This window comes from Mycolicibacterium rhodesiae (genome assembly GCF_002086695.1).
Taxonomy (GTDB): domain Bacteria; phylum Actinomycetota; class Actinomycetes; order Mycobacteriales; family Mycobacteriaceae; genus Mycobacterium; species Mycobacterium rhodesiae.
The window spans coordinates 343,796-399,640 of the sequence record NZ_MVIH01000003.1 but is presented as its reverse complement, the minus strand read 5'-3'; the positions used below and the strand labels follow the sequence as shown (position 1 = coordinate 399,640).

Sequence of the window (55,845 nt, the reverse complement as noted above, 5' to 3'; positions counted from 1 at the left end):
AGCGGCGCGTTCTCCACCCCGCCGCTGATCTTGCGCAAGGCCGACGCCAGCGCCAGCGGGTCGCCGGACAGTTCGGCCCCGGACTCGTCGGCCTGGTATTCACGGGAGCGGGACACGGCCATCCGGATCAGCGTGGCAGCGATCGGACCGAGCAGCGAAACCAGCAACAGTGCAAAGGGATTGGCACCGCCTTCGCGGTTGTTGCCGCCGAACATCCCGGCGAACAGGGCGATGTTGGCCAGCGCGGTGATCACCGAGGCGAGCGCACCGGCCACACACGAGATCAGGATGTCGCGGTTGTAGACGTGCGACAGTTCGTGGCCCAGCACTGCACGCAGTTCACGCTCGCTGAGCAGATTCAGGATGCCGGTGGTGACGCACACCGCCGCGTTGCGCGGGTTGCGACCGGTGGCGAATGCATTCGGGTTGGCCGTGTCGCTGATGTAGAGCCGCGGCATCGGCTGATGCGCCGTCGTCGCCAGTTCGCGGACCATCGAGTAGATCTGCGGCGCCTGAACCTCGGTGATCGGCTGGGCGTGCATGGCGCGAAGCGCGAGCTTGTCGGAGTTGAAGTACACGTAGACGTTCATGCCGATCGCGAAGACCAGCGCGAGGAACATCACGTTGCGCCCGAACAGCGAACCGAGGAAGACGATCAGCGCCGACATCCCAACAAGCAGCGCGAACGTCTTGAACGTGTTGGCGGTCGGATGCCAAGTCATCAATTCCTCCTCCGAGCAAACGCACTCTCCGGGAGGTTAACGCCTCGAACAGACCGTGAGGTTCCGCGACGCCGTCAGCCGTGCCGGTTGATCGTGTAATCCATCAGTGACGCCAGTGCGCGCCGGCCCGGTCCGTCGGGCAAACCGGCCAGCTCGTCGCCGGCCTGCTCGGAGTAGCGCTGCACGGTGGCCTTGGCCTTGGCGATGCCGTCGCCGGCGCGCAGCAGTGCCAGCGCCTCGGCCAGGGCGTCGTCGTCCTCGATCGGGCCCTTCACCAGCTCACGCAGCCGCTCGGCGTCCGGGCCGGTCTCTTGCAGCGCGTATAGCACCGGCAGGGTGTGCACACCTTCGCGGAGGTCGGTGCCCGGGGTTTTGCCCGACTCGTCGGGATCGCTGTCGATGTCGATGATGTCGTCGGAGATCTGGAACGCGGTACCCACGATGCCGCCGAGCCGGCTCAGCCGCTCGATCTGGTCGTCGTTGGCGCCGGCGAACGTGGCCCCGAATCGGCCCGACGCCGCGATCAGGCAGGCGGTCTTCTCGTAGATCACCTTGAGGTAGTGGTCGACGGGGTCCACACCGTTGGTGTTGCCCTTGGTCTCGCGCATCTGACCGGTGACCAACTGCGCGAACGTCTCGGCGATGATCCGGACCGCGTCCGGGCCCAACCGGCTCACCAGCCGCGACGCCGTCGCGAACAGGTAGTCGCCGGCCAGGATCGCGATGTTGTTGCCCCACCGGGCGTTGGCGCTGGGCGCCCCGCGCCGCATCTGGGCCTCGTCCATGACGTCGTCGTGGTACAGCGTGGCCAGGTGCACCATCTCGATCACCGCGCCGGCCACCGTGACCTGCCAGGCATCGGGCTCCGGGCCGATCTGCGCGGACAGCACCGTGAACAGGGGACGGAAGCGCTTGCCGCCGGCCTCGAACAGGTGCACGACGGCTTCGGTCATCAGCTCGTCACCGCCGCGCAGTTCGGTGCTCATGAGCTCTTCGACACGACCTACCCCGTCGCGGACGTTCTTGGCGAAGGCCGGATCACCAAAGTCCACCCCTGCTACCACCGTGGCCGGAGTACTCACCCTGCCAACATACTGGGGACATGGACTTGCGGTCAGATGTGGTCATCGTCGGGGCCGGTCCGGCCGGCTCCGCGGCGGCCGCCTGGGCTGCCCGCCGCGGCCACGAGGTGCTCGTCATCGACGCCGCCGAGTTCCCCCGCGACAAGCCCTGCGGCGACGGACTCACCCCACGCGCGGTGCTCGAGTTGCAGCGGCTCGGTCTCGGCGACTGGCTCGACGGCCACATCCGCCACGACGGGCTGCGGCTGTCCGGGTTCGGCGCCGACGTCGAGGTCCCCTGGCCCGGGCCGTCGTTTCCTGGTTCTGGCTCAGCGGTACCCCGAACCGAACTCGACGACCGGATCCGCAAGGTCGCCGAGGACGCCGGCGCGTCGATGCTGCTCGGCATCAAAGCCGTTGACGTAAGGCGTGATTCGCGCGGCCGCGTGGAGGCGGTGGTGCTGGCCGACGGGTCGCAAGTGTCATGCCGCTGGGTGATCGTGGCCGACGGCGCACGCTCACCGTTCGGGCGGGCGCTCGGCAGGCAATGGCATCAGGAGACGGTGTACGGGGTGGCCGTGCGCGGATACCTCGCGTCGCCGCGGGCTGGCGAGCCGTGGATCTCCTCAGACCTGGAGTTGCGGTCCGTCGACGGGCAGGTGCTGCCCGGATACGGCTGGATCTTCCCGCTGGGCAACGGCGAGGTGAACATCGGCGTCGGCGCCCTGGCCACCGCGAAGCGGCCCGCCGACGTGGCCTTGCGGCCGCTGATCAAGCACTACACCGACCTGAAGCGCGCCGCCTGGGGATTCGACGGCCCGCCGCGCGCGGTGTCCTCGGCGCTCTTGCCGATGGGCGGGGCGGTCTCCGGGGTGGCCGGACCCAACTGGGTGCTGATCGGGGACGCGGCGGCGTGCGTGAACCCGCTCAACGGCGAGGGCATCGACTACGGGCTGGAAACCGGTCGACTGGCCGCCGAGATGCTGGGTTCTGGAGATCTGTCGTTGGCGTGGCCCGCTGTCTTGCAGGCGCACTACGGGCGCGGCTTCTCGGTGGCCCGGCGGTTGGGGCTGCTGCTGACGCTGCCGCGCTTCCTGCCGCTGACCGGGCCGGTCGCGATGCGCTCCTCGCGGCTGATGGGCGTCGCGGTGCGGGTGATGGGCAACCTGGTCACCGACGAGGACGCCGACCTGGTGGCGCGGGCATGGCGCGTGGCGGGCATGGGATCGCGAATCCTGGACCGGCGCAAGCCGTTCAGCTGACCCTGACGCGCTGTGAGGACCGCCGCTCACAGAAATGACAAATTTGACAAAACTTCTTCACATCGCAGCGGTTGCGGCATAAGCTCCGCCGCATGAGTGACTACGACGCGATCATCGTGGGGGCCGGACACAACGGTCTGACCGCAGCGGTGGTGCTGCAGCGAGCCGGCTTGCGCACGCTCTGCCTGGAGGCCAACACCTACAGCGGCGGCATGTCGGCCACCGTCGAGCTCATCGACGGGTTCAAGTACGAGATCGCCGGATCAGTGCGCTTCCCCACCGCGCAGAAGATCAACAGCGAGCTCGGCCTCGACACGTTGCCGACCATCTCGTCGGAGATCATGTCGGTCAACCTCGGGGAAAACGGCGAGGAAGCGATGGTCTTCCACAGCGACCCGATGGCGATGATGACCCATCTCAGCGAGAAGCACGGCATGGACGCCGTGATGGCGATGGCCAACCTGTACGCCTGGAGCACCGGCCCCGGCAAGGCACTCGGCCGCTTCGACGCGCTGGCGGCGCCGAAGACCATCGACGAGATGTATGCCTGTGCCGCAGACGAAAACGAGCGGCGCGCCATCCACGAGATGCTGTTCGGCTCGGCGATGGACGTTGTCGACCGGTTCCTGCCCGACAAGGAAAAGCACTCCGTGATCCGCGGCATGCTGGCCTTCCTGGCGGTGAACTCCACCTATCGCGGCCCGTACACCCCGGGCAGCGCAACGTGTTTGGCGTTCGCGATGGCCATGCCCCCGGAGGGCGGCCAGATGACCACCAAACTCAAGGGTGGCATCGGCGTGCTCGCCGAGCATCTGCGCGACCTGTTCGTCGATGCCGCCGGGGAGATGCGTTACCGCACCAAGGTCGAACAGATCCTCGTCGAGGACGCCCACGTCACCGGGGTGCGCCTCAAGGACGGTGAAGTGATCAACGCACCCATCGTGGTGTCCAACCTCGCCCCCGAGACCACACTGCTGGATCTTGTTGGTGTCGACCATCTTCCGTCGTCGCTTGTGACCCGGCTCGGCGGCCGCGATCACCGCGCGTCGTTCATGCAGATCCACTTCGCCCTGGACGGCTTACCCCAGTACGCCGCCCCCTACGACTTTTTGAACGCGCCCGGCATGCAGATGTCGGTGGGTATGTTCGGGTCACCGGAAGAACAGCAGCGCCAGTGGGAGATGGCCCGGGGCGGCGAGGTACCGGACAACCCCGCGCTGTCGATCCAGATGCCCACGGTCGGCGATCCCGAGATGGCGCCGGAGGGCAAGCACGCCGCCAGCGTGTACGCCTACGGCTTCCCGATCGAGGCTCCGCGCGATCAGCACGGTCACCTGAAAACCGTTATGGCGGAACGGGTTGTCGACAAGATCAACCGCTACGCCCCGAACTTCAAGGACATCCTGATCCGCGACATCACGTTCGCGCCGTATCACATGAACACCATGTTCGCCGCACCCAACGGCGACTTCTGCCACGGCCTGCTGCAGCCCGAACTGATGGGGGTCAACCGGCCCGGACCCAAGGGGTTCATCGACGAGCCGATCCCGATCGAGGGCCTCTACCTGGGCGGCGCAGGCTGCCACGGCGGACCGGGCATCACGTTCATTCCCGGTTACAACGCCGGGTATCAGGTGCTGGAGGACGCCGGCCGCTGAAATCTGGCGCGATTTCCGGTGTAGAGCACCGGTTAGCGCGCCCGATTCGGCGGATCAGGCCTTGACGGCGTAGTGCAGCGCGACGATCCCGCCGGTGAGGTTGCGCCACCGCACATCCGACCAGCCGGCGTCGCGGATCTGCGCGGCCAGCGCCGCCTGGTCGGGCCAGGCTCGGATGGACTCCGCCAGATAGACGTAGGCGTCCGGGTTGCTCGACACCGCGCGGGCCACCCGCGGCAGCGCCTGCATCAGGTACTCCTTGTAGACGGTGGAGAACACCGGCACCACCGGGGTGGAGAACTCGCACACCACCAGCCGCCCGCCGGGACGGGTCACCCGCGCCATTTCCCGCAGACCCGCCGGGTGGTCGACGACATTGCGCAGCCCGAAGCTGATCGTCACCGCGTCGAACACCGCGTCGCCGAACGGCAGCTTGGTCGCATCGGCCGCCACCTTCGGCACCGCCCGCGCGGCGCCGGCCCGCAGCATGCCGACCGAGAAGTCCGCGGCCACACACCACGCGCCGGAGCGGGCCAGCTCGACCGTCGACACCGCGGTCCCCGCCGCCAGGTCCAGCACCCGGTCACCGGGTCCGATGCCCAGCGCCGAGCGTGTCGCCCGCCGCCAGACGCGGTCCTGCCCCAGCGACAGCACGGTGTTGGTGATGTCGTACCGCCGCGCGACGGCGTCGAACATCGACGCCACATCGCGGGGATCCTTGTCCAGCGTCGCGCGGCTCACGGTGCCGACGCTACCCGAGCGGGAATGCGGAGCCTGTCGATGCGTTGGCTAGACGCATGAGCGAAAAAGTGTGGTTCATCACCGGGACATCGCGCGGCTTCGGTCGGGAATGGGCGATCGCTGCCCTGGACCGCGGCGACAAGGTCGCTGCCACCGCGCGCAACACCGACAGCCTGTCCGACCTGGTCGACTCCTACGGCGACGCCATCCTGCCGATCCAGCTCGACGTCACCGACCGGGATGCCGACTTCGCCGCCGTCAAGCAGGCGCACGACCACTTCGGGCGCCTCGACATCGTCGTCAACAACGCCGGCTATGGGCATTTCGGCTTCATCGAGGAACTGTCCGAAAGCGATGCGCGCGACCAGCTCGAGACCAACGTCTTCGGCGCGCTGTGGATCACCCAGGCCGCGCTGCCGTATCTGCGCGCCCAGGGCAGCGGACACATCATCCAGGTGTCGTCGATCGGCGGCATCACCGCCTTCCCGCTCGTCGGCATCTACCACGCCTCGAAGTGGGCGCTGGAAGGCTTCTCGCAGGCGCTGGCTCAGGAGGTCGCCCCGTTCGGCATTCACGTCACGCTGATCGAGCCGGGCGGATTCGACACCGACTGGTCCGGCTCGTCCTCGAAGCGTTCGGCCGAACTGCCGGACTACGCCGAACTGCACCGCCAGGTCGACGAGGCCCGCAAGCAACGGTGGTCTGCGCCCGGCAACCCCAAGGCGTCGGCGTCGGCCATTCTCAAGGTGGTGGACGCACCGACTCCCCCGCTGCGGGTGTTCTTCGGCGAGTCACCGCTGCAGACCGCGAAGGCCGACTACGAAAGCCGCATCGCCAACTGGGAACAGTGGCAGCCGGTCGCCGTCGAGGCCCAGGGCTGATCAGATCGCGTGCGCGTCGACTCTCGGTAGTTGACGCGCACGACTCGCCATACGTTCGCTGAGGTGGATCAGTCGATCCTCGTGCCCAGCGGGCATGGTGTAAGCCAACTTACGGAGTTCGAGTGCGAATTCACTGAGATCTTGGCGATACGACGCGTCGTTCATTCGGACGCCCCCGGGTCTTGGAGAGTTGGTGTTGTCATTGCCTTCTTTGGCATTCAGCGTTCCCCCGCTTGCGTTAAGTGTGCGCCCGCTCACATGCTATGAAAAGGCTTCTCAGGAACAATTAAGGAAGTCGTTTGGGTGGCGCCAGACTCAGGCCGCGCGGCGGCGACGCCCGGTGAGCCGCACCGCTTCGTAGTGGCCCAGCAACTCGTCGCAAATCACCGGCCAGGTCCGGCCGAGCACACTGCGGCGCGCGGCGAGCGAGTAGCGCGCCCGCTCGTCGAGCAGATGATCTACCGATTGCGGAAGGCGCGCTTCGAATTCCGCGACCGTCAATAACAGTCCGGTTCGGTACGGTGCCACCAGATCTCGCGGCCCACCGGCGTTCGGCGCGATGACCGGCAAACCCGAGGCCATCGCCTCCTGCACGGCCTGGCAGAACGTCTCGTGCTCGCCGGGGTGGACGAAGACGTCCATGCTGGCGTAGGCCGTGGCGAGCTGCTCGCCGTACAGCGCTCCGGTGAACACCGCCGACGGCATCAGCGCGCGAAGCTTGTCGCGGTCGACACCGTCGCCGACGATCACCAGTTGCAGATCGTCGCGGCGGGCAAGTACCGCCAGCCGCTCCACATGCTTCTCCGGTGCGAGCCGCCCGACGAAGCCGACGATCGGCTTACCGGCCGGTGACCAGCGCGCCCGCAGCTCGTTGCTCCGTGCCGATGGCGCGAAGCCGGTGACGTCGACACCGCGGGCCCACTGAAACACCCGCGGAATGCCATGGGCGGCAAGGTCTTCCATCGCCGCGGTAGACGGTGCCAGCGTCCGGTCGACGCGTGAATGTAGATGCTTGTTCCACGCCCAGGCCGCGCGCGACGCGACGCCGATCCCGTAGCTCTGGGCGAATCCGGCGATGTCCGTCTGGTACACCGCAACCGTCGGCACGCCGAGGAACCGGGCGGCTTGCAGCCCGCCATATCCCAGCAGTGCAGGCGAGGCCAGATGCACCACATGCGGATCGAAGCCGCGCAGCACTCCCACCATGCGTGGCCGCGGCACCCCCAGCGGCAGTGACGTCACTTTGGGGAACATCCGTGACGGCACCCGGTGTACCCGGATCCCGTCGTAGACCCGTTCCGCCGCCGGTTCACCACGCGGGCTGTCCGGGGCGATCACGAGTGCTTCATGGCCGGTGCGGCGGAGATGCTCAAGCACCCGCAACACCGAGTTGCTCACTCCGTTGACGTTGGGCAGGAAGGACTCGGCGACAATTGCAACGCGCACGATTTCGAGAGTGACAGCGGCGACTGTCAGCGAGGTTGCGCCCAGGCATACACGACACGAAAAACAGGTGGAACGCGGTACCGTGCGAGCATGCGGTTCTGGTCTGTGCTCGTGGTGGCGCTGGTCGTGCTAATCACCGGTTGTAGCAGGGAAATTGTCGGTGTGGCACAGATGGATCCGCGCGGGCCGGGGACGGCGCTGAGCAAGGACGGCTTCGGCATCGTGGCCGGCGACCCGGACGCGCGGGTCCACATCGAGTTGTACACCGAACCGCAATGTAGCCACTGCGCCGATCTGCAGAAGGACTTCGGCGACGACCTGGCCCGCTACATCAATCTCGGCCAGCTCGCCGTCACTTATCGCCCGTTGACATTTCTGGACGACAAGCCCGGCGGCTACTCCGACCGGGTGAGCAACGCGATGTTCCTGGCGCCGGGACCGAACACGTCAGGCAAGGCATTCCAGGCGTTCGTGCAAGATCTTTGGGGCCACCAGGATTCGCGCGGCAAGGGACCCAGCGACGCTCAGATCGCCGACATGGCTCGCGAGAGTGGAATTCCTGCCCCCGCCGTCGATGCGATGCGGGCGGGCAAGCCCGCGTTGGACGTCCAGGAGATGGCGGACACCAACTTCGAATACCTTTACGAGGTCGACCCCATCAACACCGGTACTCCAACGGTGTTCGACCTCAACACCAACGAGAAAATCGACATCTACGACAACAACTGGTTGTCCAAGCTGATGTCGACCTGATCCAACCGGCGTTCCAGCAGAACCAGGCCCGTCAATACCAGCCCGCCGATCAGCCACGCCACCACCGCGATCGAGCCGGCCGGAATGATCGCGAGCGCAGCCGTACGGTGTTGCACGCGAACAAGATCCGGGTTCTTGCGGTCGTACTCGACGTAGATGCGCATTCCCTCGGCCAGCTCGGAGGGATACAGCACACCGAGCTCGGGACGGTAGGTGACGCGGTCCGGGGTGACGAACTCGATCGTCGAGCGCCGCGGGCCTGCCGAGAGGACTTCAGCCTGCGCCACACCCATGTTGTGTTCGATCTGCTGATCGTTGCGCCACGCACCGGCGACCAACAGCACTGATTGCAGGGTGACCAACCCGACCAGGATCCACACCGCACACTTGCTCCAGCGCAACACTTTCCGGCGCGTGGTGTCGACGATGTCCGGCTCGCGCCGGGGCAGAGCCTGTGCCAGCAGGGCCTGGAGCCGGGCGATCACAGCGCCGACCGGATCGCGGCGTGCAGCTGCCGCAACGACGATCGATCGGCTTTCACTTCGAGAACCCGCATACCCTCAAAGGGTTCGGCGAGCGCGCCGCCGAGTTGGTCGACCTCGATCTGGCGGGCGTCGATGTGATACGCCCGGCACAGGGCGCCGACGTCGACGTCGTGCGGGGTGCCGAATATCCGCGCCGACACATCGGAGAACCGCGGGTCGCCCTGTTCGAGCAGTTCGAAGATGCCACCGCCGTTGTCGTTGGACACCACGATCGTCAGGTTCTTCGGCGTCGGCTCGGTCGGGCCGATCAGCAGCCCCGAGCTGTCATGCACGAATGTCATGTCCCCGATCAGACCGATGGTCCGGCCGGTGTGCGCCAGTGCCGCGCCGATGATCGTCGAGACCGTGCCGTCGATGCCCGCCACTCCCCTGTTCGAGCGCACCTTGATGCCCTCGGTGTTCAGTCCGACCAGGGCCGCGTCACGGACCGGGTTGGAGGCGCCGAGCACCAACTGATCCCCCGGACGCACCGCGGCGGCCACCGCCGCCGCGACGTGCAGGCCGGTGGTCAGCGGGTGAGCGCTCAGCTGCCGGCGCACCGCCGCCATGGTGTGCGCGTTGACCTCCGCGCAGCGCTGCAACCAGGCCGGATCGGGAGTGCCGCTGGTCTGCGCACGGGTGCCGGTGGCCGCGGAGTTGCCCGACACATCCGGCCAGCGCGGACCTGTCGTCAGGGCGAACACCGGAACCGACGGGTCTGCCAGCAGCGTCGACACCGGCCGGTGCAGGGTCGGGCGCCCCAGCATGATCACCTGGCGGGGCCGCAGCAGCGGCAGCGCCAGCGGATGCAGCGGGTTGGCGGCGTGTGGGGCCGTCGGCTCGGCGACCGTCGGTAGCGCGGCCAGGTTCGGGTGGACACCGGCGCCGTGCCCGGCGATCACGACGGTGTCGGGCGTCAGATCGATGTCCAGTGGCTGGTCGAAGGCCACCGGCGGGCTGTACGTCCACGGCTTGCCGTCCGGCCGGCCGGCGGGGACCGCGGCACCGGCAGACTCCGCGTCTGGCACCAGCGGCTCCCGCAGCGGGATGTCGAATTGGACCGGCCCGGCGTTGGCCGAGCGCGCACCGGTGGCCGCGGCGAGCACCCGGCAGGTGGCCGAGCGCCATTGCGCGTTCAGTGAGTCGAGCTTGTCCTGGCCCCCTTCGGCGAGGCCCAGGCTGATCGACGCGCGGACCTGGGTGCCGAAGTAGCCGAGCTGCTCGAAGGTCTGGTTGGCGCCGGTGCCCAGCAGCTCGTACGGCCGGTTGGCCGACAGCACGATCAGTGGAACCCGGGCGTAGTTGGCCTCGACGACGGCGGGACCCATGTTGGCCACCGCGGTGCCCGAGGTCATCGCCACGCACACCGGGGCGCGTTCGGCGACCGCGAGACCGATCGCCAGGAAGCCTGCGGTGCGCTCGTCGATGCGGACGTGCAGCCGGAGCCGGCCGGCCCGGTCGGCATCGGAGAGTGCGAAGGCCAGCGGCGCGTTACGGGAACCCGGGCACAGCACGACGTCGCGGACGCCGCCGCGGATCAATTCGTCGACGACGACGCGGGCCTGGGCCGTCGATGGGTTCATTACTACAGCGTGTCACACGTCGATCGGGCTCGACATCAGACAAGAGTGCCTGCGAAAAAGTCCAGCATCGCGTTGTTCACGGTGTCCGGGCGCTCCAGGAATCCCAGGTGGCCGGTGTGCCCGATCTGCACATATCGGCCGTTGGGGATGGCGTCGGCGACCTCACGGCCCAGCGCCGCCGGGGTGAGCAGGTCGTCGGCGAACCCGATCACCAGCACCTCGTTGGTAATCGAACGGTAAGCAGCCAGCCGGTTGTCCTTGGGGTAGACCTCGAGCTGGGCGCGCAGCCCGGGAGTGCGCTTGATTGGGAAAGCGGTGAACATCTCCACCCAGTCGCCGATCGCCTTCTCGTCGTTGATGGTCTTGGGTGAGAAGTTCTCCAGCACACGCACTTTCGCCGCATATGCGGGCGGCAGCTGAATGCCGGCCTTGGTGAGTTCGACGTCGGCGGCCCGAAACGATTTGCGGGTGCGGTCCAGACGGCCGCGGGTGCCCATCAACACGGCCTGGGTGACCAGCTCCGGGCGGGTCAGCATCAACTCCTGGGCGATGTAGGCGCCCATCGAGATCGCCACGATCCGGGTGGGTCCGCCGATCACGTCCTCGATGAGGGCCGCGGTGTCGGCGATCATCTGCTCCGGGGTGAAGTCGCCGGCTTCCTCGGTGGCCCCGATTCCGCGGTTGTCGAACGTGACGCACCGATAGCCCGCCGCCAGGAACCGCGGAATCTGGTGGATGTGCCAGGTCCGGCCGGCGCCGCCGGTGCCGGCGATGAACAGCACCGGATCGCCGGAGCCGTTGTCCTCGTAGGCCAGGTTGATCACCTGGCAGAGGCTACGCGACCCCGTTTCCGCCGTGCCTTCGACCGCGCGGCGTCGATGGCGCCGGACCACAGCAGCGATGTCATCGCCTTGAGCTGGGTGGGCGTCGCCAGATCCTTGGCCATCAGCGCGGCTGCGGACGCCTTGGTTGCCGCCGATGCCTTCGACATGTGCCCGGAGTCGAACGGCGGCTGCGGGTCGTACTCCATCGACAGCTGGATCACCTTGGCGCGCTCCTCGCCGCCGATCTGTCCGGCCAGCCACAGCGCGAGGTCGATGCCTGCCGACACCCCGGCGCTGGTGACGATGTTCCCTTCGTGGACCACTCGCTCGTCCTTGACCGGGGTGGCCCCGAGCGCCTTGAGCGCGGTCAGTGCCGCCCAGTGCGACGTCGCCCGCTTGCCCTTCAGCAGTCCCGCTGCCGCGAGGATCACCGACCCGGAGCACACCGATGTCGTCCACGTCGCGGTGCGGTGCGCCTGACGGACCCACTCCAGCAGCTTCTCGTCGCGGGAGTGTTCGATCGTCGTCATCCCACCGGGCACGAGAATCACGTCGGGAGAGGGTGTTTCGTCGAATGAATGGGTGGCGCCGACGACGAGAACGCCGGAGTCGGCGGTGATCGGACCGGTTTCGTGCCACACGAAGCGAACCTCGGCGTCGGGCAGCCAGCGCAGCACCTCGTAGGGTCCGATGAAATCCAAAGCGGTGAAACCGGGATAGAGCACGATGGCGATCTGCATGACATTCTCCTTTATGCGAACGTTTTGCGGTATTGGTCGGGTGAGACGCCGACCCGGCGAATGAAGTTGCGGCGCAACGTCTCTGATGTTCCGAAACCGCACCGGGCGGCGATGGTGACGACGGTGTCGTCGGTCTCCTCGAGCTGACGACGAGCGGCTTCGGTGCGGACGCGTTCGACGTAGGCGCCGGGGGCCTCGCCGACCTCCTCGGTGAACACCCGGGTGAAGTGCCGCGGACTCATCGCGGCGCGGCGGGCCAGTTCGGTGATGCTATGGGCGGCACCGGGTTCGGCCTCGATGGCCTCCTGGACCTCGCGGATGGGTTGACGCCGCGCCCGCGGCATCCACACCGGCGCCGCGAATTGCGTCTGGCCGCCGGGGCGGCGCAGAAAGAGCACAAGGTAGCGCGCGACGGTCTGGGCGACTTCGGTGCCGTAGTCGTCCTCGACGAGCGCGAGCGACAAGTCGATGCCGGATGTCACCCCGGCCGCGGTCCACACCGTGGCCGAGCTTCGCAGAAAGATGGGCTCGCGGTCGACGGTCACGGCCGGGAATTCGCGGGCCATCCGGTCGGCGAACGCCCAGTGCGTGGTGGCGCGGCAGCCGTCGAGCAGGCCGGCTTGGGCAGCCAGGAACGAGCCGGTGCACACGCTGACGACGCGGCGCGAGTTGGCCGCGGCCGTCCGAATCCAGGCCATGGTGGCCGGATCCGCGCGGGCGTCGTCCACGCCGGGACCGCCGGGCAGGACCAGGGTGTCGATGCCGTTGGGTTCGGGCATCGCCTCGGTGACGAAGGCCAAACCGGTGGGGGTGCTTGCCGGGCGGCCGTCGACGGAGGCGACGCTGACCCGGTAGCCGCCCTCGGTGAGCAGCGCGGCACCGGTGAACACGTCATGCGGCCCGACCAGGTCGAGGGCCTGCACGCCGGGAAACCCGAGGATCACCACCGATCGCGCCATGCGTTCAGTGTCGAGGCCGGCGGTGATGGCGTCTAGGCCATGCACCCCACAGATCAGGACATCACAGCTTCCTGAGGCGCCGCACGGCCTGCATCAGCGGCAGCATCGACGCTGCGCCTTTACGCAGACTGCGCTGCAATGGCCCCACGTTCGCGAGCACCACGTACTCGACGCCACAATCCCGCCACTGGGCAACCCGCTCCACGATCTCCTCCGGCGTCCCGCACAGCAGGCAGTCGCGGACCACCTCGGTGGGGATGGCTTTGACGTGTGACAACGCCGTCTGTTCGTCCATGTCCTGCGGCAGGATGTCCTGCGCGCCGGTGAAGCCGATGCCGAGTGGATGCTGGGCGCCGTGGCGAGCGTAGAAGTGATCGGGAGCATTCAGTGCCGCTGCTCGGACCACTTCGGAGTCGAGCGCTTCATCGAGGTCGTCGCGATTCCGGGCGGCCAACGTCATCAACCAGAGCGCCGGCTTGATCGACATCGGGTCGCGCCCTGCGTCAGAAGCTGCGGTGCGCACGGCCTCGAGGCGCTGCGCGTATTCCTGCGGAGTGTGCGGGAACGCCGGATAGAAGCCGTCGGCGTAGCGACCGGCCGCGCGCAACATCCGCGGACCGTGAGCGGCGATCCAGATTTCCGGCCACTTGCCCTTGTACGGCGGCAGATCGAAGAGCGCATTCCGCAGTGGGAAGAACGGCGAGTCGCGATTGACCAACTCCCTTGGAATTCCACAACGCTCGTATCGTCGCCATGGCTTCCTCGAACCGCGCCACCGGTTTGGACCATTCGACGCCGTACGGTTCATTGCCTTCTCGTTCGCCACTGCCGATTCCGAGGATCGCGCGACCGCGGCTCAGCAAGTTCAGGGTGGCCGCGGCCTGCGCGGTGACCGCCGGATTGCGCCGGCCCGTGTCGGTCACTCCGATGCCGAGGCGCAGGCGTGCATGGTTGCGCGCGGCGATGTTGCCGAGCATGGTCCACGGCTCCAGGTACGCGTCGCCGCGCGGCAGCAGGGTGGCCCCACCGCAGTATTTCGGGTTGTTCCACAGTGACCGCGGAAACAACGAATTCAGGTGATCGGGCACCCAGAACGAGTCCACCCGTGCGGCGGCCGCGGCCGCGTAGTTGGCTTTGGTGAGGAAGTCGACCGTGGGGCGTGCCGCCACGATGGGGTCCATCATTCCGACGCGGAGAGTTGACATCGGTTCAGTGTCGGGGCCGCCGCCACGGTCGACTTGCGTAGCGACCTACTTCAATTCCGCCTTCAATTCCGCTGAGGCTGCCCGTCAGCGGGGCTCGCGGTCCTCGCGCAAGTACTCGTCCATCAACGGGGTCTCGGCGGAGATCGGGTAGTCGCCGGTGTACCCGACGCGCTCCTGTGCCATCTCCAGCACCCGCCCGCGGACCGCATACCAGCCGATTGTCAGCAACGGGACGAGGGCCACGATGGCCACCAGATTCCAGTAATTCTCGTAACACATCAGCCCGGTGACGACCGCCAGGAAAGCCAGCGTGGCATAGCTCGTATACGGCGTCCCCCACAGGCGGAACGCCGGCCGGCTCAAGATCCCCTTCTGCGACCAGCGATACAGTTGGATCTGGCAAATGACGATCGTCGCCCACGATGCGATGATGCCGAGCGCCGAGAGGTCCAGCGCGATGTTGAACGCCTCGGCCGGGACCACGAGGTTGAGGAACACGCCGACGACCGTGAAGCAGGCGGTGAGCGCGATACCGGCGAACGGCACGCCGCGTTTGGACATCCGGCCGGTGAACTGCGGTGCGCTCCCGTTCATCGCCATCGACCGCAGAATCCGGCCGGTGGAATACAGGCCCGCGTTGAGGCTGGACAGCGCCGCGGTCAGCACCACGAAGTTCATGATCGTGCCGGCCGCCGGGACCCCGATGCGGGAGAAGAATGTCACGAACGGGCTCTCCCCCTGCTTGTAGGTGGTGTACGGCAGCAGGAGCGCCAGCAAGATCAGCGAGCCGACGTAGAACACCGCGATGCGGAACACCACCGAGTTGATGGCCTTCGGCATGACCTTGTCCGGATTCTCCGTCTCACCGGCGGCCGTGCCTACCAATTCGACTGCTGCATAAGCGAATATGACCCCCGAGGTGATGACCACCAACGACAGCAGACCGGTAGGGAGGATCCCGCCGTGGTCGGCGATGAGTGACGGTCCGGTGGTCGAACCCTCGACGGTGAAGCGGCCGGCGAGAAACACGATGCCGACAACAAGGAACGTGACGAGTGCGACGACCTTGATCAGGGCGGCCCAGAATTCCATCTCGCCGAAGACCTTGACCGAGATCATGTTGACGGTCAGCACGATCACCAAGGCGATCAGCGCGATGGTCCACTGCGGGATTGCCTTGAAGGCGCCCCAGTAGTGCATGTAGAGCGCGATGGCCGTCACGTCGACGATCGACGTGCACGCCCAGTTGAAGAAGTACATCCAGCCGGCCACGTAGGCCGCCTTCTCCCCCAAGAACTCTCGGGCGTAAGACACGAAAGACCCCGATGATGGCCGGTGCAGTACCAGCTCGCCCAGCGCGCGCAGGATGAAGAAGACGAACACACCGCAGACGGCGTACACCATGAATAGTCCCGGGCCTGCCGTATGAAGGCGCCCCCCGGCACCCATGAACAGGCCGGTGCCGATCGCTCCCCCGATGGCGATCATCTGCAACTGCCGGGGCTTGAGCCCCTTGTGATAGCCGACGTCCTCGTGGGCCAACGCGGAATTGTCGTATGTAGTTGGCGCTCCCATTGGCCGGGAATATCCAGCAGGCGCCCTACCCCAAACGCACCTGCGGTTAAACCTCGGTTACGCAACGTTTCCCGGGTGTCACGTCAGCGCTCGGGTGATCAACCGGACGAATTCCGTACACGTCTGGTACCGGGACTCCGGACGTTTCGCCATTGCTTTCGCCAGAATGGAGTCGAACGCGCGGGGCACCCAATCGATCCTGTACGACAGCCGCGGCGGCGGGTGATGAAGGTGGCGGTCGAAAAGCCCCATCGGGGTGGCAGCCGTGAAGGGTGGAGCGCCGGCGATCAATTCGACTGCGGTGCAGGCCAGTTCGTACTCATCGGTGGCGGGCGACGGCGTCGACCCGGTCAACAGCTCTGGTGCGGCGTACGGTAGGGACGCTTGTACATGGGACGGTCGGGCGGCCACCGGCGGGGACTGCTCGCCCATAACATGGGCAACTCCGAAATCGATCAGGACTGCACCGACATCCAGAAAGCTCTTGGCGACAAGGATATTCGTCGGTTTGACGTCGCAGTGCACAACGCCGTTGTGGTGCACGTAGTCCAGCGCTTCGGCGACCTGCGCGAGCGCCGACAGCTTGTCGGCCAACGATGCCAAGGCAGCGACAGAGCCGCCGTCGACATATTGCATGGCGAGCCAGGTGGGTCCGTGGTCGAACATCGCGGCGATGTGCGGGTGCTGCAGGCCCCGGGCGATCTCGAATTCGCGGTGCAAGCGTTCGATGGCCGCCGGGTCGCGATGATCGTCGGTCAGGATCTTCAGCGCCACGCCGGGTTCGGATTGCCGGTGAGCCAGGTACACCATCGCGTTACCGCCGCGGCCCAGTATTCGTTCGACGACGTAGTCGGCGAACGAATCACCTGGACGCAGCACATGCCAAGCCTATCGGCGGCTGACCTCGGCGGCGAAGTAGTGACCCTGTTCGAGGTCTTCGAGCAGGCCGATGTTGGTCGGTTGCCAACCGAACCGTTGTTGGGTGATCTCACTGCTGGCCGGCATGTCGATACCGAAAAACGCTCCGATCCAACCGAAGTGGTCGAATGCCGCTTCCGGCGCGACGCTGATGACCGGCACACCGAGGTGGCGCCCGAAACTCTCGGCGATGTCACGGGTGGTGACGGCTTGCTCGCCGACCGCGTGCAGGATGGTCCCGGTCAGCGCGGACTCGGCAGCGAGCCGGAACAATATCGCGGCGTCATCGCGGTGTACGGCCGACCAGCGATTGGTGCCGTCGCCGGGAAAAGCCGAAACACCCTTGGCGCGGGCCACGTCGATCAGAACGGGGATGAAGCCGTAGTCACCGTTGCCGTGCACCGTCGGCGCGAGACGCACGATCGACACGCGCACATCGCGCTCGGCGAACGCGAGCGCCGCGGACTCGGAGGTTCGCGGCGACTGCGGGCTGGCGGGACGGTCCTCTGTGAGGATCTCGCCGGGTGCATGTCCGGCCGTGCCGCTGGTGACGACGAGTGGCCGGCCGGAACCGGCGAGCGTCTCACCGAGGGCGGCGATCGCGTTGCGGTCGAGTTCGCCGGCGTCCACGAAGTTGTCGAAATCGTGGTGGAACGCCAGGTGAATGACGCCGTCCGCGTCTTTGGCGCCACTGCGCAGGCTATCGAGGTCCGCGAGGTCGCCGCGGTGAACCTGGGCGCCCGCGGCAGTGAGCTTCTCGGCGGATGCGTCGGAGCGGGCCAAGCCGAGTACCTGGTGGCCGGCCGCGAGCAGCTCGGGCACCACCGCCGAGCCCACCCAGCCGGACGCTCCGGTGACGAATATCTTCATGAAAACCTCCATGTCAGTCGCTGTCATCGAACCTAGCGCTGATGTCAGCAACTGTCATCCCGCTAAAATTCCCGCATGGGCCGCTGGGAACCGGACGCGCCGGGCCGTCTGCAACAGGCGGCCATGGCGCTGTACGCCGAGCGCGGCTTCGACCAGACGACGGTCGCCGAGATCGCCGAGCGGGCCGGGCTGACCGAACGCACCTTCTTCCGGTACTTCGCCGACAAGCGTGAGGTGCTCTTTGGCGGTCAGCGTCAGCTCCTTGAGCAGTTCACCAAAGGTGTTGCGGAAGCTCCTGATTCGGCCGGTCCGCTAGACGCGGTCAGCACGGCATTGCAGCAGGCGGCGGCATTCTTCGACGGTGGACGCGACGGATCACGCCAGCGCCAGGCGGTGATCGACGCGAATCCCGCGCTGCGGGAACGCGAACTGAGCAAGCGCTTCGCGCTGGCTGCCGCGATGGCCGACGGGCTGGTGAGCCGCGGCGTCGCCGAGACCACCGCGCGGTTGACGGCCGAGGCCGGGGCCGCGGTGTTCCACCTCGCCTTCGAGCAATGGCTGGCCGACGACAAGTACGACCTAGCCCACTTCATCCGAGCCGCGGTCGCCGACCTGAAGGCGAGTATGTAGCGCCGAGATCGACGTTGCGCAGAGGTTTACTCGCGATTGCCCTGCGGTTCGTCGGTTCGGGCGAGGAGAGCGTGACATGCCTTGACGCGGGTGATCCACCAGTCGCGACGGGCGGGCGGCGCGGCGAGTGCGGCCAGGCGCGCCGGGTCGGGCACCACGTCGCCGACGGCCATCCCGCCGTCGACAAGTCTGATGTCTGCCACGTCCTCGATGAACAGCCCACCGGTGCCCAGCCCGCAAGCGTGCTCCAGTTGTGGCAATGCCGCCGCCGCGGTCAGTCCGGCCGCGATGCCGACCGCGGTATCCAGCGCGCTCGAGATCACCACCGGGATGTCGATCTCGGCGGCGATATCCAGCAGTGCCCGCACGCCGCCCAGCGGCGGCACTTTGAGCACAGCGATGTCGGCTGCCCGCGCACGGACCACGGCCAGCGGGTCGGCCGCCTTGCGGATGCTCTCGTCGGCGGCCACCGCGACGTCCACCCGGCTGCGCACCTCGGCCAGCTCGGCCACCGTTTTGCATGGCTGCTCAAGGTATTCCAGCGGACCATCGGCGGTCAGCGCAGCCGCGGCAGCCACGGCCTGCTCGACCGTCCACCCGCCGTTGGCGTCCACCCGCACCGTCGGGATCACCGCCCGCACCGCGTTGACCCGGGCGACGTCATCGGCCAACGTCTGACCCGGCTCGGCGACTTTCACCTTGGCGGTGCGCGTCCCGGGAAAGCGCTCCAACACCTCCGGCACCTGATCGGCATCCACCGCGGGGACCGTCGCATTGATCGGCACCACATCGCGAACGACCGAAGGCCGTGCCCGGTAGGCCGATTCGATTCCGGACGCCAACCAGTGCGCCGCTTCGGGCGGCTCGTACTCGACGAACGCGCCGAACTCACCCCAGCCCGCGGGCCCGTCGATCAGGGCCACCTCGCGAACCATGATGCCGCGGAAGCGAACCCGCATCGGCAGGGCGAGAACGTGCAACCGGTCCAGCAGATCGTCCAGCGCCACTGCCATCAGATCGCGCGGCCGCGGTTCTCCCAGTACGGGTTGCGCAGATCACGCTTGAGCAGCTTGCCGGTGGGGTTGCGCGGCAGCGCAGGCGAGATCTCCACGCTGCGCGGGCACTTGTAGTGCGCCAGCCTCTCCCGGCACCAGGCCACCAGTTCCTCTTCGGAAGCCTCTGCCCCGGCGGACAATTCGACGACGGCCTTGACCGCCTCGCCCCATTTCTCGTCCGGGACACCGAACACCGCGGCGTCGAGCACCGCCGGATGATCGGTGAGCACCCGCTCGACCTCGACGGAGTAGATGTTCTCACCGCCGGAGATGATCATGTCCTTGAGCCGGTCCTCGACGAAAATGAAACCGTCTTCGTCGACGCGGCCGATGTCACCGGAGCGGAACCAGCCGTCCTCGGTGATGGAACCGGCGGTGGCCTCCGGCTTGTTGTGATAGCCCTTCATCAACTGCGGTGTGCGGAACCACAATTCGCCCGGCTGACCGACCGGCACCTCGGCCAGGGTATCGACGTCGACGACCCGCACCTCCACCTCACGGGACGGCTGGCCCGCACTGATCAGCCGCTCCGGTCGCGAGTCGTCGCGATGCACCTCCGGGGAGAGCTGGGTGATCGCGCCGCACACCTCGGTCAGGCCGTACACCTGAATGAAATCGGTGTCGGGCCAGGCCTTCAGCGCCGACTTCAGCAGCGCCGGCGGCATCGGGGACGCACCGTAGACGAACGTGCGAAGGCCGCTGAACAGCTTGACCGCATCCTCGCCGGACTCCAGCACCTTGCCCAGCACGGCGGGCACCAGGAACGTCCGGTTGGCGCCCTGCAGGAGCGCACCGGCCAGCGACGCACCGTCGGCCTCGCGCGTCATGATCGTCGGGATGCCGGCGTGGATGCCGTACTGCACGTAAGCCGACCCGCCGACGTGGAACAGCGGCATCGCCACCATGTTCTTGTCGTCGTCACCGAACTCGAACGTCGCGGCGTTGATCGTGTGTGCCAACACATTTCGGTGCGACAGCACCACACCCTTGGGCTTGCCCGTGGTGCCCGACGAGTACATGACCAGGCAGGCGTCCTCCGGATCGACATCGGCCGGGCGGCCTACCGGGGTGGCGGCGGCCAGCAGGGCCTCGTATCCGTCACCGTCCGCGCCGTCGGGCGTGACCTCGATGACCTCCGAGACGTTGGTCAGCTTGTCGCGGATCTTGTCGACTGCGCCCATCAGTTCGGTGCCGACGATCAACAGTTTGGCGCCGGAGTCGTTGAGGACGTAGTCCATCTCACCGGCGGCCAGCCGGAAGTTGATGACGGCAGTGGCCGCGCCGATCGACGCCGCCGCCAGCGTCAGCTCGACGCACGCCGGGTGGTTCTTGTCCAGGAACGCCACCACGTCGCCGCGGCCGATTCCGCGCTCGGCCAGAGCGCCTGCGAGGCGCCGGATCCGGTCGTCCCACTGCGCCCAGGTCCAGCTGCGGTCCAGGTAACTGATGGCCTGGCCGTCGGGCTTGTGCTGCGCCCAGTACGCCGGCCGGTCATCGAGGAAGCGTGGTTCGGGTGGTTGCATACGAGCCAGATTGCCATGTCGGCGAACGTTCAGGTGCCGGCTCGTCGGATCCGGACGGGTCCACGCCACTGGGCGTCCGGATCGAGGTCTTCACCTTTCTGGGTGATGACGACATCCCCGCTGCGCGCCAGTTCGCGGGCGAGCTCGCGGGTCGCCTCCATCAAGTCGCGCCAGTTGTCGGGGTCCACCGCCCGGGCGGCGTCCGACGGGCAGATCGTGCGCGGAGCACGCTCGGCCGTCATCGTGAGGATCACGGCACTCAGCCGCTTCGCTATGTCATCCATCGGGGGCACCATTCCTTGGCCAGGGCATCGTCGACCTGACCTGCGAGCCGTTCGAGCTCGGCGTGTTCGGCGGAATCGAACTGCTGCGCCGCGGCGCTCGCGCGCAGCCGCCGGCACCGGTCCGCAATGGCTTGGCGGTGTTCGGGCTCCCGCACCACCCAGGCAAGGTCTCGCAGCAGGACCAGAAGCCCGCCGAGCACCAGCGGATCGCGCTCTCCGTAGATCTGCGGTTGGGTGCAGACCAGGTCGAGTAATTCCGGAAGGTCGGGGCGAGGCAACACCACCCGGACGGCGCCGTCGTCGGCGCGCAGAACTCGCGGTCCGAGCCGGTAGCCGGCCACCTCACAGAGCACGGCGGTGCAGGACTGCAGCGCATGGACGGCGGTGGTCGGGTCATTGATCCCCGGTGACAGCGCACGGATCGCGACGTCGGTCAGCTGCCGCAGACCGTATCCGATGTCTTGAGTCGCAGTACGTTCCACACCGGTGTGGAGTGCGCCAGCGACGCGCTTGCGCAGCGATTTCAGGCTGTCGTCGTCGAGTTCGCCGCCGCCGTCGGCGGACCAGCAGAAGGCAACCGGCACATTCGCGACGACGCCGCTTCCGACCGGGCGATCGAGGAATACGACCGCGTCGGCAGCTGTGGCGGCGGCGACAAGGTCGGCTTCGTCGATCTGCGTGAGAAAGCCCGAGGACTCGGCGGTGATGACGCATGCCGAACTGCGCGGTAGCGGTGGCACGCCCGAGGACTCTTCGTCGAAGGACTCCGCCGTGCGGCCGACGGTGTCGAGGATGTCGGCCGAAACGTGGTCGAGCATCGTCTCGATGCGGATCTGGCGGACCAGATGGCCGAGGAACAACACCAGGCCCAAGACGCTGGCCGTCGCCAGGAGGTAGGCGACCGTGACCGCGATCCGGGGTACGAAGCCGGAGGTGTCGTTGGCGTTGCGGATGGTGCGCAAAACGGTGAGCGCGTAGGCGAACGTCGCGAGGAACAGCGCGAGCGTGCGTTGGACGAACCGGTCGGAGGCGAAGGTCCGCAACAGTCGTGGCGAGTACTGGCTGCTGGCAAGCTGCAACGTCACCAAGGTCAACGAGAACGTCAGCGACGTGACCGTCATCAGCGATGTCGCGATGGCCGCGAGCACTTCGCGGGCCCCGTCCGCGCCACCGCCGAACAGATACCCGGCCAGCGTCACCGGCATGTTGTCGTCGATCGCGTCGTCCAGCTCCGGCAGTACAACTCCGAGCGCTACGGCGGCGACCACACCGATCGCGGGCACTGGCCACAACCGGCTGCGAATCGCGTCGATGACGATCGCGCGACGCTGCCGGGCACCCCGGAATGCAGTGAACAAGCTGTGTCCTCTCGCGGACGTCAACGACGCTGGTTCACCGCATTGCGTCGGCGTCAAACACGTGACGACTGCTCCGGTTGTGAGACGCCCTTCCTTCCGAACTGGAACACGTTCTAATGTGGACCGCATGAGTGACGAGCTGCTTCGCCATCCCCTCCATTCTGGCCACCTGACCGTCGGCGCGCTCAAGCGCAACAAGAACAAGCCGGTGCTGCATTTGGGTGACACCACCCTTACCGGAGGCGAGCTCGCCGACCGCATCAGCCAGTACATTCAGGCGTTCGAGGCGCTCGGCGCCGGAACCGGCGCGACGGCGGGCCTGCTCTCGCTCAACCGGCCCGAGGTGCTGATGATCATCGGTGCCGGCCAGACCCAGGGTTATCGCCGGGTGGCACTACACCCTCTCGGTTCGCTCGACGACCACGCCTACGTGCTCAACGACGCCGGTGTTACATCGCTGATCATCGACCCCAACCCGATGTTCATCGAGCGTGCGCAGGGCTTGCTGGAGAAGGTGCCCGCGCTCAAGCAGGTGTTGACCCTCGGCCCGGTGCCGGATGCCCTTGGTGATTCCGCGGTGGACCTGATCGCCGAGGCAGCCAAGTACACGCCGAAGCCGTTGGTGGCGGCCGACCTTCCGCCCGATCACGTCGGCGGCATGGCCTACACCGGCGGCACCACCGGTAAGCCGAAGGGTGTGCTGGGCACCGCCCAGTCGATCACCACGATGACGACGGTTCAGCTCGCCGAGTGGGAGTGGCCGGAGAACCCGCGGTTCCTGATGTGCACGCCGCTTTCGCATGCCGGCGCGGCGTTCTTCGTGCCGACCGTGGTCAAGGGCGGCGAGCTGGTGGTGCTGACCAAGTTCGACCCGGCCGAGGTGCTGCGGGTGATCGAGGAGCAGAAGATCACCGCCACCATGCTGGTGCCGTCGATGATCTACGCGCTGATGGACCATCCCGATTCGCACACCCGCGACCTGTCGTCGCTGGAGACGGTGTACTACGGCGCCTCGGCGATGAACCCGGTGCGCCTCGCGGAGGCGATCCGCCGCTTCGGACCGATCTTCGCGCAGTACTACGGGCAGTCCGAAGCCCCGATGGTGATCTCCTACCTCGGCAAGAAGGACCACGACGAGAAGCGGCTGACGTCGTGCGGGCGGCCCACCCTGTTCGCCCGCACCGCGCTGCTCGACGCGGACGGCAATGAGGTGCCCCAGGGCGAAGTCGGCGAGATCTGCGTGTCCGGGCCGCTGCTGTCCGGCGGGTACCACAACCTGCCGGAGGAGACGGCCAAGACCTTCAAGGACGGCTGGCTGCATACGGGCGACATGGCGCGCGAAGACGAGGACGGCTACTGGTTCATCGTCGACCGGGTCAAGGACATGATCGTCACCGGCGGATTCAACGTGTTCCCGCGTGAGGTGGAGGACGTCGTCGCCGAGCATCCCGCCGTCGCGCAGGTCTGTGTGATCGGCACCCCGGACGAGAAGTGGGGCGAGGCCGTCACCGCGGTGATCGTGCTGCGGCCCGACCATCCGACCGATGACGACGCGGTCGCAAAGCTGACCACCGAGATCCAGGCATCGGTCAAGGACCGCAAGGGTTCGGTGCAGTCACCCAAGCAGGTGATCATCGTCGACTCGGTGCCGGTGACCGCACTGGGCAAGCCGGACAAGAAGGCCGTACGGGCGCAGTTCTGGGAAGGGTCATCGCGAGCCATCGGCTAGCTCCGCGGCGCATACTTGGGTGATGCTGTCCCGCGTCATCCCGCTCGAGTACCTCAAAGAGCGCGACGTGATGTTCTGGCTGCCGCCCGGCGGCCAGGACAACGACGTGTGGGCCGACACCTGGGTCATCCTCGCCGACCTTGAATCTGCCCACGCGGCACCGGTTCTCGCGCTCCTGCACGACGCCGATATCGGCGGGTACGTGGCGCGCCCGAGCGGTCTGAAAGGCGCGCCCGCACATGGCGTCCAGCTCTACGTGGACCGCGAGCAGATCCATCGAGCCACGGACGTCGTGATGCAGTTCCTGCGCGGCAAAGAGCAGCCGATCATGCCGCGTGCCGAACGAATCGCTCCGAGGATCCGCAGCAGGTTCACGGTCCCTGCCGTGCCTCGCGCGGTCTCGGTGGCGCTGCAGGTCGCGTTCATGGCAGGTCTGATCGCCCTGGGCATGGCGTTTGCGTACTACCGTGGCGCATCAATGTTGGAGAACCGAGTGCATCACCCGGCGCCGACCTCGAATGCACCCGGCATGACCAATCCCACGGCGATCAACCACAGCCCCTGAACAGCGTTACGCAACGCACTGGCAGCATGGGGCCATGCCCGTACGCGCTGTGCTGTTCGACTTCTCCGGGACCCTGTTTCGTCTCGAGGAGGACGACAGCTGGTTCGACGGCATGGAATTGATCGACGAGGACGGCCGTCGCGCTGTCGACGAGCACACTCGAGCCGAGTTGATGGAGCGCCTCACCCACCCCACCGGCGGTTCGGTGACGAGAACCGAAGAGGCGCAGCGAGCCTGGGTCAATCGCGACCTCGCCCCCGCTCTGCACCGGGAGGCCTACCTGCACGCGCTGACCGACGCCGGCCTGGCCCACGACCACGCCGAAACGCTCTACCAGCGGGCCGTCGACCCGGCGTCGTGGGTGCCTTACCCCGACACCGTCGAGGTGCTGCGATCGCTTCGGACGCAGGGCCTGCGCACCGCGATCGTGTCCAACATCGCCTTCGACATCCGGCCCGCGTTCCGCACGGCAGGGGCGGACACCGACGAATTCGTGCTGTCCTTCGAAGTCGGTGTGGTCAAACCGGATCCGCGGATCTTCGAGGTTGCGCTACAGCGCCTCGGCGTCGCCGCCGAAGATGCGCTGATGGTCGGTGACAGCGAGGAGAACGACGGCGCCGCGCGTCGCCTCGGTTGCGACTTCATCCTGGTCGACCCGCTGCCGGTCGCCGAGCGCCCCACCGGGCTCGTCGACCCGCTGCGCGACCGCGGCATCAGCTGGTGACCGAGGCTGCTGCCAGCGCGTCGAGTCCGGTCAGCATCCGATCCATCTCGTCGCGCTGACGCTCCAGCTTGCGCATGCGGTAGCGAATCGCCTTGACCCCGCAGGTGCTGCCTGCCCGGCGACGGGCCGCCAACCGACGCGCGTCGTCAGCCAACCGGGCATCGAGTTCGGCCCGGCGCTCGGCGAGAATGCGCCGGAAGTGTTCCGCCTGTCCACTGTCGGCTGCTGACGCACTCGTCAAATGTGGCATATGTTTCGATCGCGCCTGTTGGGGCTGGTGTTACAACGGCTTCGGCCCTTAGGTTGCGCCGAAACCGGTTGGCGTACCTTTTGGGCATGGCCGACTCCGAGCGCATCAGGCCGCCGTGGTGGCTCAAGCCGATGAACAAGATCTTCATGGCGGCGATGCGTCTGGGCCTGACGTCCTTTGGCGGCGAGTCGCCGATCGTGCTGACCGTTCCAGGTCGCACGTCGGGCAAGGCACGGTCGACGCCGATCACCCCGTTCACCGTCGACGGCAAACGCTACGTGGTGGGTGGCTTCCCCGGCGCGGACTGGGTGCGCAACGCCCGCGCCGCCGGCGTCGTCACCCTGACTACGGGCAGGCGCAGTGAAGCGGTGCGCATCGTGGAGCTGCCGGCCGAGGAGGCGCGCCCGCTGCTTCGGGCGTTCCCCGTGCTGGTTCCGACCGGGGTCAGCTTCATGAAGAACGCCGGGCTGGTCACCGACGGCAAGCCCGACGAATTCGAGGCCCTGGCCGGCCGCTGTGCGGTATTCCGATTCGATCCCCTCAACGATGGAGTTCAAAACCCTTGACTGACAATCCGTTTGACCCGTCGCAGTGGCGAGCCATCGACGGCTTCGAGGACCTGACCGATATCACCTATCACCGCCACGTCTCCGACGGCACGGTGCGGGTGGCCTTCGACCGTCCCGACGTGCGCAACGCATTTCGGCCGCACACCGTCGACGAGCTGTACCGCGCGCTCGACCACGCCCGGATGTCGCCGGATGTCGGCGTGGTGCTGCTGACCGGCAATGGGCCGTCGGCGAAAGACGGCGGCTGGGCGTTCTGCTCGGGCGGCGACCAACGCATCCGAGGCCGGAGCGGATACCAGTACGCCGAAGGAGAGACCGCCGAGTCGGTCGATCCGGCGCGGGCGGGGCGACTGCACATTCTGGAGGTACAGCGGCTGATCCGGTTCATGCCGAAGGTCGTCATCTGCTTGGTCAACGGGTGGGCGGCCGGCGGGGGGCACAGCTTGCACGTGGTGTGCGACCTGACGCTGGCCAGCCGAGAGCACGCCCGGTTCAAGCAGACCGACGCCGACGTCGGCAGCTTCGACGGTGGGTACGGCAGCGCTTATCTGGCACGGCAGGTCGGCCAGAAGTTCGCCAGGGAGATCTTCTTCCTCGGCAGGCCCTACACCGCCGAGCAGATGCACCACATGGGTGCGGTCAACGAGGTGGTCGACCACGCCGAGCTGGAAAACGTGGGTGTGCAATGGGCCAAGGAGATCAACGGCAAATCACCGCAGGCCCAACGCATGCTGAAGTTCGCCTTCAACCTGCTCGACGACGGGCTGGTGGGACAGCAACTGTTCGCCGGGGAAGCCACCCGGCTGGCCTACATGACCGACGAGGCCGTCGAGGGCCGGGATGCGTTCCTGGAAAAGCGCGATCCCGATTGGAGTCCGTTCCCCCGATACTTCTGAGGAATGCCTACGTCCGCTGCCGTGGCGCAGGCGGCCAGCACACGAAACCGCGCCGAAGTCGTTGTCTCCCTGCCCGCTAGGCCGACACGGTTGGCGCATAGTCGAAGCTCGTGACGCCGCGATCTGTGCTGTAGGAGAAGTAGATCGGACCCTGCAGGAAAGGCTGGAAGCCGGTGTTGGCGCCGTCGTTGTTGACGATATCGGGTCCATTGCCGGCGTTGTACATGTCGACGGTGACTGTGTAGGTGAAGAGCAAGGTGCTTCCGTAATACCAAGAAATAGTCGTGCCGACCGGAAGATTGTCGTTCGGCTTCAAGTGCGACAGGGTCGAAGGCAACGTCGATTGCGGCACGTTACCGCCGACACCGCCGCTGTCGACGACGACATCGTCGGTGATCTCGGTTGGCCCGCTCGAAGCACTGCCATAGGTGATCTGCACGCCCAACGATGCGGTGTACCAACTCGGGAAAGAGGTCACGGCGGGAAGCGGATTGGCACCGAAGGTCATCTGCTTGGCGGGCTCGTTCATCAAGAAGCCCTCGTTCAGACCGGTCGGCAACGCGCGGATGACACTGCTCAGCCCGTCAGTGCTCCCGACGCCGACCCCCATCGTGGCGTTCACGTCGTACTGCGGGTCGGACCACTTGGATTGGTCGACAGGGTTCCAGTGCACGCCACCGTCAGTCGATTCCTCGACCTTGTAGACCACGCCGACATTGGTTGGGCCGCTGATGATCCCGTTGCCGAAATCCACTGAGGTGGAGTACACGTCGTAATAGAACTGGCCCCAGTCGGAGTACTGGATCATTCCGCTCTTACCCGTCGGCTGGCCGATGTTGGAGGGGTTGACCTGAGTGATCGGGATGATCAAACCACTCGAGCCGGTGTCGACTTCCACCTGCGCCGCGGGTGCACCGCCTATCGAGACGCCCACCGTGGAGTAACCGTTGGACGATGTGTAAGTCAAGGCAATGCTGGGCGATCCGCCGGCAGCGCCGGCCGCGCCCTGATATCCGAACAGCCCGGCGGCGCCACCGGCCCCACCCGCACCGAGTACTCCGCCGGCACCACCGGCGCCACCAGCGCCCGAAAACAATCCGCCGCGACCGCCGGTGCCGCCCTGCGCGACTTCGCCTCCAGCGCCGCCGACGCCACCAGTGCCGACGAATATCGCGTTGCCGCCGACCCCACCGGCGCCCGTTGGCCCGCCGGCGCCGCCGCCGCCGCCATTGCCGTACAACACACCGCCCGCACCGCCGGTACCGCCGGTCGCTCCCCAGCCGCCCGTACCGCCGGCGCCGCCGGAACCGAACAATCCCGCCGAGCCGCCGTTGCCGCCCACCGCGCCTGCGGCAGTGCTGTCACCGCCGGCACCACCGTTGCCATACAGCCAGCCGCCTGCGCCGCCCGCCGTGCCCATACCCTGCGCATTGGTCGTTCCGTCGGCACCATTGCCCACCAGGGGCCGCCCGGTCAACGTCTGTATGGCGGCGTTGATCCCGTCGGCCACGGCCTGTTCGGTCGCTGCCGGGGTGCGGGGGACCGAGACCGCCGATGGTTTATGGCCCGAGGTCACGACGGCCGGGCGTGCGACCGCAGCCGGAGGCGGGACGTGACCGGCGCCCGGCTTTGCGCTTGCCTGCTTAGAGGTGTGGGGCGCCGGACCACCTTGCCCGCTGTCGGCGTGGGCGACAGCAGATCCGCCGGCCAACGCCGTCCCGACCCCGAGGGTGATGGCACCCGCGCCTAGCCACAGGTAGGGCGTGCGGCTGCGGCGGTTGGTTCCGGTCATCGGGACGCTCCTCCCAGAGCCACACAATTGACGTTCGCGATAATACGGCCCGCCTCGTCTGCATTGGCTGGAATCAGCAAACCGCCAGACAGGGTGAACCTGAACCACACCCTCGCGCGCACACGCTTCAGCGAACAAAGCCCGCCATGCCGGGTCGCTTCGGAACACCTGGCTGAGCATCCGACGCCCGGTACGACCGGCCGGCCCTGCCGTCATAGACTCCGGCCGTGAATCCCCTGCGCCGAATCACCGAGGCCATCGCGCTGACCGGTATGCGACCACCGCTGAGCCTGCCGACCGGCGTGACCGTCGACCTGCGCGGCAAGCGGGTGCTGATCACCGGCGCTTCGTCGGGCATCGGTGCCGCCGGGGCCGAGCAGTTCGCCGCCGAAGGGTGCGAGGTCATCGTGGTCGCCCGCCGCGAGGACCTGCTCGCCGAGGTCGTCGACCGCATCACCGACGCCGGCGGATCCGCGACCGCGATCCCCTGCGACCTGTCCGACCTCGACGCCGTCGACGCGCTGGCGCAGGAAGTCGGCGCTGTCGACATCCTGGTGAACAACGCAGGCCGCTCGATCCGCAGGCCGCTGGCCGAATCGCTGGACCGGTGGCATGACGTCGAGCGCACCATGATGCTCAACTACTTCTCGCCGCTGCGCCTCATCCGCGGGCTGGCGCCCGCCATGCTGGAGCGCCGCGACGGACACATCATCAACGTCGCCACCTGGGGCGTCTTCAGTGAAGCCTCTCCGCTGTTCGGGGTCTACAACGCGTCGAAGTCAGCACTCAGCGCGGTCAGCCGCGTGATCGAGACCGAATGGTCCGGCCAGGGCGTGCATTCCACGACGCTGTACTACCCGCTGGTGGCCACCCCGATGATCGCCCCGACGAAGGAATACGACGGGCTGCCCGCGCTGACCCCGGAAGAGGCCGGTCAGTGGATGATCGAAGCGGCCCGGCACCGGCCGGTACGAATCGCGCCGCGGATGGCCGTCACCGCCCGCGCGCTCGACGTCGTCGCGCCCGGCGCGATGAACCGGGCGATGAAGCGTCAGCGCCTACAGCCGAACTGAGGTAGACACGACGGCATGGAGATCCTTGCGAGCCGAATGCTGCTCCGGCCGGCGGATTACGAACGCTCAGTGGACTTTTACCGCGACGCTCTCGGTCTGGCCATCGCCCGCGAATACGGCGGCGGCACAGTGTTCTACGCCGGGCAGTCGCTGATCGAACTCGCCGGCCATGGCACGCCCGCCAACGCGGACGGTCCGTTTCCCGGCGCGCTGTGGCTGCAGGTGCGCGATCTCTATGCCACCCAACAGGAGTTGACGTCCCGCGGAGTCGAGATCGCCCGCGAAGCCCGGCGCGAACCGTGGGGTCTACACGAGATGCACGTCAACGATCCGGACGGGATCACGCTGATCTTCGTGCAGGTGCCCGACGACCACCCACTGCGCCGCGACAGCCGAGGCTAGTGCGCTTCGAGCGGCCAGCCGACCGAAGCCAGCCGCGCAGCAACCTGATTCAGCTCTTCTGGATTGGGTTCCTTCTCGATGACCATACGCACCGCGTCACGAACCTGCTCCTCAGTCACCGGAGCGTCCAGATCGGCTGAGCGCAAGACAGATTGGGCGGCTTGCACCACTTCGTCCTCCGAAAGCGACCTCTTCAGCAAGGCGAGCAGCGGGTAGTAGTCCGTGGGCGGAACGCCTTCCGGATAACCCTTGTGCAACCAGGCCAGGACGTTCTCGAGGAAAGTCGGCTGCTGTTGATCGACAGTCATCGCAGTCTCACTTCTTCAGCATCGGGAAGAGGTCGATGCCGAAGTGATGGATGATCGTCGCCCGGGTGATCCAGGCGACGGCCGTCACGATCACCAGGCCGACGAACAGGAACAGCACGATCCCCGCGAACTTGAGCGCCGGGTTCGGCTTGTGGATCACGTGGTCGGCTTCCTCGCCGCCGGCGCCGAACGAGTAGGCCAACATCCCGGTCGCGAACAGTGCCGGCAGGCCCGCGCCGAGAATGAGCCCGACCACCAGCACCTTGAGGATGGATTCGAAGTACGTCATCAACGTGTCCTTTGGCTTGTCGCGGTGGTCAGACCGTGGCGGTGGGCTCGGACGACGACACACCCTTGGTTGCCGCACGCACTTCGGCAGGAACCACGGAGTTGGTCGACGTATCCCAATCGGCGTTGACATTGCTGTGGTCGACCTTCTGCTGCTGAGCCCGCCACCAGATGTAGCCCGACAGACCCACGAGGATCAGGAAGATCAGGCCGTCGCCCATCAGTTGAGAACCACTGATGTCCTTGACCAGAGCGGACAGCCAGTACGAGAGCGCACCAACCAGTCCGGCGGCAGGCAGCGTGATCAGCCAGGCCACGACCATGCGACCGGCCACTGACCAGCGCACCTCGGCACCCGGCTTGCCGACACCGCTACCGAGGATCGACCCGGTGGCGACGTGCGTGGTGGACAGCGCCATACCGGCAGCGCTGGAGGTGAGAATGACTGCGGCCGAAGAGGCTTCGGCGGCCAGGCCCTGCGGCGACTCGATCTCGACCAGACCTTTGCCCAGAGTGCGGATGACCCGCCAACCACCGATGTAGGTGCCGAGCCCGATCGCCAGCGCACAGCTGAAGATGATCCAGAACGGCAGACCGTCCTTCTTCACGTCACCGGTCAGGTGACCAGTGGTGATGAGGGCGAGCGCGATGACGCCCATCGTCTTCTGCGCGTCATTGGTGCCGTGCGCCAGTGAGACCAGGGAGGCGGTGGCGATCTGACCCCACCGGAAGCCTGTTTCCCGCCGACTCGCGAGCACCTTGCGGGTGATGCGGTAGACGAGCCACGTACCACAGCCGGCGACAAGGCCGGCGATCAACGGTGAGGCCACCGCAGGCAACAGGACCTTCTGCGTGACGCCCGACCAGTTGACGCCGGCGGCGCCAAGGGCCGCGAGACCGGAGCCGATCAATCCGCCGAACAGCGCGTGCGAGGAACTGGACGGGATGCCGAACAACCACGTCATGAGGTTCCACAGGATGCCGCCGATGAGGCCGGCAAAAATAATCGTCAGTCCCGTCGAGGAGGAGATGCCGGGCAGCAGGTGACCGGTCTTGCCGTCCTGCACCTTCAACACCGACGTGGTCACCGTCACCGCCACTTCGACGGAGAGGAACGCGCCGACCAGGTTCAAGAGCCCGGACAGAAGGACGGCAGTCTTGGGCTTGAGCGCGCCGGTGGCGATCGACGTCGCCATGGCATTGCCCGTGTCGTGGAATCCGTTTGTGAAATCGAATGCCAACGCGGTGGCAATCAACAACACCAGGATGATCATCTCCGTGCTCATGACTGAGATTCTGCTGGGTGCGTCGGTACTTTGACCAGTTGCCAAAAGTCCTCGAACTGGGCATTTGCGAACGTCCCGCAGGTGTTCATCGCGCGTTAACCTACCAGCCCTCACCCGTTTCTCCCGACCGACGCAACGGGGGTACAACGTAGGCGCGGCAATCGATGCCGACTAGAATTTCGTGCATTCCACAGGGCGCCCACACGCCCCCGCGAGGGAGATGCTGCGGTGACCAACTTCATCACCAAAATCGTGGCCTGGATCAAAGCCGGCTACCCGGACGGGGTCCCGCACCCCGACCAGGTGCCGTTGTTCGCGCTGCTGCGGCGGAGGTTGAGCGACGACGAGGTCATCGCGGTGGCCAACGCACTGCTCGAGCGCGGCGCGTTCGACCACATCGACATCGGGGTATTGATCACTGAGATCACCGACGCGCTGCCCACTCCGGAGGACATCGATCGGGTCCACGACAGGCTGGCCAACTACGGCTGGCCGCTGGACGATCCGCGAGACAGTGAGGACGTCGAATAACCACTCTGCGAGCGCTCGCCATACCGCCAGGCCCGTCAGCGCAGTCAGTGATGGCCGCCCTGGATGGCGTGCTCGACGGGCGCGACGCACCCCTGGTTCCGATTCCTGCCGGCGACTTGCGTGAGAGCGAGTTGCTGACAACCTCCTTGCGGGTCGGTGAGGAGATCGACGACGACGTCGCGCTGGTGGTGTCGACGTCGGGCACTACCGGTATGCCCAAAGGCGCGATGCTCACCCCTGCGGCGTTGATTGCCAGCGCATCGGCCACCCTGGATCACCTCGGCGGCCCGGGGACCTGGCTGCTCGCGCTGCCGACACACCACATCGCCGGGATCCAGGTGCTGGTGCGCAGCCTGCAGGCCGGCACGGTGCCGGTCGAGCTGGACGTCTCAGCAGGCTTCGACGTGACCCAATTGCCAACGGCGGTAGCACAATTGGGATCAGGCCGGCGCTACACCGCGCTGGTGGCCACTCAGCTCGCCAAGGCGCTGCTGGACCCCGAGGCCACCGCGGCACTCGCCGAACTCGACGTGGTGCTGCTCGGTGGCGGGCCCGCGCCACGGCCGGTGCTCGACGGTGCGGCGGCGGCCGGAATCACGGTGGTGCGAACCTACGGCTCCAGTGAGACCGCGGGTGGATGCGTGTACGACGGTGTTCCGCTGTCCGGGGTGACGATCCGCTTGGACGATGGCGCCGAGCCCGGCGAGGGCCGCATCGTCATCGGGGGCCCCACCCTGGCGCTGGGCTATCGCAACCCACCGGACCCCGATCCGTTCGCCGAAGCCGGCTGGTTCCGGACCGACGACCTGGGCACCGTCGACGCCGAGGGCCGGCTGCGCGTGCTGGGCCGGGTCGACGAAGGCATCAGCACCGGCGGGCTGACGGTGATGCCCGCGCCGGTGGAAGCAGTGCTCTCGCAGCACCCGGCGATCGCCGATTGCGCGGTGTTCGGTCTCGACGACGACCGGCTCGGCGAGCGGGTGGCCGCCGCAGTGGTGCTTGTCACTGGGGCCGTCGAACCCAGCCTGGACGACATCCGCGCGTACCTGGCCGAGTCGCTCGATCCGACGGCCGCACCCCGTGAACTGCACATTCTCGACGAGCTGCCGCGCCGCGGCATCGGCAAGCTGGATCGTCGCGCGCTGCGCGAGCGGTTCGCCAACGGCGGTGACCTACCCGGCGGCTACGGCTGGTGAACAATGGTTTACGCAGCCACATAGAGGGGACAGAAGAGTATGGACGAGCTGAAGTTTCTCGACCTGCACGGTGACCAGGTGGCCTATCTCGACGAAGGCCAGGGCGACGTCATCCTGCTGCTGCACGGTATGGCAGGCAGCTCGCAGACCTGGCGCCAGATGATTCGCCCGCTCTCGCGCAGATACCGGGTGATCGCCCCGGACCTGCCCGGCCATGGGCGTTCCGACAAGCCGCGCAGCGACTACTCGCTGGGTGCGTTCGCGGTGTTTCTGCGCGACTTGCTCGACGAACTCGGCGTGACACACGCCACCGTCGTAGGACAGTCACTGGGCGGCGGCATCGCCATGCAGTTCGTCTATCAGCACCCCGACTACTGCCGGCGGCTGGTCCTGATGAACAGCGGCGGTCTGGGTCCGGATGTCGGGTGGACATTGCGACTGCTCTCCGCGCCCGGCGCCGAACTGATCATGCCGATCATCGCACCGCCGCCGGTGCTCGCCGCCGGTGAGAAGGTGAGGTCGCTGTTCAGCAAGCTCGGTATCACCTCGCCGCGCGGCGGGGAGATCTGGAACGCCTACAGTTCCTTCGCCGATGCCGAGACGCGGCAGGCGTTCCTGCGCACGCTGCGTTCGGTGGTCGACTACCGCGGGCAGGCCGTCAGCGCCCTGAACCGGCTGCACGTCGCCACCATGCCGGTCATGGTCATCTGGGGCGATCAGGACGCCATCATTCCCGTCGAGCACGCGTACTCCGCGCACGAGACACGGCCGGACGTCCGGCTCGAGGTGCTGACCGGCGTCGGGCACTTCCCCCAGGTGGAGCGCCCGATGGAAGTTGTCGAGCTGATCGACGACTTCATCGCCACCACCGCGGGCACCGATATCGAACAGCCCGCCACCCAGACGTGACCGAACCGGCCGACCGTTTCGCCGACGCGGCGGTGGCCAGGCTGGCCACGGTGACCCCGGACGGCCCGCCGCATGTGGTGCCGATCGTGTTCGCGGTCGCCGAGTCCACCATCTACACCGCGGTGGACGGGAAGCCGAAAACCACTCAACGGCTGCGGCGACTGGCCAACATCGAGGCCAACCCCCGGGTGAGCATCCTGGTCGACCACTACGACGACGACTGGTCGCAGCTGTGGTGGGTGCGGGCCGACGGGATCGCGGCGATCCACCACGACGATTCGGCATGCGAGCGCGGCTATGAGCTGTTGCGTGCGAAATATCCGCAGTACCACCATGTTCCGCTGAACGGGCCGGTGATCGCGGTGGACGTCGATCAGTGGTCGTCCTGGGGCTGAACCGCGTCTCGGTGCGCATGGCGCCGAAATCGACGTCACGGTCGCGAATCTCGTGACGTCACAACCCTGTAGTCGATCTCGCGGCTGTTATGACCGGCAACGCCCGTACGCTGGAGACTTGTGAGCATCGGTCGCAAAGAAGCGGTCGCGGTAACCGTCGGCGTGCTGCTGGTGGTCGCGGCATTCGTGGTTCCGCACCTGAATCTGGGCATCGTCACTCCGCTGATCAACAGTTCCCCGGCCCAGATCAAGAGCTTCGCCGATACCGCGCCGATCTTCGGATGGTGGAACGCCCACGTCGGCTGGGGCACCGTGCCGGCGATCCTCATCGGCGCGGCGACCGTGATCTGGGGCGCCTCGCTCGCAGGGCGCCTGCCCTGGCGGGCTTTGACGCTGTCGGTGTGGGCGACGTCGATGCTGTGGGCGTTCTCCCTGGCGATGATCGACGGCTGGCAGCGCGGCTTCGCCGGCCGGCTCACCGCCCGGCACGAATACCTCAATCAAGTGCCGACGATCACCGACATCCCCGAAGCGGTCCGCACATTCGCCAGCCGGATCCTGGACTTCCAACCGAATTCGTGGATCACCCATGTCTCCGGCCACCCGCCCGGTGCGCTGCTGACGTTCGTCTGGCTGGACCGCATCGGACTGGGCGGCGGCGCGTGGGCCGGGCTGTGGTGCCTGTTGGTCGGCTCGTCCGCCGCGGCGGCCATCGTGGTCGCGGTGCGGGCACTCAACGGTGAGCAGACCGCGCGCCTAATTGCGCCGTTCGTGGCCGTCGCACCGACTGCGATCTGGATCGCGGTCTCCGCCGACGGCTATTTCGCGGGTGTCGCGGCGTGGGGAATCGCCTTGCTGGCGTTGGCGGTTCGCCAGACGGTCCGCCGGCCCCTGCTGGTGGCTGTGGCAGCGGGTGTGGTGCTGGGCTGGGCGATCTTCCTCAACTATGGCCTGGCCCTGATGGCCGTGCCCGCGCTGGCGGTATTGATCTGTGCGTCGTCATGGCGCGGCGCGGTTCGGGTGCTGATCCCAGCAGCACTGGGCGCACTGGCGGTCGTCGGCGTGTTCGTGATCGCCGGCTTCTGGTGGTTCGACGGCTACACCCTTGTGCAGCAGCGCTATTGGCAAGGGATCGCACTGAATCGGCCGTTCCAGTACTGGAGCTGGGCCAACCTGGCCTCGGTGGTGTGCGCAATCGGGCTGGGCAGCGTCGCCGGCATCGGCCGGGTATTCGACATCGCCGCGATCAAACGCCGCTCCGGGCTGCACCTGGTGATCCTGGCCGCGCTGGTGGCGATCCTGTTCGCCGACCTGTCGATGCTGTCGAAGGCCGAGACCGAACGGATCTGGCTACCGTTCGAGGTGTGGCTCACCGCCGCCGGTGCCCTGCTGCCGGTCCGGGCCCACCGATGGTGGCTGGGGCTCAACGTCATCGGCGCGCTTCTTCTCAACCACTTCATTCTCACCAACTGGTAGCACCCGGTCGCCGACCAGGTATAGCAGCGCCGCGCCCCAGACCACGGCCAGCGCAATCCAGAAGCCGGCCTCGTAGTCGCGGTCGAGCACCGTCAGATTGTCCAGATGCAGTCCCGGCTTGTCGTAGACCGGAATCGCCAGCAGCACCAGCACCACCGTAAGCAGCGCGGCCACCAGCACCGGCGTCCACCACCTGTGCGGCAAGAGACGCCGCCCGGCGAACCCGAGGGCGACGCACACCGGCGCGAACACCGCGTCGTGCAGGAGCACACCGATCAGTGCCCACACCACGATCCGGATGATGACGTCAGTCGAGTTCTGTGCCACCAGCACCACACCGTAGACGCCGAGCGCCACGCCCAGCGCAACCAGGAAAACCCGGACCGACGTCACGTCACCACCTCAATTCTGGACAGCCATTTCGTCTGCAGCACACCTGGTCTCGTCGGCGCGATCAGCCGGCAGGGATAACCGTGGTCGAGGTCGAGCGTCTGCCCGTTGAGCTTCAGCGCGATCAGAGTCTGCGAATCGCGGGTGTGGCGCGCGGGCAACACGGTGCGCGAGTACGGGCCGGGCGGTTCGAGTGAGATCATCCTGACACCGGAATCCGTCTTGGCGCCAACAGCTCTGAGCAGATCGGCGAGAACGACGCCGGTCCAGTCCGCGGTGGCGCTCCAGCCCTCCACACACGCGATCGGAAGCCGGTGGGTGGTTTGCGGCATCGCCGCCAACTCGTCGACGGTCATCGCCGTTACGGCCGAACCGTTGACAATGGTCAATCGGTAGTCCGGCGAGCGGGCGCTGCCGAGCACCCCGGCCGCGAGCGCCGACCGGTTCACCGGGACACCCTGCGGACCGCGGCCCGAGCGGGGGGCCAGCAGCGACACCCGTCGTAGCCACGGAATCGTCTGCCCCGCAGTGGCTATCGTCGCGACGCCCACGGCCAGCCCGGTGCCGTACAGCACCGCGCGCCGGCTGGGGCCGACCCGCAGCTCACCGGTCGGCGGCTCCTCGAGAGGCTCACCGAGGGCCCGGCGGATCACCGGAAGTTTCACACCGATGTGCACCAGGACCGCGCCGGCTGCGACGTAGGCGATCGCGTAATGGCTTGTGGTGAAGAAGAACTCGAACGCATACCACTGCGCGATGTTCATGACGCCGGTGGAGAGCTGAAAGATCATCGACCCCACCAGAACCAGAATCGACGCCCGCTCGACCTGGCGGGTCAGTCCGCCGACGATGGGCCGTTCGAACAGCTTGGGGTACACCGACCACAGCTTGACCAGCAGCAGCGGGATCGCGGCAATGCCCGAGATCACGTGCAGGCCCTGGGTCAGCTGATACAGCCAGACCGGGCGCGTCGGCCAGAAGAACCACGGCTGCGGATGCTGGATGAAGTGACTGATCAATCCCGTGACGAAGCAGACGGCCACGGCGACACCGAGGGCGACCCCGACCCGAGCCGTCACTGCTGTGCCACGCAAGGCGGTGGCCTTCGTGGTGGATCCCATCTGCGGCGTCACGTCAGCGTGAGTGTAGCCACCACTCGCCCGCCGATCGGGTGAATCCCGACCAACGTCAACCCGACTTCCTCGGCCAGCGCGGCCGCGCAGTCCACTCCCACCGAGGCCCACTTGAACCAGGGGCCGATGTTGTTCGACGACTCCAACCGCACCCAGCTGGTCCGCACCCCGACCGTGCCCGGATCGAACTCGGCCACGCAGCGACCGCCGGCCCGCAGCAGCTCCGCGGCCCGGCGCAGGACCCGGCGCGGATCACCCGCCAGACCGATGTTCCCGTCGGCGAGCAGCACCGTCTGCCAGCGGCCGGTTCCCGGTAGCGGCTCGAATACGTCGCGCAGCAATACCGGTGCACCGATACGCCGTGCGAGCCGGACCGCCGTCGCCGACTGGTCGACGCCAAGGGCAGGTATGCCGCGCTGGATCAGATCCGCCACCAAACGCCCTGGGCCGCAACCTAAGTCGATCGTCGGCCCGTCGCACAGCGCCACGATGGCCGCGTCGAACACGCTATCGGCGTCCTGACCGCCCAGCCAGCTACGCACCGGAAGCGGGTGACGACGGCCGTCGCGGTGGCGCAACCAACATCGCTCGCCGTCGAGCGCGTCGTCGTATAGCTGTCCCAACATTCATAGTCCTCGAGTGACTTGGGCGAACCGGCTCGAGGGCGAGCAGGCAGCGCGGACGGCAGGGATGTCGTCGACGGTGTCGACGTCGTGCAGTTCTTCGACGAGACTCACGGAAATCCCGGTGTGCTCGAAGGCCCCGAGCGTTACAGCGCCGGTATCCGCCCGCGACATCGGCACATCACGCAGACACCCGGCACTCGCGCCGTCGGCTACGCCGAGCACCCACCAGCCGCCGTCGCGTGCCAGTCCGAGGACGGCCGGGACCTGCAGTAGCCGTCGGGCGCAGCCGGTGAGAAGCGCCGCGCTCACCTGCGGGGTGTCCATCCCGATCTGCAGCACCGGTTGACGAGCCGTCGCGGCGTCGGCGTGCGCGTTGGCCAGCCGGTCGGCGAAGCCGTCACCGCGTTGCGTGATCACGGTGAAGTCGGCGAGCCGATCGTGTATTTCGCCGGCCCGGCAGGCCTGATCCAGCTCACCGGTCATCGCGACCACCCGATGGGTGACCGGAGTCGCGGCCACCGCGTCAAGGGTGTCCAGCAGCGCGGCGGCGGCGATGTCGGCTGCGGTCCGGTCCCCCACTGTCGCGGCCAGTCGGGTCTTGGCGAGCCCGGGTATCGGCGCTTTGGCCACCACCAGCACGGTGACCGGGATCGGTACCGGGCTCGGCGTCACGAAATGACCTTCCAGAAATCGACGGCAGCGGTGAGGCTTCCTCGCACCGACCCGCTGACCTTCGATTTGCCGCCGACCCGCGGGCCGTAGTCGACGTCGACCTCCACCACATGCCATCCCGCGGTAGCGGCACGGACCAGTAATTCGAGCGGGTACCCCGAACGGCGGTCGGCTACCCCGAGCGTCAGCAACGCGTCACGCTTGGCCACCCGCATCGGCGCGATGTCATGGACAGGCAGCCGATGCCGGGTCCGCAACCGCCAGCACACCGCCGCGGTACCCAAACGGGCATGCCAGGGCCATGTCACCCCAGGCAGCGCACGGCGCCGGCCGATGACCATGTCGGCGCCGCCGTCGAGCGCGGCGACCAGCCGCGGCAGGTCGGCCGGGTCCAGCGAACCGTCGCCGTCGAGCACCGCGACGATGGGCGTGGTGGCCGCCAGCACCCCGGCGTGGACGGCCGATCCGTAGCCCGGCCGGGACTCGCGGACCACGTCCGCACCATGCCGCTGCGCGACTTCCGCGGTGCCGTCGGTGCTGTTGTTGTCCACGACCAACGCGCGATAACCGGCCGGCATCGCGGCCAGGACGGTGGGCAGCGAATCCGCTTCGTTCAGGCAGGGCAACACCACCGTGACCGGACAGTCGGGCATAGGAGCCAACCTAGGCGAGCATTGGCGAATCCGCGCAGAAGGGAATGACAAAACCGTGACGTTGGTGCAGGTGAGGGCTGCTGTTGGCTAACCTTTCCCTATGCCCGCACGCGTGCTCATCGCCGACGACGACACCGTCGTCCGTGACGTGGTGCGCCGGTACCTCGAACGCGACGGCCTGGAAGTGGCGGTGGCGGGCGACGGAAACGAGGCTCTGCGGGTGCTGGGCACCCAGCGGATCGACGTCGCCGTGCTCGACGTGATGATGCCCGGACCCAACGGTCTGTCGCTGTGCCGGAACCTGCGCCAGCAGGGCGACTTCAGCGTGCCGGTGATCCTGCTGACCGCACTCGGCGAGGAAGAGGACCGTATCGCGGGGCTGGAAGCCGGCGCCGACGACTATCTGACCAAGCCGTTCAGCCCGCGCGAGCTCGCGCTGCGGGTGCGTTCGGTGTTGCGGCGGGCACCGGCGCCCGCGGCTGCTCTTCCGCTGGAGATGACCGTCGGTGACCTGACGGTATCGACGGCCGCACGCGCCGTGCAGATCGACGGCAAGCCGGTTGGGTTGACCAACCGCGAATTCGACCTGCTGCTGTTCTTCCTGACTCACACCGACACCGTGTTCTCCCGCGAGGAGTTGCTGCAGCAGGTGTGGCATTGGGACTTCGGCGACCTGTCGACGGTCACCGTGCACGTCAAGCGCTTGCGGTCCAAGCTCGGCGATCATCACCGCGTACAAACGGTCTGGGGCCGTGGGTACCTGTGGCGCGGTGAAGCCGGCGGCGGTGACCGTGCCACCGCATGATCTGGCCCAGATTGCGGTACTTGCGCTGGCCTGCTCGCTGCCCGTAGTCCTGTTGGGCGCGTTGGTCATCCGGCTGGCCCGGTCCTGGTCGATGACGGTCACGATGGTCGCCCTGGTGTTGATCCCGACGCTGGCGACCCTGACCGGCGTGCTGGGCGCGAGCGGCTTCATGATCACCAGCACATTCGCGTCGATCGCCGTCGTGCTGCTGATCGTGGCGATCGTGACACTGCCCGCGGCGGTGATGCTGGCCCGCTATCAGGCCCGCCGCACGGTGTGGGAGCGGGAGATTCACGACGCCGAGCGGATGGCCGAACAATCCAGACGCCGGTTGGTGGCGTTCGTCAGCCATGACCTTCGCACTCCGCTGGCCGGTATCCGCGCGTTGGCCGAAGCGATCGCCGACGGAGTGGTCAGCGACGACGAGGTGCGGGTGCAGGCCAAACACATTGAACACGAATCGGTTCGACTCTCCGAGATGGTCGACGACCTGTTCGAGATGTCGAAGATCAACGCCGGAGCGGTCCACGCGCCATACGAGAAGGTGGCGCTCGACGAGGTCGTCGACGACGTGATTGCGGCCCACAGGATCGCCGCGGAGCGGGCCGGGGTGCACCTGACCGCATCGGTACCGGCCGACCCTGTCCGGGTGATCGGCAGCGATCGGGCGCTGGTCCGGGTGTTGTCGAATCTGGTGGCGAACGCGATCGCACACACCCCGTCCGGTGGGGCGGTGACATTGGCGCTCGGCAGCGACGCCAGCGGGGCGTGGGCGCGGGTGGACGACACCGGTGTCGGGATCGACGAGACGGACCTGCCCCGGGTGTTCGACGTCGCCTATCGCGGGTCGAATGGGCGTGTGCCGCGCGAGGATTCGTCACTGCCCAGTGGCTCGGGCCTCGGTTTGGCGATTGCAGCCGGGCTGGTGCAGGCACACCACGGCACGCTGTCGGCGCACAACACCGCACACGGTGCCCGCTTCGAGGTCCGGCTGCCGAAGTTGGACTGAGTACATTCGCGGAACCACTCTTTCCAGCCGCGACGGCGTCGACCGTGCGAGTTATTGGTGATGACGAGACGGCGTATTCAAGGTGCTAGTGCAACAGCGGGTGGATCGGACGGTTTGGACAGTAGTTCGTCGAGGGCTCGGGCGGGTGTTTTCCAGCCGAGGGTTTTGCGTGGCCGGTTGTTGAGTTTGGCGGCGACGTAGTCGAGATAGTCCTCGGGAAACACCGATAGATCGGTTCCCTTGGGGAACCATTGGCGCAGAAGGCCATTGGTGTTCTCATTCGTGCCGCGTTGCCACGGAGAGTGCGGGTCGCAGAAGTAGATGTCCAGATCGAGAGCTTCAGCAATTTTGGCGTGATTGGCCATCTCTGAGCCCTGATCCCACGTCAGGGTTTGGCGCAGCAGCGCCGGCAACTGCGACATCTTGGCCACGATCGCGTTCTGCACCGCTTCAGCGCTGTGATTCTCGGGCAGGTGCAGCAGCAGCGCGTAGCGGGTCGAGCGCTCCACCACGGTGCCGATCGCCGATCCTGACTCCGTGCTGCCCAAGATCAGATCCCCCTCCCAATGCCCAGGTAGCGCGCGGTCGAGGACTTCGGCGGGACGCTTGCTGATATTGACCATGCCGGGGATGCGTCCGCGGCGTTCCCCCGGGCGGCGCCGCGGATGACGCAACGCCCGGCCGGTGCGCAGGCACAGGTGCAGTTCGCGACGCAAATTCCCCTTACCCTGCACATATATCGACTGGTAGATCGTCTCGTGAGACACGCGCATCTCCAGGTCGTCGGGAAACTGAGCCACCAACTGTTGGGCAATCTGCTCGGGGCTGAGAAAATCCTTCAACCAAGTTTGCACCTGATCGTGCAGGCGGGCGTTGGCGGCCAGCTTGCGTGGGTGCCGACGTCGGGCGTTACGTTGCGCGCGGCCCTGAGCGGCACTGGCGAAATAGTGCGGCCGCCGCAACGGCCCGCCCCGCCAGGGTGCGCCGAACCGGAACTGCGGACGGTACTTATTGCGGCCATCGGAACTGTTGCGTCTGATTTCGCGGCTGATCGTCGAGGCTAACCGACCCAACCGCTCGGCGATAGAGCGGACCGGCTCCTGGGCGGCAACTCCCAGCGCGATCTGTTCCCGCTCAAGGAAACTCAGCCGTGTGTATCGCCGGGCCACACCGGAAACAATCTTCGGCTTCACCCCACCAGCGTTACCGAACCACTGCCTACCGGTCGTCGGTGGCACGCCGGCAGCTACCGCAGCCTCATCAACCGAGCAGCCCAAGCGGACATGAGCCCAGAACAAACGGACCGTCGAAGGCGGATGACCAGGACGCATCAAACAACTCCTCAGCTAGGAGCTGTTGCACTAGACCCTTGAACCCAAGGACATTCTTCGACGACAAACCGCACGCTCGACGCTCGCGGGGGTGGGCCACCTGTGCTGCGATGGGTAGCGTAAGACGTCGACAGTCGCCGACCGATGGAGATCGAGATGTCCGTAGCCCAACGTGAACGTGCCGCCCTCGTCGCCGCCCTGCGCGACGTCGGACCAGACGCGCCGACCTTGTGCGAGGGCTGGACGGCTCGAGATCTCGCCGCGCACTTGATGGTTCGCGAGTATCGCGTCGATGCCGCGCCCGGCATCCTCATTCCGCTGTTCGCCGGGCACACCGCCAAGGTGCAGGATGCGGTGGCCGGCCAGACGCAGTGGGACGACCTCGTCGACAAGGTGGCCGCAGGTCCGCCGCTCTATTCACCGCTCAAGCTGGTCGATTCGGTGGCCAATGTCGCCGAGATGTTCATCCACCACGAGGACATTCGGCGAGCCCAGCCGGACTGGCAGCCGCGGGTGCTCGACGCGGATTTGGCCGACAGGTTGCGGCGCACTCTGGGAATGATGGCTCGGTTGACGTTGGCCAAGATGCCGGCCCGGGTGCAGCTGCGCACCCCGGACGGCAAGACCGTGCTGACCGCGGGCCACGGTCCGGCCGTGACGGTGACCGGTGCTCCCGAGGAGCTGCTGCTGTTCGCGACCGGACGGCCGGCCCACGTCGACTTCGACGGCGACCCGTCGGACGTCCAAGCAGTGAAGGCAGCGCCCAAGGGGCTCTAGATCAGTCGTCCAGTGACCTGCTGAGCCGCTCGGCGGCCGCCAGGTAATCCTCGATGAACTCCAGAACCACCTCGCGGGCCGGCTTGACCTTGTTCATCAGTCCGACGCCCTGGCCGACGAAATAGGTCGCCAACGCCTGAGCACCCGGATGGCCGCCCTCGGCAAGCTTGTCGATCCGGCGCAACACCGGCTCGGCGATCATGTTCTGCAGAGGCAGCGGCAGCGGTTGGCGACCGCCCTCATGCGGTGCCCATGCATCGGTCCAATCCGAAACCAGTTGGCGCGACGGCTTTCCCGTGCGGCCGGCCGACCGGACTGTGTCCCGCGACGTCGCGGCCAGGAACTTCTGCACCGTGTACGGGGCCGTCTCGGCCTCCTCGGTGGTCAGCCACACCGAACCCGTCCAGGCGCCGGCGGCACCAAGCGCGACGGACGCGGCCATCTGGCGGCCCGTCACGATCCCGCCGGCGGCAAGGACAGGTACCGGCTTGCCGATCGCCTCGATCGCCTCGATGACTTCCGGGATGAGCACCAGGGTGGTCACCTCACCGCAGTGGCCGCCGGCCTCGGTGCCCTGCGCGACGATCAGGTCCACGCCGGCGTTGACCTGTTTGATGGCGTGCTCCTTGGCGCCGACGAGTGCCGCGACCGGGATGCCGGTCTGCTTACCGGCTTCGATCATGTAGTCCGGCGGGACGCCAAGTGCGTTGGCCATCAACTTGATCGGATGACTCAGCGAGACCTCGAGCAGGCTCGCGCCGGTGTCCCCGCTCAGCGACGACGCGGCCATCCGCGGCTGATCGCTGACGTCGATGTCATGGGCGGCGAGCAGGTCGTTGATGAAGCCGCGGAAATCTTCGGGGATGCGCTCGGCGAGCTGACCGAACGACAGGTTCTCGCCCTTGCCCTCGAACTTGGCGGGCACGATGATGTCCACGCCGTACGGCTTGCCCTTCACCTGCTCGTCGATCCAGGTGAGCTCCTGGTCGAGCTGATCGGGCGTGTAGGCGGTGCCGCCGAGCACGCCGAAGCCGCCCGCGTTGGTCACCGCGGCTACGACGTCGCGGCAGTGGCTGAAGGCGAACAGGGGGAAGTCGATGCCGAACTGGTCGCAGATCTCAGTCTTCACGCCGCCCAGTATGCGCTCGACCCCCTTCCCGACCAACTACCGGGTTGGGAAGGGGGTCGAGTGCATATTCTGATCAGGCGGGGGCGAGCGCCTGCGTCGTGAGCAGGGCTTGGGCCACCCCGGAGACGATCGACGCGACCCGGATGGCCTCGAAGATCGCCGTCCGGGACACCTCGGCCTTACGTAGCTCGTCCTCGTGTGCGGTCAGGCATTGCGCACACCCGTTGATCGCCGACACGGCCAGCGACCACAGCTCGAAGTCCGCCTTGGCCACGCCCGGGTTGGCGATGATGTTCATCCGCAGACCGGCCCGCAGGTCGTCGTACCGACCCTCGAGCTGATACTTGGTGCGGTAGAAGACGTTGGTCATCCCCATGATCGCGGCAGCGCCCAACGCGGCGTGATACGCCTCCTCGGACAGTACATCCAGGGCGTCCTCGGAAACCTCGCGCAGCAGCCGCTCGGACTTGGTCGCCGCGGCGGTCGCCACCAGCGTGCCCCACAGCTGCTGTTCGGTCAGCTCGGTCGAGCGGACGATGCTGCCCAGGTTGAGCTTCAGATCCTTGGCGTACTCCGGCAGCGCCTCTTTGACGGCGTCGATGCCCATACTCAGACCGCCTCGGCCAGCAGCTCGCCGGCGTCGATGGTCGGGTCGCCCTTCTTCCAGTTGCAGGCGCACAGCTCGTCGGACTGCAGCGCGTCGAGGACCCGCAGCACCTCGTCGACGTTGCGCCCGACCGAACCCGCGGTCACCGAGACGAACTGAATCTCGTTGTTCGGGTCGACGATGAACGTGGCGCGGTCGGCCACGCCGTCGGCGTTCAGCACGCCGGTCGCCAGGGCGAGCTCGCGCTTGAGATCGGACACCATCGGGAACGGCAACTTCTTGAGGTCCTCATGCTGCGCGCGCCACTGGAAGTGGACGAACTCGTTGTCCACCGATACCCCGATCACCTGGGCATCGCGGTCCTCGAACTCGTCGTTCAGCTTGCCGAACGCGGCGATCTCGGTGGGGCAGACGAACGTGAAGTCCTTGGGCCAGAAGAAGATAATGCGCCACTTGCCCGGGCTGTCCGAGCTCGTCACCTGAATGAAGTAATCGTCGGGCTGCTGGGCGTTGACCTTCGACAGGTCACCCCCGACAACCGCTTTGAGGTCGTAGGCCGGGAACTGATCCCCGATTGTCAACAGAGCCATGATCGTCACCACTCCTTGAATAGCTAAATTGGAACCAATCCAGATTCTGCCATCATGGTGCGGTTTAGTCAGGCTTCCACGCGCCGAAGGTGACGATTGTCACCAGTTCCGGGGACCGCGGTCACCGGCCATGAAATACCTTCGGAGCGAAGGGATTTAAAGCTGTGGCGCGGGTCACGCCCGCAAGGGCGCAAAGGCGAAGTCCCGCAGTCCCTGGTCCGGGTCGACCTGGGCCCGAAAGCCCAGCGACTCCGCCGCCCGGGCGGGATCGGCGACGATGTGGCGGACGTCGCCGCTGCGGTACTGCCCGGTGACCAACGGCGCCGGGCCACCGCGAGCCTCGCAGATCCGGGTCGCGACCGTCATGATCGAGACGGGCCGCCCCGAGCACACGTTGGCAGGCAGAAACCCGCCGACCTCCGAGCGCACGGCCGCGACGTTGGCTGCTGCGACGTCGTCGACGTGCACGAAATCTCGCATCTGGCCGCCATCTTCGAAAACCCTTGGCGGATCGCCCTTCTCGAGCGACGACCGGAAGATCGCAGCCACTCCCGAGTACGGGGTGTCACGCGGCATGCCGGGGCCGTACACGTTGTGATAGCGCAGCGCGACCACCGAGCCACCGGTCGACTCGGCCCAGGCAAGCGCGTAATGCTCCTGGGCGGCCTTGCTGGCGGCGTAGAGGCTGCGCGGGCGCAGCGGAGCGTCCTCACCCACCAGCTGCCACGCCAGTTCCTCACCACCGACCGGACAACGATGCTCGAACACACCGGCATCGAGATCGGCACGGGTGCGTGGCAATGGTTCGACGGCGCCGTGCTCCGGGCAGCGGTAGCCACCCTGGCCGTACACCACCATCGACGACGCCAACACCAACCGCTGCACGCCTGCGGCGAACATCTGCGCCAGCAGAACCGCGGTCCCATAGTCGTTGTGACTTCCGTAGGACGGCGCGTCGGCGGCGTTGACACCGGCCCCCACCACAGCAGCCTGGTGGCACACGACGTCGACCCCGGACAGCAAGGGCGCCAAAGCATCCGCATCCCGCACGTCGACCCGGTGCGTGTCGTCGGGCAGTTCGGCACCGGGACCGTGGGCGGCGTCGAGCATGACGTCAGCGGCGACCACCTCGTGCCCGTCGGCAAGCAGCGCAGCGCGCACCCGGCTGCCGATGAACCCGGCCGCGCCGGTGAGCAGGATTCTCATGGCAGGTCGAACGGCAGCTCGACACCTTCGTGCGCGAGGCAGTGCTCGCACACGCGGTCAGACGCCACCTGGTCGATGGCTTCCAGCACCAGCTGCTTGAACGGTCCCATGTTCTTCTCGAACTCCGCGAAGACGTCGACCGCGCGAACACCCGCGCCGACGTCCACACCGGCATCCAGGTCGGTCACCAAAGCAATTGCCGCATAACACATTTCCAGTTCGCGGGCGAGCACCGCCTCGGGATACCCGGTCATGTTGATCAGGCTGAAGCCCTCGCGCGCGAACCACTGGCTCTCGGCGCGCGTGGAGAACCGCGGCCCCTGCACCACGACCATGGTGCCGCCGTCGACCACACCGGGCAGCCCGGTGACCGCAGAGCGCAGCGTCGGGCAGTACGGATCGGCGAAGCCGACATGGATACCGCCGGAATCGAAGTAGGTGTCCAGCCGGCCCCGGGTCCGGTCGACCAACTGATCGGGAACGACGACGGCGCCGGGACCGAGCTCGGGAGTGAGGCTGCCGACCGCGCACGGCCCGAACACCCGCCGCACGCCGAGCGCACGCAACGCCCACATGTTGGCCCGGTACGGCACCTTGTGCGGGGAGAACTCATGGCTCAGGCCGTGGCGGGGCAAGAAGGCCACCTCGTGCTGGCCAACCCGCCCGACCGTGATCGGCGCACTCGGCTCACCGTAGGGCGTATCCAGGTTGACGCTGCGCGCGTCAGACCCGAAGAAGGTGTAGAAGCCGCTGCCGCCGATTACTCCGAGCATCCGACCATTGTGCAGGCAGTTCCGATCTCGCCGATCACTGGCTGTCGGACGTCTCCCCGGTTGAATCGGCCGCCTTCAACCGGGCGCTGATCCGCCGGCAACCGTCGCCGAGTGCGATCATCTGGTTCCTGCTCAGCTCATCGAGGAAATTCGCGCGCACCACGCGGGCGTAGGTCTCCAACGACGCCGCGATCAGCCGGAGCCCGTCGCGGGTGATCGTCGCCAGCACTCGGCGGCCGTCATCGCTGCTCGCCTCCCGTTCGACCAGCCGGCGCCGCTGGAGGCGTTGAATCTGCTGGGTCAACGCACTCGGGGTGACCATCAGCATCTCGGCCAGAACACCCATCGGGCTGGGGCCATGACTCTTCAGATGGGTCAGCAATTGGACGTCGGCGAGACTCAACTGGTGGTGATGCAGCAGGGCTCGATTGACCAGCCCGTGCAATGCGATGGCGACCGACTCGAACTGCACCCACGCATGGGCCTCGACGTCGTCGAAGCCCAGTCTGTGGCGGCGTTGTTGAACCGATCGACCCCCTCCGTCACCCGGTCGACGTGTCGACACAGATCCTCCGCGTGCCTGGAACGACACGGCGAGTCCCCCGCGTCGCCGCGGGGGCTGCCGTTTACCTCGTCAGTACTGCTGAAGTTGGACTAGTCGGCCCCGCCGGCGCCGTGCCGGGCGGAGTGGCCCTTGCCGGAAGCTCCCGCACTCGAGCTCTTGCCGCCCGCGGTCGCGGACCCGGCCGGCTTCGACGACCCCTTCGCAGCGCGGGCACTCGAGACACCGGACTTGCCGGGGGTGACCTTGTTCCCGTCCTTCACGGTCGTCGAAGCACCGCTGTCCGCAGCCGGTGCGGCGGCGTCGGCTGCCTCGGAGGTCTGCGACGCCAGGTCGGACCCGCTTTCGACCGCTGCTGGCTGCTCCGCTGCGACGGCCTTGGCACTCGCTGCGGCCGGTTTGAGCGCCGCGGCCGGGGCAGCCGGGGCGCCCAGCGCCGTGGCGATCGCCTTCGGGATCGAGACCAGCAGCGTGTACGCGATACCCGCGTTGTTGCCGTTCTCGTCCGGCGGTGACAACAGGCCCGGATACAGGCTGCCGTCCGTGGACTCGTACCCGTTGACGACGGCGCCGATGAACTTCGGCAGTGCATTGACCGCGGCGTTCAGCGCGGCAACGGTCTGCCCCGCCGCCAGCGCGTCGAGCACGGCCTGACCACTGTCGCCGAGGGATTGGATCGAACCCTCGATCGGGCCGAGAACGCCGATCAGAGCCGGCAATACCGTCGTGAGTCCGGTGACCGTCTTGACCACGGCGGCGAAGTTGTCGGCCATCTTGCCGGGGATGTCGAGGACCGGGAACAGCGGAAGACCGATCGTCAGGATGGCGGTGCCCAGGGCGTTGTTGATCGTGGCGGCGGCGCCGGAGAGGTTGCCATCGGCGATCTGCTGGAACGCGGTGGTGAGCGACTGCGGCACCGTCGTGGTCAAGTAGTCATAGGTGGCCGTGGCGACTCCGCCGAGTGCCGTGCCGGTGGTCTGGGCGTAGCCGAACCAGTTGGTGCCGAGTTGGCGCAGCGCGGGCGCCGGGTCGGCCAGCCAGTCCTGTCCGATCGTCGCCACGTTGCTCACTGCGGCGGTAACGAGGTCAACCCACGGGGTGACGGGATCGAACGTCGCGGTGAGCTGCACGCTGGAGAACGCCGACGGAATGTGGATGTTCGACAGCGGGGAGGCGACCGGTTGCATCGGAGCGAACGCGATAGCACCGGCTCCCACCAGCGCCACCCCGGATGCGATGGACGACCGCACAGCAATGCGCATTATTACTCCTGTCGAGGGGTCTGGAATGGACTTGGCAAAAGTTACCCGAGGGGAAATAGCGGGTTGGCGGTATTTCGCGCAGAACTTACCGGTCAGTCAGTTCAACGGCACTGCTCGCAATCACAGCGCCTACGAGAGTCGCAGGTGAACGCGATGCGCGTGCCAACCAGCAAACTCCCTTGACGCGTGAATTATTTAAGCGTGCAACCAGTCGTGTGTGCCCACCGGCCGCCGTCCAGCCGCGCCGGCAATCAGCCTTCTCGAGATCCCGCGACCACTACGGTCTTCTCTTCAGCAGCAGCGGTTTGCCGACGTGCTAGTTTGGCCCGACTCGGCCAGCCTCGAGATCGATCTTCTCGCCGCCGTCAGCTACCTCCGAGACGGACCCGTCGGCAAATCCTCGCACTTTAGTTTGATGTGCTTATCGTCGGCATACGCCGGAAACGCCACGCGTCAGCGAAGCGGAACCGGCGTCGGCAGGCAGCTATCGCCGATAAGCGGAACGCTCACCCGACCAGCAAATATCTGCGCCCAGGAGCCGCACGACACCTGAGCAACCGGGCTGACCTGCGTGCGACGATTGCGAGCATGGCGAGCATCGCGCAGTGGGTCGAAGGGGCCAGACCCAGGACGCTGCCCAACGCGGTGGCGCCGGTAATCGCGGGCACCGGTGCGGCGGCATGGCTGGACGGGTTCGTGTGGTGGAAGGCGCTGCTGGCACTTGCCGTTTCACTCGCGCTGATCGTCGGGGTCAACTTCGCCAACGACTACTCCGACGGGATCCGCGGCACCGACGACGACCGTGCCGGGCCATTGCGCCTGGTCGGCTCGAAGCTGGCATCGCCGCGCGCGGTGCTGGCCGCCGCGGTCGTCAGCCTCGGTGTCGGTGCGCTCGCCGGGCTGGCGCTGGCCGTCGTCAGTGCGCCCTGGCTGATCGCAGTGGGCGTCGTCTGCATCGCGGGAGCCTGGCTGTACACCGGCGGCTCCCGGCCCTACGGCTATGCCGGATTCGGCGAGGTCGCGGTGTTCGTGTTCTTCGGCCTTGTCGCCGTGCTCGGCACGCAGTACACCCAGGCGTTGCGGGTCGATTGGGTGGGCCTGGCGCTCGCTGTGGCGACCGGTGCGCTGTCATCAGCGGTGCTGGTGGCCAACAACCTGCGCGACATCCCGACCGACCGCGTGGCGGGCAAGGTCACCCTGGCGGTCCGGCTGGGCGATGGCCGCACCCGGATCCTCTACCAGTCCATGCTCGCCGTCGCCGGCGTGCTGACCCTGGCCCTCATGCTGGCCACGCCGTGGTGCGCGGCCGGTCTGGTCGCCGCGCCGCTGGCCCTGCGTGCCGCCGGCCCGGTACGCCGCGGCCTCGGTGGCCGCGAACTCATCCCGGTGCTGCGCGATACCGGCCTGACCATGCTGGTCTGGTCGAGCGCGGTGGCGCTGGCACTGGCGTTCGGCTAGTCGGTCGACTCTTTGCCGCGCAGCCGGGCCTGCAGTTGCTCGCGGTCACGGCGACGACGCTCATCGACCGCGGCGATGCTGGCGGTGGCGCGCTTGCGCAGCGGTGCCAACAGCCAGATCCCCAGCGGAAGCGCAAGCACGATCGCGAACAACAACGCCACGATGAGCGGGAACTCGGTGATCCCGATCAGCTTGCCGAGGTAGTAGATCGCAGCCGTCAGAGCGACCACCAAGGCGATCCGCGCAGCGGTGTATACGAGGACGTCGAGCGCCAAGCGACCGCCCGCGCCCGGGGTCTTGTTGTCCGAATTGTCCGACACCGCGCCGAGCCTACCGACGCGCGTATATTCGGACAAAGGAGGTTTTCGTGCTGTACCTGCTGTTAGTTCTCATCATCGCCGCCGCGGTCTACGTCGGCTGGCGCGCGGTTCGCGCCCAGGCGCACCGGCCGAAGACCAGGGTTGTCGGCCCCGACGACGATCCCGACTTCCTGTGGCGACTCAGCCACGGCGACAACAATCCTCGCTAACCGCCGCTAGCCGAACCGTTCGTTCGCCTCGACGGCGGGAAAGCCGTCGGCCACTACAGCAGCGAGTTGAACCAGAGCCTCACGGGTTTTCGGCTTCAACCGGTCGAGGTCGATTTCGGCGCCCTCTTCCAGATGCGGGTCGAACGGCACCACGCACACCGCGCGGCACCGCCGCGAGAAATGGTCCACCACCTTCTGCATGTCGACCTTGCCCGACCGCGGCCGGACGGCGTTGATCACGCACACCGACCGGCGCACCAGATCCTGATGGCCGTGGGCGTCGAGCCAATCCAGCGTCGCTGACGCGCTGCGCGCGCCGTCCACCGAACCCGAACTCACCACGACCAAACTGTCGGCCTGCGAGAGCACCGACGACATCGCCGAATGCAGCAGCCCGGTGCCGCAGTCGGTGAGTACCAGGCTGTAGAACCGCTCGAGCACGGCGAGCGCCTTGTCGTAATCCGTTGCGCTGAACGCCTCGGACACCGCGGGATCGCTCTCCGACGCCAGGACTTCCAGCCGGCTCGGGCCCTGCGAGGTGTAACTGCGGACATCGCTGTAGCGCTCGATCTTCTCGGCGTCGCGCAGCAGATGACGCACGGTGGCCGGAGTTTCCAGCGGCACCTTCTGGCTCAGCGTTCCGCGGTCGGGATTGGCGTCGACCGCGATCACCCGGTCGCCGCGAATGGTGGCGAACGTCCCGCCCAGGGTGGCGGTGATCGTCGTCTTGCCGACCCCGCCCTTCAGCGACAGCAGCGCGATCTTGTAGCAGCCCGGCAGCGGACGGTTCACCTGTGCGACGAGGTTGGTATGGAGCGCAGCCCGCCGGCCCTCGCCGACATTGATCAGCTTCCCCGACGCCAGGTACAGCCAGCGGCGCCAGCCACCGGACGGCGGCGGCTTCACCTGCCGCAGCAGCGCGCTCGTCGACAGATCCGGATACGGCGTCGGCGGCACCGTAGGGCGATAGGACGGCACCGGATGCTCAGCGACGTACTGGTTGAACACCGGCGCGGCCGCGGTCAGCGACTCCATCGGGATGCCGATCGGCGGCGTGGAGGCCAGCCAGTCCGGTTCGGCTTCCGGTGCGGCGGTCGCCGGATCGGTGAACCGCTGTTCGGCGCGGAATACCGTTGTCGCATCGGTTAATTCATGGCCCTGGCGGGACCCATGAGGAGTGGACACGTGCACTTCCCCCTGACATATCGTTTCGGGTCGAGTGGTGGTTCGTGGGTCCTTTGAACCCTAGCGCACGCTCGTGTCAGCCCACTCCGGCGTAGGAATGCAGCCCGACCGTCACCAGGTTGATGAAGAACAGGTTGAAGACCATCGCGACGAAGCCAATGACGTTGATCCACGCGGCTTTTTTGTCGCGCCATCCCGCCGTCGAGCGGGCGTGTAGGTATGCGGCGTAGACCACCCAGGCGATGAACGACACCGTCTCCTTGGGGTCCCAGCCCCAGTACCGGCCCCATGCCTCCTCGGCCCAGATGGCACCGAAGATGACGCCGAAGCCGAAGATCGGGAACGCGAAAATCGTGGTGCGGTAAGCAATTCGGTCGAGGGTCTGGGCGTCGGGCAGCCGCTGGACGATCTGCGCCAGCCGGCCTTCCCGGTCCGGAGCCGACAGCGGCGACATTTTCAGCAGGAACAAGATGCTTGCCACACCGGCGACCAGGAAGACACCCGAGCCGAGGCTGACGACCGAGACGTGAATGGGCAGCCAGTATGACTGCAGTGCCGGCATCACCGGTGCCGCGTTGGTGTAGAGCCAGCGGCCCGAGACGGTGAGAAGAATGAGCACAGGAACGAGTACGAAAACCCACAGCGCGCGGTACTGCGGTTTGCGCAGCACGATCGACGCCGCGATCAGACCGCAGAAGCAGGTCAGGTTGATGAACTCGTACATGTTGCCCCACGGCACGCGGGCGGTGGCCAGCCCGCGCAGCACGATGCAGACGAACAGCAAGGCGATGCCGAGGTACACCAGCGACAGGCCGGCGGTGCCGATGCGTTCGTCGGCGGAGCGTTTCGGGGTGTCGACGACTACGCCGGGGCGGTCGCTGTCGGCGGAGACGGCCCCGGCCGACACCAGCTCGCGGGCCTCGACCTTGCGGCCGCGGCTGTAGGCGAGTTCGACGGCCAGCAGCAGCAGCGCCAGGACGAGGACGACGACCGACGAGGTGAACGCCCAGTCGGAGTAGCGGGCCAGCCCGATGTCGATGTGCTCGGTATTCATGCTCAGACCTTCTCTTTCGACGGCTCCGGCAGGTCCGCCAACATCCGTTCGGTGAGCTTCTCGAACTCGTTGCCCCAGCCGGAGTTGTCGGTGCGGGCCAGACCGCCCAGCTCGACGTTTACCGTACCGGCCGTACCTCCAGGTGAGATCTTCGCCCAGACCCTGCGGCGGCGCACGATCAGCGACACCAGCAGGCCGCCCATCATGGACATCGCGAACACCAGCACCCACACCTGCCCGGGATCGTGGGAAACCTGCAGGTTGACGAACGGGGTGGCGCCGTCGAACCGGACCACGGTGCCGTCGTCGAGCTTGACCTCTTGGCCTTGCTTGAGGTTGGTGCGCTTGACCTTGGTCAGCCGCTTCTGCTCGATGAGGCGCGGGTCGAGGGTGAACAGTGACTGCGGCCGGCCGGTGTCCAGCCCGGTGTCGCCGCGGTAGATGTCGATGGCCACGGCCGGGTCGTTGGCCGCCGGATACTTCGACGACAGCAGGGTGCCGTCGAGTTCGGCGGTAGGCGCGAACAGGCCCATGATCGCCAGTTGATGCTTACGCCGCTCCGAGGGGTCGGGGTACATACCGCCGGGCGGGTCGACCCGGATCACGCCCGAGGACAGCAGGGTGTGCTGATCGTCCGGGCGCCATTGCAGGGTCTGGGTCCGCTTCTGTCCGTTCGGGAAGGTCACGGTGAACGTCGGGGCGTAACCGTGGCCCTGCAGGTACACCCGGTCGCCGCCGATGCGCAGTGGATGGTTGACCTCGAGACGGTAGGGCCGCCACGTTCCGGCGGCCAGATCGTCGCCGGCCTGGTAGTCGATGTTCGACGCGAAGGACAGCGCCTGCCCGTTGGGTAGGTAGTGGGCTTGGAAGTCATTGACTCGCAGGCACATCGGGTACAGCGATGTGCCGTCGACGCTGTTGCCGGCACGGAACGAGTCGAACGCCGCCGGCGAGGCCGAGCAGAAACCGGGGCCGCCGTTGGCGATGACGATGACGTTGCCCTCGTAGCCGAACAGCTTGCCGACGGCGATCGCCACCAGCAGGCCGAGCAGCGAGAAGTGGAAGACGATGTTGCCGAACTCGCGAAGGTAACCCTTCTCGGCGGAGATTTCGATGCCGTCGTCGGTGTCGCG

General features: G+C 67.1%; 59 protein-coding genes and 1 pseudogene (2 of these 60 only partly in view). 22 read left to right on the top strand and 38 right to left on the bottom strand.

What is annotated here, in order from left to right:
- Together htpX and grcC1 are read right to left on the bottom strand one after the other, a co-directional pair.
- Positions 1–722: the 5' portion of a zinc metalloprotease HtpX gene (htpX, locus tag BST42_RS09245; protein ID WP_083118261.1), read on the bottom strand. Its footprint begins 145 nt before the window's first position; only the first 722 of its 867 coding nucleotides appear in the window; it begins with the start codon at positions 720–722; its stop codon lies off the left edge, out of view.
- 74 nt (positions 723–796) lie between these two features.
- On the bottom strand, positions 797–1,804 hold the full coding sequence (gene grcC1 / locus BST42_RS09240) for a nonaprenyl/(2E,6E)-farnesyl/geranylgeranyl diphosphat synthase (RefSeq protein ID WP_083118260.1): 1,008 nt from the start codon (positions 1,802–1,804) through the stop codon (positions 797–799).
- A gap of 20 nt (positions 1,805–1,824) precedes the next feature.
- Between grcC1 and menJ the strand changes: the two genes are divergently transcribed.
- The gene (menJ, locus tag BST42_RS09235) at positions 1,825–3,045 is read left to right on the top strand and encodes a menaquinone reductase MenJ (protein ID WP_083118259.1); all 1,221 of its coding nucleotides are present in this window, start codon (positions 1,825–1,827) and stop codon (positions 3,043–3,045) included.
- Positions 3,046–3,137: 92 nt separating this feature from the next.
- Complete coding sequence (locus BST42_RS09230; protein WP_083118258.1) at positions 3,138–4,703, top strand: phytoene desaturase family protein; 1,566 nt, start codon at positions 3,138–3,140, stop codon at positions 4,701–4,703.
- 54 nt (positions 4,704–4,757) lie between these two features.
- Here BST42_RS09230 and BST42_RS09225 read toward each other — a convergent pair whose 3' ends face one another.
- The gene (locus tag BST42_RS09225) at positions 4,758–5,444 is read right to left on the bottom strand and encodes a demethylmenaquinone methyltransferase (RefSeq protein WP_083118257.1); all 687 of its coding nucleotides are present in this window, start codon (positions 5,442–5,444) and stop codon (positions 4,758–4,760) included.
- A gap of 56 nt (positions 5,445–5,500) precedes the next feature.
- On the opposite strand from BST42_RS09225, the gene BST42_RS09220 reads away from it, so the two are divergent.
- Positions 5,501–6,325, top strand: coding sequence for an SDR family oxidoreductase (locus BST42_RS09220; protein ID WP_083118256.1), 825 nt, complete (start codon positions 5,501–5,503; stop codon positions 6,323–6,325).
- Positions 6,326–6,640: 315 nt separating this feature from the next.
- Here BST42_RS09220 and BST42_RS09215 read toward each other — a convergent pair whose 3' ends face one another.
- Positions 6,641–7,771 (bottom strand): glycosyltransferase family 4 protein, encoded by a 1,131-nt coding sequence (locus BST42_RS09215; protein WP_083118255.1) that lies wholly within the window; start codon positions 7,769–7,771, stop codon positions 6,641–6,643.
- A gap of 90 nt (positions 7,772–7,861) precedes the next feature.
- Between BST42_RS09215 and BST42_RS09210 the strand changes: the two genes are divergently transcribed.
- Positions 7,862–8,524: a DsbA family protein gene (locus BST42_RS09210; protein WP_083118254.1), complete on the top strand. Its 663-nt coding sequence runs from the start codon at positions 7,862–7,864 to the stop codon at positions 8,522–8,524.
- Here BST42_RS09210 and BST42_RS09205 read toward each other — a convergent pair.
- From BST42_RS09205 to BST42_RS09165, 9 genes and pseudogenes are all read right to left on the bottom strand, one after another.
- Positions 8,485–9,006, bottom strand: a complete 522-nt coding sequence (locus BST42_RS09205) for a DUF3592 domain-containing protein (protein WP_083118396.1) — start codon at positions 9,004–9,006, stop codon at positions 8,485–8,487. The genes BST42_RS09210 and BST42_RS09205 overlap by 40 nt on opposite strands.
- Positions 9,006–10,631, bottom strand: a complete 1,626-nt coding sequence (gene menD, locus BST42_RS09200; protein WP_083118253.1) for a 2-succinyl-5-enolpyruvyl-6-hydroxy-3-cyclohexene-1-carboxylic-acid synthase — start codon at positions 10,629–10,631, stop codon at positions 9,006–9,008. Before menD ends, BST42_RS09205 begins: the two co-directional genes overlap by 1 nt.
- Before the next feature lie 35 nt (positions 10,632–10,666).
- Positions 10,667–11,455, bottom strand: coding sequence for an alpha/beta fold hydrolase (locus BST42_RS09195; RefSeq protein WP_083118252.1), 789 nt, complete (start codon positions 11,453–11,455; stop codon positions 10,667–10,669).
- Positions 11,452–12,195 (bottom strand): DJ-1/PfpI family protein, encoded by a 744-nt coding sequence (locus BST42_RS09190; RefSeq protein WP_083118251.1) that lies wholly within the window; start codon positions 12,193–12,195, stop codon positions 11,452–11,454. The genes BST42_RS09195 and BST42_RS09190 overlap by 4 nt, the downstream gene beginning before the upstream one ends.
- Before the next feature lie 11 nt (positions 12,196–12,206).
- Positions 12,207–13,154 (bottom strand): GlxA family transcriptional regulator, encoded by a 948-nt coding sequence (locus BST42_RS09185; RefSeq protein ID WP_083118395.1) that lies wholly within the window; start codon positions 13,152–13,154, stop codon positions 12,207–12,209.
- 61 nt (positions 13,155–13,215) lie between these two features.
- Positions 13,216–14,359, bottom strand: a pseudogene (locus tag BST42_RS09180) (LLM class flavin-dependent oxidoreductase).
- Between the two features lie 84 nt (positions 14,360–14,443).
- A complete protein-coding gene (locus tag BST42_RS09175; RefSeq protein WP_083118250.1) occupies positions 14,444–15,934 on the bottom strand; it encodes an amino acid permease in 1,491 nt (496 codons plus the stop codon).
- A 78-nt stretch (positions 15,935–16,012) separates the two neighbouring features.
- On the bottom strand, positions 16,013–16,813 hold the full coding sequence (locus BST42_RS09170) for a serine/threonine-protein kinase (RefSeq protein WP_083118249.1): 801 nt from the start codon (positions 16,811–16,813) through the stop codon (positions 16,013–16,015).
- 9 nt (positions 16,814–16,822) lie between these two features.
- Complete coding sequence (locus tag BST42_RS09165) at positions 16,823–17,722, bottom strand: SDR family oxidoreductase (protein ID WP_083118394.1); 900 nt, start codon at positions 17,720–17,722, stop codon at positions 16,823–16,825.
- 75 nt (positions 17,723–17,797) lie between these two features.
- On the opposite strand from BST42_RS09165, the gene BST42_RS09160 reads away from it, so the two are divergent.
- Positions 17,798–18,352 carry a TetR family transcriptional regulator gene (locus tag BST42_RS09160; RefSeq protein WP_083118248.1) on the top strand — a complete coding sequence of 185 codons (555 nt, stop codon included), beginning with the start codon at positions 17,798–17,800 and terminating at the stop codon, positions 18,350–18,352.
- A 26-nt stretch (positions 18,353–18,378) separates the two neighbouring features.
- Here the strand turns inward: BST42_RS09160 and BST42_RS09155 are convergent, their stop codons facing one another.
- Genes BST42_RS09155 through BST42_RS09140 form a run of 4 tightly spaced genes read right to left on the bottom strand, consistent with a single transcriptional unit; the run spans position 18,379 to position 22,572 of the window.
- Complete coding sequence (locus tag BST42_RS09155) at positions 18,379–19,365, bottom strand: o-succinylbenzoate synthase (protein ID WP_083118247.1); 987 nt, start codon at positions 19,363–19,365, stop codon at positions 18,379–18,381.
- On the bottom strand, positions 19,365–20,930 hold the full coding sequence (locus tag BST42_RS09150) for a long-chain-fatty-acid--CoA ligase (protein WP_083118246.1): 1,566 nt from the start codon (positions 20,928–20,930) through the stop codon (positions 19,365–19,367). The genes BST42_RS09155 and BST42_RS09150 overlap by 1 nt, the downstream gene beginning before the upstream one ends.
- Before the next feature lie 29 nt (positions 20,931–20,959).
- Entirely contained in the window at positions 20,960–21,214 is a 255-nt protein-coding gene (locus tag BST42_RS09145) for a DUF3253 domain-containing protein (protein ID WP_110918543.1), read from the bottom strand.
- Positions 21,202–22,572: a DUF2254 domain-containing protein gene (locus tag BST42_RS09140; RefSeq protein ID WP_237159323.1), complete on the bottom strand. Its 1,371-nt coding sequence runs from the start codon at positions 22,570–22,572 to the stop codon at positions 21,202–21,204. The genes BST42_RS09145 and BST42_RS09140 overlap by 13 nt, the downstream gene beginning before the upstream one ends.
- 127 nt (positions 22,573–22,699) lie before the next feature.
- Between BST42_RS09140 and fadD8 the strand changes: the two genes are divergently transcribed.
- The 3 genes from fadD8 to BST42_RS09125 are packed head-to-tail and all read left to right on the top strand — an operon-like array spanning position 22,700 to position 25,590.
- Positions 22,700–24,301, top strand: coding sequence for a fatty-acid--CoA ligase FadD8 (gene fadD8, locus BST42_RS09135; protein ID WP_083118244.1), 1,602 nt, complete (start codon positions 22,700–22,702; stop codon positions 24,299–24,301).
- 22 nt (positions 24,302–24,323) lie between these two features.
- A complete protein-coding gene (locus BST42_RS29875; protein WP_207569467.1) occupies positions 24,324–24,866 on the top strand; it encodes a hypothetical protein in 543 nt (180 codons plus the stop codon).
- A gap of 34 nt (positions 24,867–24,900) precedes the next feature.
- Entirely contained in the window at positions 24,901–25,590 is a 690-nt protein-coding gene (locus tag BST42_RS09125) for an HAD family hydrolase (RefSeq protein WP_083118243.1), read from the top strand.
- On the opposite strand, the gene BST42_RS09120 is transcribed toward BST42_RS09125, so the two are convergent.
- Positions 25,580–25,831, bottom strand: coding sequence for a hypothetical protein (locus tag BST42_RS09120; protein WP_133057436.1), 252 nt, complete (start codon positions 25,829–25,831; stop codon positions 25,580–25,582). The two genes, BST42_RS09125 and BST42_RS09120, sit on opposite strands and share 11 nt — an antisense overlap.
- 95 nt (positions 25,832–25,926) lie before the next feature.
- On the opposite strand from BST42_RS09120, the gene BST42_RS09115 reads away from it, so the two are divergent.
- Together BST42_RS09115 and BST42_RS09110 are read left to right on the top strand one after the other, a co-directional pair.
- Positions 25,927–26,406, top strand: a complete 480-nt coding sequence (locus BST42_RS09115; RefSeq protein WP_083118241.1) for a nitroreductase/quinone reductase family protein — start codon at positions 25,927–25,929, stop codon at positions 26,404–26,406.
- A complete protein-coding gene (locus BST42_RS09110) occupies positions 26,403–27,305 on the top strand; it encodes a 1,4-dihydroxy-2-naphthoyl-CoA synthase (RefSeq protein WP_083118240.1) in 903 nt (300 codons plus the stop codon). Before BST42_RS09115 ends, BST42_RS09110 begins: the two co-directional genes overlap by 4 nt.
- A 76-nt stretch (positions 27,306–27,381) precedes the next feature.
- On the opposite strand, the gene BST42_RS30300 is transcribed toward BST42_RS09110, so the two are convergent.
- The gene (locus BST42_RS30300; RefSeq protein WP_165760816.1) at positions 27,382–29,097 is read right to left on the bottom strand and encodes a PecA family PE domain-processing aspartic protease; all 1,716 of its coding nucleotides are present in this window, start codon (positions 29,095–29,097) and stop codon (positions 27,382–27,384) included.
- A 227-nt stretch (positions 29,098–29,324) separates the two neighbouring features.
- Here BST42_RS30300 and BST42_RS09095 point away from each other — a divergent pair, with 227 nt between their 5' ends.
- Together BST42_RS09095 and BST42_RS09090 are read left to right on the top strand one after the other, a co-directional pair.
- The gene (locus tag BST42_RS09095) at positions 29,325–30,170 is read left to right on the top strand and encodes an SDR family oxidoreductase (protein WP_264047032.1); all 846 of its coding nucleotides are present in this window, start codon (positions 29,325–29,327) and stop codon (positions 30,168–30,170) included.
- Between the two features lie 15 nt (positions 30,171–30,185).
- Complete coding sequence (locus tag BST42_RS09090; RefSeq protein WP_083118238.1) at positions 30,186–30,572, top strand: VOC family protein; 387 nt, start codon at positions 30,186–30,188, stop codon at positions 30,570–30,572.
- On the opposite strand, the gene BST42_RS09085 is transcribed toward BST42_RS09090, so the two are convergent.
- Genes BST42_RS09085 through BST42_RS09075 form a run of 3 tightly spaced genes read right to left on the bottom strand, consistent with a single transcriptional unit; the run spans position 30,569 to position 32,454 of the window.
- Positions 30,569–30,880, bottom strand: a complete 312-nt coding sequence (locus BST42_RS09085) for a DUF3349 domain-containing protein (protein ID WP_083118237.1) — start codon at positions 30,878–30,880, stop codon at positions 30,569–30,571. The two genes, BST42_RS09090 and BST42_RS09085, sit on opposite strands and share 4 nt — an antisense overlap.
- A gap of 7 nt (positions 30,881–30,887) precedes the next feature.
- Positions 30,888–31,169, bottom strand: a complete 282-nt coding sequence (locus tag BST42_RS09080; RefSeq protein WP_083118236.1) for a hypothetical protein — start codon at positions 31,167–31,169, stop codon at positions 30,888–30,890.
- Between the two features lie 28 nt (positions 31,170–31,197).
- Entirely contained in the window at positions 31,198–32,454 is a 1,257-nt protein-coding gene (locus BST42_RS09075; RefSeq protein WP_083118235.1) for an inorganic phosphate transporter, read from the bottom strand.
- A 228-nt stretch (positions 32,455–32,682) separates the two neighbouring features.
- Here BST42_RS09075 and BST42_RS09070 point away from each other — a divergent pair, with 228 nt between their 5' ends.
- From BST42_RS09070 to BST42_RS09050, 5 genes are all read left to right on the top strand, one after another.
- On the top strand, positions 32,683–32,985 hold the full coding sequence (locus BST42_RS09070; RefSeq protein WP_083118234.1) for a DUF3349 domain-containing protein: 303 nt from the start codon (positions 32,683–32,685) through the stop codon (positions 32,983–32,985).
- Positions 32,986–33,035: 50 nt separating this feature from the next.
- Positions 33,036–34,181, top strand: a complete 1,146-nt coding sequence (gene menE / locus BST42_RS09065) for an o-succinylbenzoate--CoA ligase (RefSeq protein ID WP_207569466.1) — start codon at positions 33,036–33,038, stop codon at positions 34,179–34,181.
- Between the two features lie 39 nt (positions 34,182–34,220).
- Entirely contained in the window at positions 34,221–35,090 is an 870-nt protein-coding gene (locus BST42_RS09060; RefSeq protein ID WP_083118232.1) for an alpha/beta fold hydrolase, read from the top strand.
- On the top strand, positions 35,087–35,485 hold the full coding sequence (locus BST42_RS09055; protein WP_083118231.1) for a TIGR03668 family PPOX class F420-dependent oxidoreductase: 399 nt from the start codon (positions 35,087–35,089) through the stop codon (positions 35,483–35,485). Before BST42_RS09060 ends, BST42_RS09055 begins: the two co-directional genes overlap by 4 nt.
- Positions 35,486–35,605: 120 nt before the next feature.
- Complete coding sequence (locus BST42_RS09050; RefSeq protein WP_083118230.1) at positions 35,606–36,961, top strand: hypothetical protein; 1,356 nt, start codon at positions 35,606–35,608, stop codon at positions 36,959–36,961.
- Between the two features lie 389 nt (positions 36,962–37,350).
- On the opposite strand, the gene BST42_RS09040 is transcribed toward BST42_RS09050, so the two are convergent.
- Genes BST42_RS09040 through BST42_RS09025 form a run of 4 tightly spaced genes read right to left on the bottom strand, consistent with a single transcriptional unit; the run spans position 37,351 to position 40,435 of the window.
- Positions 37,351–38,472: a molybdopterin-dependent oxidoreductase gene (locus BST42_RS09040; RefSeq protein WP_083118391.1), complete on the bottom strand. Its 1,122-nt coding sequence runs from the start codon at positions 38,470–38,472 to the stop codon at positions 37,351–37,353.
- Positions 38,473–38,480: 8 nt separating this feature from the next.
- Complete coding sequence (locus tag BST42_RS09035) at positions 38,481–39,110, bottom strand: methyltransferase domain-containing protein (RefSeq protein ID WP_083118229.1); 630 nt, start codon at positions 39,108–39,110, stop codon at positions 38,481–38,483.
- Positions 39,111–39,782 (bottom strand): TIGR04282 family arsenosugar biosynthesis glycosyltransferase, encoded by a 672-nt coding sequence (locus tag BST42_RS09030; protein WP_083118228.1) that lies wholly within the window; start codon positions 39,780–39,782, stop codon positions 39,111–39,113.
- Entirely contained in the window at positions 39,779–40,435 is a 657-nt protein-coding gene (locus BST42_RS09025; RefSeq protein WP_083118227.1) for a glycosyltransferase family 2 protein, read from the bottom strand. Before BST42_RS09025 ends, BST42_RS09030 begins: the two co-directional genes overlap by 4 nt.
- A gap of 100 nt (positions 40,436–40,535) precedes the next feature.
- On the opposite strand from BST42_RS09025, the gene BST42_RS09020 reads away from it, so the two are divergent.
- Positions 40,536–41,240 carry a response regulator transcription factor gene (locus BST42_RS09020; RefSeq protein ID WP_083118226.1) on the top strand — a complete coding sequence of 235 codons (705 nt, stop codon included), beginning with the start codon at positions 40,536–40,538 and terminating at the stop codon, positions 41,238–41,240.
- The gene (locus BST42_RS09015; RefSeq protein ID WP_083118390.1) at positions 41,227–42,249 is read left to right on the top strand and encodes a sensor histidine kinase; all 1,023 of its coding nucleotides are present in this window, start codon (positions 41,227–41,229) and stop codon (positions 42,247–42,249) included. The genes BST42_RS09020 and BST42_RS09015 overlap by 14 nt, the downstream gene beginning before the upstream one ends.
- Before the next feature lie 77 nt (positions 42,250–42,326).
- Here the strand turns inward: BST42_RS09015 and BST42_RS09010 are convergent, their stop codons facing one another.
- Positions 42,327–43,580, bottom strand: a complete 1,254-nt coding sequence (locus BST42_RS09010) for an IS30 family transposase (RefSeq protein WP_083118225.1) — start codon at positions 43,578–43,580, stop codon at positions 42,327–42,329.
- A 156-nt stretch (positions 43,581–43,736) separates the two neighbouring features.
- Here BST42_RS09010 and BST42_RS09005 point away from each other — a divergent pair, with 156 nt between their 5' ends.
- The gene (locus tag BST42_RS09005; protein ID WP_083118389.1) at positions 43,737–44,357 is read left to right on the top strand and encodes a TIGR03085 family metal-binding protein; all 621 of its coding nucleotides are present in this window, start codon (positions 43,737–43,739) and stop codon (positions 44,355–44,357) included.
- 1 nt (position 44,358) lies between these two features.
- On the opposite strand, the gene BST42_RS09000 is transcribed toward BST42_RS09005, so the two are convergent.
- The 7 genes from BST42_RS09000 to BST42_RS29575 all read right to left on the bottom strand — a co-directional run bounded on the left by BST42_RS09000 (position 44,359) and on the right by BST42_RS29575 (position 50,486).
- On the bottom strand, positions 44,359–45,486 hold the full coding sequence (locus BST42_RS09000) for an NAD(P)H-dependent flavin oxidoreductase (protein ID WP_083118224.1): 1,128 nt from the start codon (positions 45,484–45,486) through the stop codon (positions 44,359–44,361).
- 73 nt (positions 45,487–45,559) lie between these two features.
- The gene (gene ahpD, locus BST42_RS08995) at positions 45,560–46,093 is read right to left on the bottom strand and encodes an alkyl hydroperoxide reductase AhpD (protein ID WP_083118223.1); all 534 of its coding nucleotides are present in this window, start codon (positions 46,091–46,093) and stop codon (positions 45,560–45,562) included.
- A gap of 2 nt (positions 46,094–46,095) precedes the next feature.
- A complete protein-coding gene (locus BST42_RS08990; RefSeq protein ID WP_083118388.1) occupies positions 46,096–46,683 on the bottom strand; it encodes a peroxiredoxin in 588 nt (195 codons plus the stop codon).
- A gap of 174 nt (positions 46,684–46,857) precedes the next feature.
- Positions 46,858–47,889 carry an NAD-dependent epimerase/dehydratase family protein gene (locus BST42_RS08985; RefSeq protein WP_083118222.1) on the bottom strand — a complete coding sequence of 344 codons (1,032 nt, stop codon included), beginning with the start codon at positions 47,887–47,889 and terminating at the stop codon, positions 46,858–46,860.
- A complete protein-coding gene (locus BST42_RS08980) occupies positions 47,886–48,662 on the bottom strand; it encodes an S-methyl-5'-thioadenosine phosphorylase (protein WP_083118221.1) in 777 nt (258 codons plus the stop codon). Before BST42_RS08980 ends, BST42_RS08985 begins: the two co-directional genes overlap by 4 nt.
- A 34-nt stretch (positions 48,663–48,696) precedes the next feature.
- Complete coding sequence (locus BST42_RS08975) at positions 48,697–49,134, bottom strand: MarR family winged helix-turn-helix transcriptional regulator (RefSeq protein WP_237159322.1); 438 nt, start codon at positions 49,132–49,134, stop codon at positions 48,697–48,699.
- Between the two features lie 182 nt (positions 49,135–49,316).
- Positions 49,317–50,486, bottom strand: coding sequence for a hypothetical protein (locus tag BST42_RS29575; RefSeq protein ID WP_083118220.1), 1,170 nt, complete (start codon positions 50,484–50,486; stop codon positions 49,317–49,319).
- A 588-nt stretch (positions 50,487–51,074) separates the two neighbouring features.
- Here BST42_RS29575 and BST42_RS08965 point away from each other — a divergent pair.
- A complete protein-coding gene (locus BST42_RS08965; RefSeq protein WP_083118219.1) occupies positions 51,075–51,944 on the top strand; it encodes a 1,4-dihydroxy-2-naphthoate polyprenyltransferase in 870 nt (289 codons plus the stop codon).
- Here BST42_RS08965 and BST42_RS08960 read toward each other — a convergent pair.
- Positions 51,941–52,264: a DUF4229 domain-containing protein gene (locus BST42_RS08960; protein ID WP_083118218.1), complete on the bottom strand. Its 324-nt coding sequence runs from the start codon at positions 52,262–52,264 to the stop codon at positions 51,941–51,943. The genes BST42_RS08965 and BST42_RS08960 overlap by 4 nt on opposite strands.
- Before the next feature lie 47 nt (positions 52,265–52,311).
- Between BST42_RS08960 and BST42_RS28990 the strand changes: the two genes are divergently transcribed.
- Positions 52,312–52,473, top strand: coding sequence for a hypothetical protein (locus BST42_RS28990; protein WP_096309908.1), 162 nt, complete (start codon positions 52,312–52,314; stop codon positions 52,471–52,473).
- 6 nt (positions 52,474–52,479) lie between these two features.
- On the opposite strand, the gene BST42_RS08955 is transcribed toward BST42_RS28990, so the two are convergent.
- The 3 genes from BST42_RS08955 to resB all read right to left on the bottom strand — a co-directional run.
- Positions 52,480–53,658 carry a MinD/ParA family ATP-binding protein gene (locus tag BST42_RS08955; protein WP_165760815.1) on the bottom strand — a complete coding sequence of 393 codons (1,179 nt, stop codon included), beginning with the start codon at positions 53,656–53,658 and terminating at the stop codon, positions 52,480–52,482.
- Between the two features lie 76 nt (positions 53,659–53,734).
- Positions 53,735–54,712 carry a c-type cytochrome biogenesis protein CcsB gene (gene ccsB, locus BST42_RS08950; RefSeq protein WP_083118216.1) on the bottom strand — a complete coding sequence of 326 codons (978 nt, stop codon included), beginning with the start codon at positions 54,710–54,712 and terminating at the stop codon, positions 53,735–53,737.
- A gap of 2 nt (positions 54,713–54,714) precedes the next feature.
- Positions 54,715–55,845 carry the 3' portion of a cytochrome c biogenesis protein ResB gene (gene resB / locus BST42_RS08945; protein ID WP_083118215.1) on the bottom strand. It continues 501 nt past the right edge of the window, so the window shows 1,131 of its 1,632 coding nt (coding positions 502–1,632); the start codon falls outside the window, past its right edge — the gene reads right to left on this strand; it ends in the stop codon at positions 54,715–54,717.

Coding starts and splice junctions, on each gene's coding strand:
- menJ (WP_083118259.1), top strand. CDS start 1,825: ATGGACTTGCGGTCAGATGTGGTCATCGTCGGGGCCGGTCCGGCCGGC.
- BST42_RS09230 (WP_083118258.1), top strand. CDS start 3,138: ATGAGTGACTACGACGCGATCATCGTGGGGGCCGGACACAACGGTCTG.
- BST42_RS09220 (WP_083118256.1), top strand. CDS start 5,501: ATGAGCGAAAAAGTGTGGTTCATCACCGGGACATCGCGCGGCTTCGGT.
- BST42_RS09210 (WP_083118254.1), top strand. CDS start 7,862: ATGCGGTTCTGGTCTGTGCTCGTGGTGGCGCTGGTCGTGCTAATCACC.
- menD (WP_083118253.1), bottom strand. CDS start 10,631: ATGAACCCATCGACGGCCCAGGCCCGCGTCGTCGTCGACGAATTGATC.
- BST42_RS09190 (WP_083118251.1), bottom strand. CDS start 12,195: ATGCAGATCGCCATCGTGCTCTATCCCGGTTTCACCGCTTTGGATTTC.
- BST42_RS09185 (WP_083118395.1), bottom strand. CDS start 13,154: ATGGCGCGATCGGTGGTGATCCTCGGGTTTCCCGGCGTGCAGGCCCTC.
- BST42_RS09175 (WP_083118250.1), bottom strand. CDS start 15,934: ATGGGAGCGCCAACTACATACGACAATTCCGCGTTGGCCCACGAGGAC.
- BST42_RS09165 (WP_083118394.1), bottom strand. CDS start 17,722: ATGAAGATATTCGTCACCGGAGCGTCCGGCTGGGTGGGCTCGGCGGTG.
- BST42_RS09160 (WP_083118248.1), top strand. CDS start 17,798: ATGGGCCGCTGGGAACCGGACGCGCCGGGCCGTCTGCAACAGGCGGCC.
- BST42_RS09155 (WP_083118247.1), bottom strand. CDS start 19,365: ATGGCAGTGGCGCTGGACGATCTGCTGGACCGGTTGCACGTTCTCGCC.
- BST42_RS09150 (WP_083118246.1), bottom strand. CDS start 20,930: ATGCAACCACCCGAACCACGCTTCCTCGATGACCGGCCGGCGTACTGG.
- BST42_RS09145 (WP_110918543.1), bottom strand. CDS start 21,214: ATGGATGACATAGCGAAGCGGCTGAGTGCCGTGATCCTCACGATGACG.
- fadD8 (WP_083118244.1), top strand. CDS start 22,700: ATGAGTGACGAGCTGCTTCGCCATCCCCTCCATTCTGGCCACCTGACC.
- BST42_RS29875 (WP_207569467.1), top strand. CDS start 24,324: ATGCTGTCCCGCGTCATCCCGCTCGAGTACCTCAAAGAGCGCGACGTG.
- BST42_RS09125 (WP_083118243.1), top strand. CDS start 24,901: ATGCCCGTACGCGCTGTGCTGTTCGACTTCTCCGGGACCCTGTTTCGT.
- BST42_RS09115 (WP_083118241.1), top strand. CDS start 25,927: ATGGCCGACTCCGAGCGCATCAGGCCGCCGTGGTGGCTCAAGCCGATG.
- BST42_RS30300 (WP_165760816.1), bottom strand. CDS start 29,097: ATGACCGGAACCAACCGCCGCAGCCGCACGCCCTACCTGTGGCTAGGC.
- BST42_RS09090 (WP_083118238.1), top strand. CDS start 30,186: ATGGAGATCCTTGCGAGCCGAATGCTGCTCCGGCCGGCGGATTACGAA.
- BST42_RS09085 (WP_083118237.1), bottom strand. CDS start 30,880: ATGACTGTCGATCAACAGCAGCCGACTTTCCTCGAGAACGTCCTGGCC.
- BST42_RS09080 (WP_083118236.1), bottom strand. CDS start 31,169: ATGACGTACTTCGAATCCATCCTCAAGGTGCTGGTGGTCGGGCTCATT.
- BST42_RS09075 (WP_083118235.1), bottom strand. CDS start 32,454: ATGAGCACGGAGATGATCATCCTGGTGTTGTTGATTGCCACCGCGTTG.
- menE (WP_207569466.1), top strand. CDS start 33,036: ATGGCCGCCCTGGATGGCGTGCTCGACGGGCGCGACGCACCCCTGGTT.
- BST42_RS09060 (WP_083118232.1), top strand. CDS start 34,221: ATGGACGAGCTGAAGTTTCTCGACCTGCACGGTGACCAGGTGGCCTAT.
- BST42_RS09040 (WP_083118391.1), bottom strand. CDS start 38,472: ATGGGATCCACCACGAAGGCCACCGCCTTGCGTGGCACAGCAGTGACG.
- BST42_RS09035 (WP_083118229.1), bottom strand. CDS start 39,110: ATGTTGGGACAGCTATACGACGACGCGCTCGACGGCGAGCGATGTTGG.
- BST42_RS09025 (WP_083118227.1), bottom strand. CDS start 40,435: ATGCCCGACTGTCCGGTCACGGTGGTGTTGCCCTGCCTGAACGAAGCG.
- BST42_RS09020 (WP_083118226.1), top strand. CDS start 40,536: ATGCCCGCACGCGTGCTCATCGCCGACGACGACACCGTCGTCCGTGAC.
- BST42_RS09010 (WP_083118225.1), bottom strand. CDS start 43,580: ATGCGTCCTGGTCATCCGCCTTCGACGGTCCGTTTGTTCTGGGCTCAT.
- BST42_RS09005 (WP_083118389.1), top strand. CDS start 43,737: ATGTCCGTAGCCCAACGTGAACGTGCCGCCCTCGTCGCCGCCCTGCGC.
- ahpD (WP_083118223.1), bottom strand. CDS start 46,093: ATGGGCATCGACGCCGTCAAAGAGGCGCTGCCGGAGTACGCCAAGGAT.
- BST42_RS08990 (WP_083118388.1), bottom strand. CDS start 46,683: ATGGCTCTGTTGACAATCGGGGATCAGTTCCCGGCCTACGACCTCAAA.
- BST42_RS08985 (WP_083118222.1), bottom strand. CDS start 47,889: ATGAGAATCCTGCTCACCGGCGCGGCCGGGTTCATCGGCAGCCGGGTG.
- BST42_RS08980 (WP_083118221.1), bottom strand. CDS start 48,662: ATGCTCGGAGTAATCGGCGGCAGCGGCTTCTACACCTTCTTCGGGTCT.
- BST42_RS29575 (WP_083118220.1), bottom strand. CDS start 50,486: ATGCGCATTGCTGTGCGGTCGTCCATCGCATCCGGGGTGGCGCTGGTG.
- BST42_RS08965 (WP_083118219.1), top strand. CDS start 51,075: ATGGCGAGCATCGCGCAGTGGGTCGAAGGGGCCAGACCCAGGACGCTG.
- ccsB (WP_083118216.1), bottom strand. CDS start 54,712: ATGAATACCGAGCACATCGACATCGGGCTGGCCCGCTACTCCGACTGG.